At 53.2% G+C, this 48,646-nt stretch carries 47 protein-coding genes, 2 tRNA genes and 2 pseudogenes; 15 read left to right on the top strand and 36 right to left on the bottom strand.

Features of this window, described 5'->3' with window-relative positions; all coding sequences use genetic code 11:
- Positions 1-408, top strand: a 408-nt coding sequence (locus IEV89_RS21560; RefSeq protein ID WP_229746312.1) for a hypothetical protein, incomplete at its 5' end; no start/stop codon positions are given.
- Positions 409-617: 209 nt separating this feature from the next.
- Here IEV89_RS21560 and IEV89_RS00245 read toward each other — a convergent pair.
- The 3 genes from IEV89_RS00245 to IEV89_RS00235 are packed head-to-tail and all read right to left on the bottom strand — an operon-like array spanning position 618 to position 2,473.
- Positions 618-1,163, bottom strand: coding sequence for a 1,2-dihydroxy-3-keto-5-methylthiopentene dioxygenase (locus tag IEV89_RS00245; protein WP_188469257.1), 546 nt, complete (start codon positions 1,161-1,163; stop codon positions 618-620).
- Between the two features lie 12 nt (positions 1,164-1,175).
- Entirely contained in the window at positions 1,176-1,862 is a 687-nt protein-coding gene (gene mtnC, locus IEV89_RS00240; RefSeq protein ID WP_188469255.1) for an acireductone synthase, read from the bottom strand.
- Entirely contained in the window at positions 1,859-2,473 is a 615-nt protein-coding gene (locus IEV89_RS00235; protein WP_188469253.1) for a methylthioribulose 1-phosphate dehydratase, read from the bottom strand. The genes mtnC and IEV89_RS00235 overlap by 4 nt, the downstream gene beginning before the upstream one ends.
- 164 nt (positions 2,474-2,637) lie before the next feature.
- Between IEV89_RS00235 and IEV89_RS00230 the strand changes: the two genes are divergently transcribed.
- Entirely contained in the window at positions 2,638-3,798 is a 1,161-nt protein-coding gene (locus IEV89_RS00230) for a pyridoxal phosphate-dependent aminotransferase (protein WP_188470298.1), read from the top strand.
- Complete coding sequence (locus tag IEV89_RS00225) at positions 3,786-4,559, top strand: amidohydrolase (RefSeq protein ID WP_188469251.1); 774 nt, start codon at positions 3,786-3,788, stop codon at positions 4,557-4,559. Before IEV89_RS00230 ends, IEV89_RS00225 begins: the two co-directional genes overlap by 13 nt.
- 162 nt (positions 4,560-4,721) lie before the next feature.
- On the opposite strand, the gene IEV89_RS00220 is transcribed toward IEV89_RS00225, so the two are convergent.
- Positions 4,722-5,231 carry a DUF1993 domain-containing protein gene (locus IEV89_RS00220; RefSeq protein ID WP_188469249.1) on the bottom strand — a complete coding sequence of 170 codons (510 nt, stop codon included), beginning with the start codon at positions 5,229-5,231 and terminating at the stop codon, positions 4,722-4,724.
- A 297-nt stretch (positions 5,232-5,528) separates the two neighbouring features.
- Here IEV89_RS00220 and IEV89_RS00215 point away from each other — a divergent pair, with 297 nt between their 5' ends.
- A complete protein-coding gene (locus IEV89_RS00215; RefSeq protein ID WP_188469247.1) occupies positions 5,529-6,839 on the top strand; it encodes a glutamine amidotransferase-related protein in 1,311 nt (436 codons plus the stop codon).
- 1 nt (position 6,840) lies between these two features.
- On the opposite strand, the gene hpxK is transcribed toward IEV89_RS00215, so the two are convergent.
- From hpxK to IEV89_RS00180, 7 genes and pseudogenes are all read right to left on the bottom strand, one after another.
- Entirely contained in the window at positions 6,841-8,103 is a 1,263-nt protein-coding gene (hpxK, locus tag IEV89_RS00210) for an allantoate amidohydrolase (RefSeq protein WP_188469244.1), read from the bottom strand.
- On the bottom strand, positions 8,103-9,341 hold the full coding sequence (locus tag IEV89_RS00205) for a pyridoxal-phosphate-dependent aminotransferase family protein (RefSeq protein ID WP_188469242.1): 1,239 nt from the start codon (positions 9,339-9,341) through the stop codon (positions 8,103-8,105). Before IEV89_RS00205 ends, hpxK begins: the two co-directional genes overlap by 1 nt.
- 23 nt (positions 9,342-9,364) lie before the next feature.
- A complete protein-coding gene (locus IEV89_RS00200; protein ID WP_188470296.1) occupies positions 9,365-10,114 on the bottom strand; it encodes an amino acid ABC transporter ATP-binding protein in 750 nt (249 codons plus the stop codon).
- Positions 10,115-10,135: 21 nt separating this feature from the next.
- Positions 10,136-10,762 (bottom strand): annotated as a pseudogene (locus IEV89_RS00195) (amino acid ABC transporter permease); the annotation flags it as partial.
- Between the two features lie 2 nt (positions 10,763-10,764).
- The gene (locus IEV89_RS00190; protein ID WP_188469240.1) at positions 10,765-11,430 is read right to left on the bottom strand and encodes an amino acid ABC transporter permease; all 666 of its coding nucleotides are present in this window, start codon (positions 11,428-11,430) and stop codon (positions 10,765-10,767) included.
- Between the two features lie 21 nt (positions 11,431-11,451).
- Positions 11,452-12,243: a transporter substrate-binding domain-containing protein gene (locus tag IEV89_RS00185; protein WP_188469238.1), complete on the bottom strand. Its 792-nt coding sequence runs from the start codon at positions 12,241-12,243 to the stop codon at positions 11,452-11,454.
- Between the two features lie 227 nt (positions 12,244-12,470).
- Positions 12,471-13,310 carry a MurR/RpiR family transcriptional regulator gene (locus IEV89_RS00180; RefSeq protein WP_188470294.1) on the bottom strand — a complete coding sequence of 280 codons (840 nt, stop codon included), beginning with the start codon at positions 13,308-13,310 and terminating at the stop codon, positions 12,471-12,473.
- A gap of 243 nt (positions 13,311-13,553) precedes the next feature.
- Here IEV89_RS00180 and IEV89_RS00175 point away from each other — a divergent pair, with 243 nt between their 5' ends.
- The 5 genes from IEV89_RS00175 (at position 13,554) to IEV89_RS00155 (ending at position 17,997) form a co-directional block, all read left to right on the top strand.
- Complete coding sequence (locus IEV89_RS00175; RefSeq protein WP_188469237.1) at positions 13,554-15,140, top strand: gamma-glutamyltransferase family protein; 1,587 nt, start codon at positions 13,554-13,556, stop codon at positions 15,138-15,140.
- A gap of 19 nt (positions 15,141-15,159) precedes the next feature.
- Positions 15,160-15,354 carry an oxalurate catabolism protein HpxX gene (gene hpxX / locus IEV89_RS00170; RefSeq protein ID WP_188469235.1) on the top strand — a complete coding sequence of 65 codons (195 nt, stop codon included), beginning with the start codon at positions 15,160-15,162 and terminating at the stop codon, positions 15,352-15,354.
- Positions 15,351-16,781, top strand: coding sequence for an AtzE family amidohydrolase (locus IEV89_RS00165; RefSeq protein ID WP_188469233.1), 1,431 nt, complete (start codon positions 15,351-15,353; stop codon positions 16,779-16,781). The genes hpxX and IEV89_RS00165 overlap by 4 nt, the downstream gene beginning before the upstream one ends.
- Positions 16,771-17,154 carry an oxalurate catabolism protein HpxZ gene (hpxZ, locus tag IEV89_RS00160; protein ID WP_188469232.1) on the top strand — a complete coding sequence of 128 codons (384 nt, stop codon included), beginning with the start codon at positions 16,771-16,773 and terminating at the stop codon, positions 17,152-17,154. The genes IEV89_RS00165 and hpxZ overlap by 11 nt, the downstream gene beginning before the upstream one ends.
- 267 nt (positions 17,155-17,421) lie before the next feature.
- Entirely contained in the window at positions 17,422-17,997 is a 576-nt protein-coding gene (locus IEV89_RS00155) for a hypothetical protein (RefSeq protein WP_188469230.1), read from the top strand.
- A 263-nt stretch (positions 17,998-18,260) separates the two neighbouring features.
- Here the strand turns inward: IEV89_RS00155 and puuE are convergent, their stop codons facing one another.
- From puuE to IEV89_RS00140, 3 genes are read right to left on the bottom strand one after another with little or no spacing between them, the layout of a single operon-like run.
- Positions 18,261-19,205 carry an allantoinase PuuE gene (gene puuE, locus IEV89_RS00150; protein WP_188469228.1) on the bottom strand — a complete coding sequence of 315 codons (945 nt, stop codon included), beginning with the start codon at positions 19,203-19,205 and terminating at the stop codon, positions 18,261-18,263.
- Positions 19,198-19,965, bottom strand: a complete 768-nt coding sequence (locus IEV89_RS00145; protein WP_188469226.1) for an aspartate/glutamate racemase family protein — start codon at positions 19,963-19,965, stop codon at positions 19,198-19,200. Before IEV89_RS00145 ends, puuE begins: the two co-directional genes overlap by 8 nt.
- Positions 19,965-20,699 (bottom strand): GntR family transcriptional regulator, encoded by a 735-nt coding sequence (locus IEV89_RS00140; RefSeq protein ID WP_188469224.1) that lies wholly within the window; start codon positions 20,697-20,699, stop codon positions 19,965-19,967. Before IEV89_RS00140 ends, IEV89_RS00145 begins: the two co-directional genes overlap by 1 nt.
- 189 nt (positions 20,700-20,888) lie before the next feature.
- On the opposite strand from IEV89_RS00140, the gene IEV89_RS00135 reads away from it, so the two are divergent.
- Complete coding sequence (locus tag IEV89_RS00135; protein ID WP_188469222.1) at positions 20,889-22,391, top strand: NCS1 family nucleobase:cation symporter-1; 1,503 nt, start codon at positions 20,889-20,891, stop codon at positions 22,389-22,391.
- A 190-nt stretch (positions 22,392-22,581) separates the two neighbouring features.
- Here the strand turns inward: IEV89_RS00135 and tssG are convergent, their stop codons facing one another.
- Genes tssG through tssL form a run of 16 tightly spaced genes read right to left on the bottom strand, consistent with a single transcriptional unit; the run spans position 22,582 to position 39,338 of the window.
- A complete protein-coding gene (gene tssG / locus IEV89_RS00130) occupies positions 22,582-23,628 on the bottom strand; it encodes a type VI secretion system baseplate subunit TssG (RefSeq protein WP_188469220.1) in 1,047 nt (348 codons plus the stop codon).
- Positions 23,625-24,674, bottom strand: a complete 1,050-nt coding sequence (locus IEV89_RS21870) for a type VI secretion system baseplate subunit TssF (RefSeq protein ID WP_268235617.1) — start codon at positions 24,672-24,674, stop codon at positions 23,625-23,627. The genes tssG and IEV89_RS21870 overlap by 4 nt, the downstream gene beginning before the upstream one ends.
- A complete protein-coding gene (locus IEV89_RS21865) occupies positions 24,617-25,396 on the bottom strand; it encodes a type VI secretion system baseplate subunit TssF (RefSeq protein WP_268235616.1) in 780 nt (259 codons plus the stop codon). The genes IEV89_RS21870 and IEV89_RS21865 overlap by 58 nt, the downstream gene beginning before the upstream one ends.
- Positions 25,393-25,920: a type VI secretion system lipoprotein TssJ gene (gene tssJ / locus IEV89_RS00120; RefSeq protein WP_188469218.1), complete on the bottom strand. Its 528-nt coding sequence runs from the start codon at positions 25,918-25,920 to the stop codon at positions 25,393-25,395. Before tssJ ends, IEV89_RS21865 begins: the two co-directional genes overlap by 4 nt.
- Complete coding sequence (locus IEV89_RS00115; RefSeq protein ID WP_188469216.1) at positions 25,920-29,267, bottom strand: ImcF-related family protein; 3,348 nt, start codon at positions 29,265-29,267, stop codon at positions 25,920-25,922. The genes tssJ and IEV89_RS00115 overlap by 1 nt, the downstream gene beginning before the upstream one ends.
- Positions 29,248-30,384, bottom strand: coding sequence for a KPHS_23130 family T6SS system protein (locus tag IEV89_RS00110; RefSeq protein WP_188469214.1), 1,137 nt, complete (start codon positions 30,382-30,384; stop codon positions 29,248-29,250). Before IEV89_RS00110 ends, IEV89_RS00115 begins: the two co-directional genes overlap by 20 nt.
- Entirely contained in the window at positions 30,381-30,638 is a 258-nt protein-coding gene (locus IEV89_RS00105) for a PAAR domain-containing protein (RefSeq protein ID WP_188470292.1), read from the bottom strand. Before IEV89_RS00105 ends, IEV89_RS00110 begins: the two co-directional genes overlap by 4 nt.
- A gap of 2 nt (positions 30,639-30,640) precedes the next feature.
- Positions 30,641-32,974, bottom strand: coding sequence for a T6SS phospholipase effector Tle1-like catalytic domain-containing protein (locus IEV89_RS00100; RefSeq protein WP_188469212.1), 2,334 nt, complete (start codon positions 32,972-32,974; stop codon positions 30,641-30,643).
- Positions 32,959-33,462: a Tli1a family immunity protein gene (gene tli1a / locus IEV89_RS00095; protein WP_188469210.1), complete on the bottom strand. Its 504-nt coding sequence runs from the start codon at positions 33,460-33,462 to the stop codon at positions 32,959-32,961. The genes IEV89_RS00100 and tli1a (IEV89_RS00095) overlap by 16 nt, the downstream gene beginning before the upstream one ends.
- Positions 33,450-33,965, bottom strand: a complete 516-nt coding sequence (gene tli1a / locus IEV89_RS00090; RefSeq protein WP_188469208.1) for a Tli1a family immunity protein — start codon at positions 33,963-33,965, stop codon at positions 33,450-33,452. The genes tli1a (IEV89_RS00095) and tli1a (IEV89_RS00090) overlap by 13 nt, the downstream gene beginning before the upstream one ends.
- The gene (tli1a, locus tag IEV89_RS00085) at positions 33,953-34,453 is read right to left on the bottom strand and encodes a Tli1a family immunity protein (RefSeq protein ID WP_188469206.1); all 501 of its coding nucleotides are present in this window, start codon (positions 34,451-34,453) and stop codon (positions 33,953-33,955) included. The genes tli1a (IEV89_RS00090) and tli1a (IEV89_RS00085) overlap by 13 nt, the downstream gene beginning before the upstream one ends.
- Complete coding sequence (gene tli1a / locus IEV89_RS00080) at positions 34,441-34,977, bottom strand: Tli1a family immunity protein (protein WP_188469205.1); 537 nt, start codon at positions 34,975-34,977, stop codon at positions 34,441-34,443. The genes tli1a (IEV89_RS00085) and tli1a (IEV89_RS00080) overlap by 13 nt, the downstream gene beginning before the upstream one ends.
- Positions 34,962-35,474 carry a Tli1a family immunity protein gene (gene tli1a, locus IEV89_RS00075; RefSeq protein WP_188469203.1) on the bottom strand — a complete coding sequence of 171 codons (513 nt, stop codon included), beginning with the start codon at positions 35,472-35,474 and terminating at the stop codon, positions 34,962-34,964. Before tli1a (IEV89_RS00075) ends, tli1a (IEV89_RS00080) begins: the two co-directional genes overlap by 16 nt.
- Positions 35,475-35,487: 13 nt before the next feature.
- On the bottom strand, positions 35,488-36,228 hold the full coding sequence (gene tla1 / locus IEV89_RS00070) for a toxin Tle1 chaperone Tla1 (protein ID WP_229746310.1): 741 nt from the start codon (positions 36,226-36,228) through the stop codon (positions 35,488-35,490).
- 10 nt (positions 36,229-36,238) lie between these two features.
- Positions 36,239-38,623, bottom strand: coding sequence for a type VI secretion system Vgr family protein (locus IEV89_RS00065; protein ID WP_188469201.1), 2,385 nt, complete (start codon positions 38,621-38,623; stop codon positions 36,239-36,241).
- A 28-nt stretch (positions 38,624-38,651) separates the two neighbouring features.
- Positions 38,652-39,338: a type VI secretion system protein TssL, short form gene (gene tssL / locus IEV89_RS00060; protein ID WP_229746309.1), complete on the bottom strand. Its 687-nt coding sequence runs from the start codon at positions 39,336-39,338 to the stop codon at positions 38,652-38,654.
- A gap of 345 nt (positions 39,339-39,683) precedes the next feature.
- Here tssL and IEV89_RS00055 point away from each other — a divergent pair.
- Positions 39,684-40,067 (top strand): annotated as a pseudogene (locus IEV89_RS00055) (DUF4942 domain-containing protein); the annotation flags it as partial.
- A gap of 59 nt (positions 40,068-40,126) precedes the next feature.
- Here IEV89_RS00055 and IEV89_RS00050 read toward each other — a convergent pair.
- Together IEV89_RS00050 and dnaQ are read right to left on the bottom strand one after the other, a co-directional pair.
- A tRNA-Asp gene (locus IEV89_RS00050) sits at positions 40,127-40,203 on the bottom strand.
- 126 nt (positions 40,204-40,329) lie between these two features.
- A complete protein-coding gene (gene dnaQ, locus IEV89_RS00045; protein WP_188469197.1) occupies positions 40,330-41,079 on the bottom strand; it encodes a DNA polymerase III subunit epsilon in 750 nt (249 codons plus the stop codon).
- Positions 41,080-41,148: 69 nt separating this feature from the next.
- Here dnaQ and rnhA point away from each other — a divergent pair, with 69 nt between their 5' ends.
- On the top strand, positions 41,149-41,616 hold the full coding sequence (gene rnhA / locus IEV89_RS00040) for a ribonuclease HI (RefSeq protein WP_188469195.1): 468 nt from the start codon (positions 41,149-41,151) through the stop codon (positions 41,614-41,616).
- A 70-nt stretch (positions 41,617-41,686) separates the two neighbouring features.
- Here rnhA and IEV89_RS00035 read toward each other — a convergent pair whose 3' ends face one another.
- Positions 41,687-42,415 (bottom strand): class I SAM-dependent methyltransferase, encoded by a 729-nt coding sequence (locus IEV89_RS00035; RefSeq protein ID WP_188469193.1) that lies wholly within the window; start codon positions 42,413-42,415, stop codon positions 41,687-41,689.
- Between the two features lie 42 nt (positions 42,416-42,457).
- On the opposite strand from IEV89_RS00035, the gene gloB reads away from it, so the two are divergent.
- Positions 42,458-43,213 carry a hydroxyacylglutathione hydrolase gene (gene gloB, locus IEV89_RS00030; RefSeq protein WP_188469191.1) on the top strand — a complete coding sequence of 252 codons (756 nt, stop codon included), beginning with the start codon at positions 42,458-42,460 and terminating at the stop codon, positions 43,211-43,213.
- 70 nt (positions 43,214-43,283) lie between these two features.
- Complete coding sequence (mltD, locus tag IEV89_RS00025) at positions 43,284-44,669, top strand: murein transglycosylase D (protein WP_188469189.1); 1,386 nt, start codon at positions 43,284-43,286, stop codon at positions 44,667-44,669.
- Between the two features lie 71 nt (positions 44,670-44,740).
- On the opposite strand, the gene IEV89_RS00020 is transcribed toward mltD, so the two are convergent.
- Complete coding sequence (locus IEV89_RS00020) at positions 44,741-45,544, bottom strand: endonuclease/exonuclease/phosphatase family protein (RefSeq protein ID WP_188469187.1); 804 nt, start codon at positions 45,542-45,544, stop codon at positions 44,741-44,743.
- A gap of 264 nt (positions 45,545-45,808) precedes the next feature.
- Here IEV89_RS00020 and yafC point away from each other — a divergent pair, with 264 nt between their 5' ends.
- The gene (gene yafC, locus IEV89_RS00015) at positions 45,809-46,702 is read left to right on the top strand and encodes a DNA-binding transcriptional regulator YafC (RefSeq protein WP_188469185.1); all 894 of its coding nucleotides are present in this window, start codon (positions 45,809-45,811) and stop codon (positions 46,700-46,702) included.
- Between the two features lie 444 nt (positions 46,703-47,146).
- Here the strand turns inward: yafC and IEV89_RS00010 are convergent, their stop codons facing one another.
- Positions 47,147-47,950, bottom strand: a complete 804-nt coding sequence (locus IEV89_RS00010) for a lysophospholipid acyltransferase family protein (protein ID WP_188469183.1) — start codon at positions 47,948-47,950, stop codon at positions 47,147-47,149.
- A 575-nt stretch (positions 47,951-48,525) separates the two neighbouring features.
- Positions 48,526-48,602 (bottom strand) — tRNA-Asp (locus IEV89_RS00005).
- Positions 48,603-48,646 lie beyond the last annotated feature (44 nt).

Below are 48,646 nucleotides of genomic sequence, written 5' to 3'. Positions count from 1 at the left end.
TTTGAATTTGAATTTGAAAAAGCCTCGGCCGCATTCAAAACGACGTCGAATAAGCGGTGGAAAACCGCGCGTCAGTTTGCGCGGGTTGTAACCCGCAATGAGAGCACCGCGCAGCGGCGGCGTTTGCGGCTGTCGTCATGGTCCCTGAAACACGGCCATGGTGACCCGCGCAGCTGCCGGTGTTTCATGAAAAAGCGCGGAGTCCAGAGGCCCGCGCGATTGCGGGTCTCTGGTCGGTGTGGGCCGACGCCCACGGTCTTGATGTTGAATTTGTGTTTGATGTTGATGTTGATGTTGATGTTGATGTTGAATTTGAATTTGAATTTGAATTTGAAAAAGCCTCGGCCGCATTCAAAACGACGTCGAATAAGCGGTGGAAAACCGCGCGTCAGTTTGCGCGGGTTGTAACCCGCAATGAGAGCACCGCGCAGCGGCGGAGTTTGCGGCTGTCGTCATGGTCCCTGAAACACGGCCATTGTGACCCGCGCAGCTGCCGGTGTTTCATGAAAAAGCGCGGAGTCCAGAGGCCCGCGCGATTGCGGGTCTCTGGTCGGTGTGGGCCGACGCCCACGGTCTTGATGTTGAACTTAAAAGAGTTAAAAGCCTTTCTAAAAGGCTCACTCCCCTAACTTCGGATAATCATCCGCAATTTTATCGCCCGTAAAGTGCGCCACCCATCCCTCGACATTATCGAACAGGCGAATCGCCGTAAATGACGGGTAACTCCCCATATCGAACCAGTGACGAGTTTTGGCAGGCACGGAGATCAGGTCATTCTTCTCACACAGAATCTGGAATATTTTACCCTCGAGATGCAGGCAAAACAGCCCTGCGCCATCGACGAAAAAACGCACTTCGTCTTCACCATGAGTATGTTCGGAGAGAAACTTGGTGCGCAGCACTCCACGCTGCTCATTGTCCGGCCGCATGCTGATGACATCCCAACTTTGATAGCCCTTCTCGGCCACCAGCTTGTCAATTTCATGTTGATAGGCGCTGATCACCTCCGCAGGCTGCGGGTTATTGCCGAGTTCGCGATCTGCCTGCCAGCGCTCAAAACGCACGTTGATCTTGTTCAGTTCCGTTGCAATGTCCCCACCATCACGGCTGTGCCAGATTGGCGCGGAAGGATCCTGGTCACTAAAAATAGTCAAAGCACTCATGCGTAAACCTCTTTATAGAAATGTTTCTAAGGCTATCTGATCAAAACGATTGACCTGCGGGTGGTCGCTCAACGCGTCGGCGTCATCACGGATCAACTGACAGGTGTGCCATCCGGCCAGGCGGGCTGCATCCAGCTCTTGGCGAATATCGGAGAGGAACAATATCTCTTCCCCAGGCAAGAGCAGTTGCCCGGCAATATTCTGGTAGGGCTCCGTTTCACGCTTAGCCCCCACACGGGTGTCGAAATAGTGACTGAACAATGGCGTGAGATCACCTTCATCGCTGTAACCGAACAACAGTTTTTGCGCATCGACTGAACCGGAGGAGTAGACACAAAGTCGCAGATTCTGCTGATGCCACACCTTTAACTGCGGTGTAACATCGGGATAAAGATGCCCGCGAAAATCACCGTTTTCATAGCCGCTACGCCAAATGATGCCTTGCAACACTTTCAGCGCTGTGGATTTCACGTCGCCATCCATGAAGGCATAAAGCTTTTCGATGAGGACATCCACACTGGCTTGCGGTTGGTCAATTTCCGCGCGTAATGCCTCCAGCGCGGCCGCCACGTCCGACTCACCCTGCTGGGTACGGATAAACGTCTCCAGTCGTTCGCGGGCATAGGGGAACAGCACCTGATGTACAAAACGGATATCCGTGGTGGTGCCTTCAATATCAGTAACAATCGCGCGGATCATTTAGCCTCCAGCAGTCGGCGTTGCAGTTCACACTGAAACAAAAACTCCAGTCCTTCAAGATGACGACGCGCTTCGGCCACATCGTTACCCCAACAAGTCAGACCATGACCACGCAACAGGAAACCGTATTGCAACGGCGTTTTTTCCGCGCTGGCAGCAATCTTTTGCACCAGCGCCGGAATGTCCTGACTGTTATCAAAAATGGGGATCACGACCTGGTCCAGATGCGTCGTCTGACCACGCAATGATTTTTGCATTTCGTAGCCTTCCAGCACCAGCGCACCACTGCGCTCAACACGCGACAGCACAGTAGAATTGACCGAATGGGTGTGCAGCACCGCGCCCACTTGCGGGTAGAGGCGGTATAGCAACGTATGCAGGCCGGTTTCCGCTGACGGCGTGCGTCCGCAGGGAGCCTTGCCACTGGCCAGGTCTACCCGCAGGAAGTCCTGCTCAGTCAGTGTGCCTTTATCTTTGCCGGACTCGCTGATCAAACAGTGTTCTCTGTCCTCGCGCACCGACATATTGCCACCGGTGGCCGGACTCCAGCCCTTTTGACCAATCCAGTGACAGGTGGCGGTCAATGCGCCCAGTTGTCTATTTTCTGACATGATGATCCTTGGCCCTGTGCGGCAAAAAGGGAAGATGAAAGCCTATATGCAGCCTAGCTATGAATTAGACGATAATGGCATTTAGCCGTCTAAGCGTCTCGATTGCCAAATCTTAACATCGTGTTATCATTATGAGCAACATACGTCCGCAAGACAGGCCCGCCATGAGTACAGCAGCGTTAGTTCCCCAGAGCAAACTTCCCGCATCAGGTGTGACGATTTTTACCCAGATGAGTGCCTTAGCGCAGCAGCACAATGCCATCAACCTGTCACAGGGTTTCCCTGATTTTGATGGCCCCGAATATCTGAAACAGCGTCTGGCATACCATGTCAGCCAAGGCGCAAACCAGTACGCGCCAATGACCGGCACCGCAGCACTGCGCGAAGCCATCGCCGCCAAGACCGAACTGATTTACGGCTATACGCCGGATGCCACCAGCGACATCACCATTACTGCGGGGGCCACCGAAGCGCTGTACATTGCTATCACGGCTTTGGTCGGTCCGGGCGACGAAGTGGTGGCTTTTGACCCAAGTTACGATTGTTATGCTCCGGCGGTCCAGTTAGCGGGCGGCGTGATGAAACGTATCCAGTTGCAACCGCCTGAGTTTAAGGTCGACTGGGCTACCTTTGCCGACAACCTGAGCGATCGTACCAAACTGGTGGTCATCAATACGCCGCATAATCCCTCGGCAACCGCCTGGAGCCATGACGATCTTGAGCAGTTGTGGCTGCGCATTGCGGACCGCCCTATTTTTGTCCTGAGTGATGAAGTTTACGAGCATATCTGCTTCGCCAAAGAGGGTCACGCCAGCGTGCTGCGCCACTCGCAACTTCGCCAGCGCGCCATTGCTGTCTCTTCGTTTGGCAAAACCTTTCATATGACAGGATGGCGTGTGGGTTATTGCGTGGCACCGGCAGCAATCAGCGTCGAACTGCGTAAAGTGCATCAGTATCTGACGTTCTCCATCACGACGCCGGTTCAGTTGGCGCTGGCTGATATGCTGCGCGAACAGCCCCAGCACTGGCAGAATCTTTCTGCGTTTTATCAGGCTAAACGCGACCGGCTAACGCAAGGGCTGGCAAAAAGCCGCCTGAAAGTGCTGCCCGGTGCGGGCACCTATTTCCTGCTGGTCGATTACAGTGAAGTCTCCGACCTCAATGATGTTGCCTTCTGCCACTGGCTGACCGAACATGTGGGCGTGGCAGCGATCCCGATGTCGGTATTTTGCGCCGCATCTTTTCCTCATAAACTGATCCGGCTGTGCTTTGCCAAGCAGGAAGCCACGCTGGACGCCGCTGCGGAGCGCCTGTGTCAACTTTAAAACTGTCCCTATTACAGCAACCCTTAGTTTGGCTGGATGGCGAGGCCAACCTTGCCCACTTCGACGGGCTGCTTGGCTCACTCACTGGCCGCGACCTGATCGTGTTGCCCGAGATGTTCACCACCGGTTTTGCCATGCAGGCCCCAGACCGGGCGCTGCCGGAAAGCCGGGTTATTGAGTGGTTACATCAGTGGGCGACCAGACTGGATGCCATGATCGGCGGCAGCGTGGCGCTGACGACAGAAAAGGGTGCAGTAAATCGCTTTCTGCTGGTTGAACCGCAGGGGAAAGTCCACTTTTACGACAAGCGCCACCTGTTCCGCATGGCCGGTGAGCACAACTATTATGTGGCGGGGAAATGCCGTGAAATCGTGGAATGGCGAGGCTGGCGTATTCTACCTCAGGTCTGTTATGACCTGCGTTTTCCGGTGTGGTCACGCAATCAACAGGACTACGATTTAGCGCTGTATGTCGCTAACTGGCCTGCTACCCGCAACCTTCACTGGTCAGCATTACTGACCGCACGCGCGATTGAAAATCAGGCCTATGTCGCCGGTTGTAACCGTGTCGGGAATGACGACTATGGCCATCACTACACGGGCGATAGCACCATCATCAATCCGCAGGGTGAGGATCTGGCCCGTGCTGAACCGGGCGCATCGGTGGTGATCACGGCGGAATTATCGCTGGAAGCGTTACAACAATACCGCGAAGCCTTCCCGGCCTGGCGCGACGCTGATATTTTTTCGCATCAAGAATAAGACGCCTATTCCCGGCCAAAGCGCAGCCGGGAATAAAATAAATAACCCAAATAATTCGAGGGGCAAGACGCGGGCAACTGAACGATGCCGATACGCTGACAATAAGTCAGTGATTCGGGGGAGGAAAGGCAGCCAACGACATTGCAGCTTGAAGTATGAGGATTATTTTATCTCACCGATGAAATCGGACTTACCCAACGTCACACCCAGATGACGCAGGATGTTGTACGCGGTGGTGATGTGGAAATAGAAGTTGGGTACGGCGAAGCTCATGATGTAGCTGTGGGCGGTGAAGTTGAGCTCATGGTTTCGGCCTTTGACCGAGATAGGGCGTGAATCATCGCCATCCAACTGATCGGCTTTCACGCTTTCGATAAAGCGAATGGTTTTGGCAATACGTGCCTGTAAATCGACAAAACTGGTTTCGGTATCTTCCATCGCTGGCGGTGTCACACCGGCCAGACGCGCCACTGCCCCTTTAGACACATCACTGACGATTTGTACCTGACGCACCAGCGGGTACATATCTTCTGCCAGGCGGCTGTTTAGTAAGGTTTCTTCCGATGTCCCGTTCTCCTGCGCCCAGGCAGCACCTTTCTCCAACAGCGCTGAAAGAGTGTGTAAACCGCGAACAAACTGTACTGCAGTGCTGCCATAAAGTGAGGCTGACATACAATTCCTTAATGAGTGATGAGAGAACAATCCGCCCTGAGCTTAGCGCTTTACCCACATGACCACATGGCCTTTTGTGTTGTCGCAGGGATAGCATACGTGGGTTGTGATCTTCCCCTCATATACCGATCACTGGCGAGCGGTGAGGTCGCGAGAGTTCGAAAGTTTTTGTACCCCATACCTGTTCGGTGAACGACCGGCGCATCTGCATCACCTCTTTTACAAAGCCACTCGGATACTGTGGATCGCTTCTTGCATTAAATCTCCCCGCTAAAAACATCTGACAGAGGCTTACTGATGACCATCACCTTTATTGCTCACTCTACGCCCGAACCTGCTCTGTACGGCGCGATGGCCGCGATACTTGCTGAACTGCGTGCGTTACCGCTATGTCACCTGCCCGTCACTCATGATGCAAACCGTTTCGCCAATGCACGCCAGTACGTCACCCGGCAAGGACATCAACTGGCCAGTGGGTTGGTATGGTTAGAACGCCTAACCGGTCGCGATGCGAGCGCCGAGTCTGACTTTAACACTTTGATAAACTGTGCATTAAAAGAAGATATTGTGGTGCCATCCATGCAGCCGATAAGCCAGGAGCTGACCAGATTTGCTGCCGAAAATGGTATCAACGTGGAGTTATTACGCGTGACGGAACAGCAGGGTAAATTCCAGCTTGAAGACGCCATCACCGGTAAAATCCGCAGCAACGGCTGGGGCCGCGATGCCTTCGGTCGCTGGGCACTCGGCACGGTTTCCCAACCGGTGATGCGTGCAGGAAAAAACCTGCGCGTGGCGTTAGTGGGCGATTTCGGCGAACACCGCGACAGCTATCCGGCAATGCTCGCTGCACTGGGAGATGCCGCCGATGCACTGGCATTGAGCATCGAAGTGGTTTATGTCACGCCACATCTTATCGGCAGCCAGCTCGACTGCACGCTATTTGACGTTGATGGCATTCTGTTACCGGGTGTGCTGAATTCTACGGAAGAAAACCCGTTAGTCGGCCAACTGGCCACCGCGACTTGGGCGATGGAAAATCGGCTACCGCTGCTAGGCATTAATCAGGGAATGCATCTTATGGTGGCCGCACTGGGCCAGCAGATATTGGGACATGACCGCGTGGTGATGCACGGCGCGACGACGCTGAATGGGGTGCAAACTAGCCTGCCGTCAGACACCCCACCGCAGCAACGTCTTGGTGATCAACGGATTTACAGTAAGGCGGGCAGCCGCGTTGAACAGGTGCTGGGCTGCGAAGCGACCCTGCGCTACAACCAGCGCTGGAGCCTCAACCCGCAGTTACTGGATGACTTGCAAAGCGCGGGCCTGTGCATCAGCGGCAGCGATGCGCAAGGCCAGGGAGCCGAAGCCATCGAACTGCATGACCACCCCTTTTTTGTCGGCGTGCAGGGCCAGCCTGATTTACAGTCGCGCCGCGAACGCCCCAGCCCACTGCTGATGGCCTTTCTACAGCAGGTCCGCCAATGTAACCGTCAGCGCGACGTCAGCCATGTCGCATTCACCAAAAGCGTGCGACTTAAACAGCCTTGTTTTTCGATGGCCTCTCTCTATGACGGAGAATTAAACGGGTCTGGGGTCATTTAATTCACTGGCGACTTGCGGGATGAACATACGCGAAGTTCAAAACGGTATTGATGTAAGCCTGAGTCGCCATCGCCACATCGCTTACCGTTACCGACTCCAGCGGATGATGGCTGATACCATCCTTACAGCGAACAAATAACATCCCAACCGGCCAGCAATCGGCAATTGCAATGGCGTCATGCCCAGCACCGCTGGGTAATAACATCGGCTGGCCCTGCAATGGTGTCACACTATGAACCAGTCTCTGTTGTAAATCGGGATCACAGGCGGTGGCATTAATACTGTAGAACTGCTCGGCATCAAAGGTCAGACCGCGATGGGCAGCAATCTGTTGCGCTTTTTCCAGCAACGCCTCCAACAAGGCATTAAGCAGCTCATCCCGTGGACCACGCACGTCGAGCGACAAATTGACCAGGCCGGGAATGACGTTCACCGCACCGGCCGGCACCTCGATATGGCCCACCGTCGCCACAAGATCGCAGCCTCTGGCGGTGGTGATGCTTTCAATCGCCAGCGTCCATTCGGCAGCGGCGGTCAGAGCGTCCTGACGCTGCCCCATCGGCACCGTTCCGGCATGACCCGCCTGCCCGGTGAAACGACAGTTCAGGCGGCGAGCACCGTTAATCGCGGTCACCACACCAAGCGGGACATCCGCGGCTTGTAGGCAAGGCCCCTGCTCAATGTGGCATTCCAGATAGGCGCAGAAGGCATTCGGCGCGCGGCGAGACTGCAAAATATTCAGCGGGTCCAGCCCGGCATGAAGCATCGCGCTGGCGAGAGAAATGCCCTGGGCATCGGTGCGTTGCAGCCACTCTTCCGGCCAGGTGCCCGTCAGGCCACGGCTGCCCAGCAGTGTGACGCCAAAACGCGTCCCCTCTTCGTCGGCAAAACCAACCACTTCAATGCTCATCGGCAAGCGGATACCGTTTTGATGCAGATGTGCCACCACTTCAATCGCGGTCAGCACACCGAGCGGGCCGTCATAACGACCCGCATTGCGCACGCTATCCAGATGCGAGCCAAGTAACAGCGCTGGCGCCGTTGAGTCCAATCCTTCGTAGCGCCCACAGACGTTGCCAACGCTATCGACCCAACTGTGCATACCGGCCGATGTCATCCATTCGCCGACCAGCCGGTTGGCTTGCAGATGCTCAGCCGAGAGATAAACCCGGGTCAACTGTCCCGGTGTTTCACTGATCTCAGCCAGTGCGTCACAGCGGGCCATTACCCGCTGGGCGGCATCTTGCGTTGAAGCATCGATCATTACCGGCCTCCCGTGTAGTGATCCCACGCGGCCTGTGAACCTGCGCCATATTTTGAGTCGAAACCGAGGCGATGCAACACCGCTTCAAGCGCCACCAGCGTCTGCATGACACAATCTTTGCGGGCGTTGTACCCCATGGTGCCGATGCGCCAGATTTTTCCAGCCAGAGGACCAAATGACGTACCGATTTCAATGCTGAAATCGTTAAGCATCATCTGTCGCACCTGTTCGCCATGAATGCCCTGCGGAATGACCACGCCGAGCACGTTGTTCATCCGGTGGTTCAGGTCACCAAACACCTCCAGTCCCATCCCCTGAATACCGGCCAGCAGCGCACTGCCGTGCAGTTGATGACGGGCGATACTGTTATCCAGACCTTCCTCAAGAATGATGCGTGCACATTCGCGGGAAGCAAACAGCATGCTGGTGGCTTCGGTGTGGTGGTTCAGACGCTCCGGCCCCCAATAATCCATGATCATGCCGAGATCGAAGTAATTGGAGTAAATCATCTCTTCGTCACCGTCAGCATGGTCGATGGTGCGGATGCCTTCCTCGACACATTTTCGGCGGCGGATTTGTTCTTCAAAGCGCGGACTGAGCGTGACCGGCGAGCTGCCGGACGGTCCACCGAGGCATTTTTGCAAACCGGCGGAGACGGCATCCAGTCCCCAGGTGTCGGTTTCCATTGGGTTACCGGCGAAAGACGCGGTGGCATCCGAATAGAACAGCACACCGTGGCGGCGGCAAATTTCGCCCAGCTGTTCCAGCGGTTGCAGCATTGTGGTTGATGTGTCGCCCTGCACGGTCAGCAACCAGCGCGGTTTCACGGATTTGATGGCGTCTTCAATTTGCTGCGGATCGAACACTTCGCCCCACGGCGCTTCGATAGTGTGCACTTCGGCGCGGCAGCGGCGAGCGATTTCACACAGTAGATGACCAAAGCGGCCAAACACCGGCACCAGCACTTTATCGCCGGGACGGATGCCCGACAGCAACACCGCTTCGATACCGGCGCGGGACGTGCCGTCGATCAGGAACGTCCACTGATTTTCGGTTTTGTACAATGCACGGTACAGCGCCATCACTTCGTTCATGTAGCCCGTCATCACCGGGTCATACTGCCCAACGAGCTGGCAGCTCATGGCCCGCAGTACGCGCGGGTCAGCGTTGATTGGCCCCGGCCCCATCAGCAGACGGGTTGGCGGGTTGATTTGTCCAACGGTTTGAATATCCAACATAACAAGTCCTTAAGAAGGGGTTATCAGACCGCAGCGTCACTGAGGCCACGTACGGATGCGATAAATTGCTTTAATTCAGGGGTTTGAGGATTGGCAAACAGTGCCCGGCTTTCGCCCTGCTCCCACACGGTGCCCTGATGCATGAACACCACGCGGTCGCCCACTTCGCGGGCAAAATTCATTTCGTGCGTGACCAGCACCAGCGTCATCCCCTCTTTGGCGAGTTGCTCAAGCACTTTCAGCACTTCCCCCACCAGTTCCGGGTCCAGCGCCGAGGTAATTTCATCGCACAGCAGCACTTTCGGGTTCATCGCCAGCGCACGGGCAATCGCTACGCGCTGTTGCTGCCCGCCCGACAGATTGGCTGGGTAGTAATTCATGCGGTCCGCCAGACCGACTTTATTCAGCACTTGCGACGCCAGCTCATGGCATTCGGCGGTGGATTTACCCAACACGCGGCGCGGTGCCAACATGACGTTTTCCAGCGCGGTCATATGCGGGAAAAGATTGAAGTTCTGAAATACCATGCCGACGGATCGGCTAATTTCACGCGCCTGGGAGTCGCGGTCGGTGATGGTCATACCGCCCAGTTTAATGCTGCCGTCCTGATAACCTTCCAGTCCGTTTATGCAGCGCAGCAGAGTACTTTTACCGGAGCCGCTGCGGCCAATGATGCAGATCACTTCACCGGCGTCGATGTCCAGATCCACACCTTTCAGCACGTGGTTCTGACCGTAATATTTTTGCACCTGATTAATCGTGATCAGCGGCATTATTTTTTCTCCACGCAATGTTTTCTCGAGGTAATGGCTGTACATCGAGAGCGGATAACACATCAGGAAGTAGCCGAGCGCCACCAGCCCAAAGACTTTAAACGGTTCATAGGTCACGTTGTTGAGCATGGTTCCCGCTTTGGTCAGTTCGACGAAGCCAATGATCGACGCCAGCGCCGTACCTTTGATCACCTGTACGGAAAAACCCACGGTGGGTGCAATCGCGATGCGCAGCGCCTGCGGTGCGATCACCCGCCATAACGTCTGCCCAAAACTGAGACCCAGACAGCGGCAGGCTTCCCACTGACCTTTCGGCAAGGCGTCAATACTGCCGCTCCAGATATCGACCAGATAGGCGCTAGTGTAAAGGGTGAGCGCCAGCGCGGCGGCGGTCCAGGGGCTGACATCAATGCCAAACAATCCCAGCCCGAAGAAGGCTAAGAACAGCTGCATCAGCAGCGGCGTTCCCTGAAACAGTTCAGAATACAGACGCACAAAACGCGTCGGCCAGTGTCGTTTACCCAGACGCATCAGTAACAGCGGTATGGTGACCAACGTGCCGCCGATAAACGCCGTCAGCGAGAGTAAAAGGGTCCAGCGTGCCGCCAGCAGTAAGTTGCGCACAATGTCCCAGTCGGTAAAGGTCATCATCAGCGGTAGCCCCCAAAGTAACGGCGTCCGGCAAACAGCAGGAGTTGACGCATCGCTACCGACAGCAGCAGGTAGAACAGCGTGGTAACCAGATACACCTCGAAGCTCAAAAACGTGCGCGACTGAATTAAGTTGGCGGCGAAAGTCAGCTCTTCATACGACACCTGCGACACCACCGAAGAACCCAGCATCACGATAATGCATTGGCTGACCAGCGCCGGATAAATACGTTTTAGCGACGGCGGCAACACCACGCGAAAAAATGTCTGGCGACGGCTCAGTCCAAGTACCCGCCCCGCTTCCCACTGGCCGTGAGGTGTCGCCTGAATACCGGCACGGATAATTTCAGTGCTGTACGCACCAAGGTTAATCAACATTGCCAGCAGTGCCGCTTCACCCGCAGTCATTTTCAGCCCCATGCCTGGCAAGCCAAACACGATAAAAAATAGCTGGACGACAAACGGCGTATTACGAATGGCTTCGACATAAATGCCCCATACCGTCCGCAACGTTTTGTTATTGCCGCAGCGGATGGCAGCACCGCAAATCCCGATAGCAATGCCGCCAACCGTTGCCATTACCGTCAGCTGGATGGTGGTCCACAGGCCGGACAGCAGCTCCGGCATATACGGCCACAGTGCAAGAAAATTCAGCTGATAGGTCATGTCGCTTCTCCCCTATCCTGCTCAGGAACCCAAATTCGCAGGCAGCGGTGCTTTCATCCATTTTTCAGAAAGTGTATTCAGCGTTTTGTCGCTTATCGCTTCCGCAATCAGTTCATTCACTTTCTGTTTTAGTGCCGGTTCGTCCTTACGCAGACCCACGTAGCACGGAGAGTCTTTCAGCATCACTTTGGAAACGGGCGCTTTGGCCGGATTCTGACGAGCAATGGCAGCGACCACTAAGTTACCGGTGGCAATGTACTCCACCTGACCGGAAAGGTAGGCCGACAACGTGGTGTTGTTGTCTTCGTAACGCTGAATTTTGGCGTCTTTTGGCGCCACATCAGTCAGTGCCAGATCTTCAACTGCGCCGCGCGTCACGCCGACGGTTTTACCGGACAGACCGGCCAGTGAAGTCATGTTGTCATTTTTGGCACCAAAAACACCGAGGAAGAACGGCGCATAGGCGTTGCTGAAATCGATGACTTTTTCACGCTCGGCGTTCTTACCCAGGCTGGAGATCACCAGATCCACTTTGTCTGTTTGCAGGTAAGGCACGCGGTTGGCGCTCGACACTGGCACCAGTTGCAACTTAAGTTTCATTTTGTCAGCCAGGTAATGCGCCATGTCAATGTCGTAGCCTTCAGGCTGTAAGTCCTTGCTGACCGAACCGAATGGCGGGAAATCCTGAGGTATTGCCACGCGCAGCACGCCGCGTTTCTGGATATCCTGCAACTGATTGGCCATCACTCCGGATGCCTGAAAAACTAACATCGCGGCACCTACCCACGCCAAAACCCGTTTGTTCATGTTCATAGATTATCTCCGGTGATTGAATGAGTGAAACGATAGATTCTCTTAATAAGCGTTCTGCAACTAATGTGCCAACGCATGCGCCGCAGATGAAATGAGAAAAAAGTCACGTTTTACCGGGTCAGATGTGAGTAACAGGTGGTCTACCGCCCGGATAACCGGGCTGGTGAAGGTCGTTCAAAGGGCAACGCATGCACTATAAGTGGGCGGTGGCACCAAAAAAGCGCAAATTAGCGATGTTCTAGTTCGTCGAGGTCGTCGTAGAGATCAGTAATTTGATGAATCCGCTGACGACCAGCGGCCAGCATGTCATGCAGGAGCGCATTACTGAGTAGATTCACCAAGCTCATTGGCGCGGAGTAGGCGTCAAACGCCGAGACGCTGTCGAGAGGCGCAGCCAGATGCCAGGTTGCCAACGGGATAAGTGTCTGAGCCTGCGGTTCGCAAATCAGAAGAACAGGCACGCCAAGCGTCTGTAACTGCGTCAGAATGGTCTTTATCATGCGGGGCCTGCGGCGAAATGCGACAAAAATCACCACATCCTGAGGCATCAGATCCACCAGTTCTTCGGCCAGTGTCTGGCCTGGTTGCGGCATCATCATCACACCTTGCCGCACCTGAATCAGTTGCTGGCGCAAGTGCAGCGCCACCGGATAGCTGTTGCGAAACCCCAGTAACCGCACCTGCCGAGCCTGACTCAATGCGGCGATCACCGCGGTGAATTGCTGGTCATCAATCTGGTTAATCCACTGGGTGAGATTGGCCATCTCCTGCTTGTAATGGCGGGACAATAACGTATTGCCCTGCACAGCGTCGCGGCTGTCGGTCAGCGGCATTCCACTCTGACGTAAAGTGCGCACCTCATCGCGCATGTCGCGGTAGCTGGGATAACCGAGACGTCTGAACAGGCGACTGACGGTGGCTTTGGAGACATGGCTCAGGCGCGCCAGCTCTGCACTGTTGTAGCTCATCAGATCATCGATATTGGCAAAGATAAAATCCGCCACCCGCTGTTCCTGCGGCGTCAAAGCTGAATAGTGGTCGCGCAGACGCTCATCAATTTGTTTCATGTCTTCCCCTATCCCTAACTTGCATAGTTCGAATTGCAGGAAAGCAGCCAGCATATCTGCAACTCGAAACATCACGGGTATCTGTAACGGATGTTTCAGCGCAACATATCACGCATTCGTGCGGTGAATACAAGCGAAATTACTCACTTCCCACCGATGTGGAACACCTCTTGCTTACTCTTAGGACAAAGACAGCCATAAGATGTGCCCCTGCACACGTCGCCACAAGAAAAAGGCATCCACATGATCAACAGCAATAGTTCCCCACTCGGTATGGCGGTTACCCCTCATCACCTCGCCAGCCAAAGCGCACTCGCGGTACTCCGCGAAGGTGGAAATGCCATCGAAGCGATGGTGGCGGCGGCTGCCACGATTGCCGTCGTTTATCCGCACATGAACGGTCTCGGCGGTGATGGCTTCTGGCTGATTGTCCCGCCGCAAGGCGATCCGGTGGCCATTGACGCCAGCGGTGCCGCGGGCACCCACGCGACGCTGGATTTCTATGCCGGTGAAAGCCATATTCCGTACCGAGGCCCGAAAGCTGCGCTGACCGTCGCTGGCACGGTAGGCGGCTGGCAGGAAGCGCTCAGTCTCTCTGCGGAATTAGGCGGCGATCAAAAACCGCTCTCGCGTCTGCTGCGAGATGCTATCCGCTACGCCGCCGACGGCATTCCGGTCACTGCATCGCAAGAGGCCGCCACTCGCGCCAAGCAGCACGAGCTGAAAAACATCCCTTCCTTCGCCGACGTATTTCTGCCGAACGGTGAAGCACCGCGCACCGGCCAGCGTTTCACCCAGCCGCAATTGGCCTCCACGCTCTCCATTTTGTGTGAGGACGGACTGGACAGCTTTTACCGTGGCGAACTGGCTGACAATATGGCCGCCGACATGGAAAAACTCGGTATGCCGGTGACCCGCGCCGATCTGGCGGCTTACCAACCGCAGAGGCGTGTGCCTCTGCGCCTTAAACACAGCAAAGGGGAAGTTTTTAACCTGACACCGCCGACACAAGGTCTGGTATCACTGGCGATCCTCGGACTGACCGACCGCCTGCCGCTGGCAACGATGGACGAAGGCGCGACTATCCACAGCATTGTGGAAGCCACCAAGCTGGCATTCGGGCTGCGCGACCGCTTTATTACTGATCCCAAAATGATGACCCAGGAGGCTCAGAGTCTGCTCGATCCGGACTACCTCGATGTCCTCGCTACCCGGATCAATCCACACCGCGCCGCTGACTGGGGCAAGGGCAAGGGACCCGGTGATACGGTCTGGATGGGTGTGATGGACAGCAGCGGGCTGGCGGTGTCATTTATTCAAAGCATCTATCATGAATTTGGCAGCGGCGTGGTACTACCAGGCAGTGGCGTGTTATGGCAAAACCGTGGCGCGTCATTCAGCCTTGATGCCAACCATCTGCTGGCACTCAAACCGGGCAAACAGCCGTTCCACACGCTCAACCCGGCGGCGGCCCGTTTATATGATGGCCGTACAATGGTGTACGGCTCGATGGGCGGCGACGGTCAACCGCAAACGCAGGCGGCTGTTTTTATCCGCCATGTGGTGCAGGGCCAATCGCTACAACAAGCTATCAGCGGCCCGCGCTGGTTGCTAGGCCGCACCTGGGGCGAAACATCAGACTCGTTAAAACTTGAAGATCGTTTCTCCCACGCCACGCTAGCCGGGCTGCGTCAACGCGGACACGACGTTGAAATGCTGCCTGATTTCAGTGAGGCGGTCGGCCATGCCGGGGCGGTGGTGCGTCACACTAACGGTATGTTCGAAGGCGCATTCGACCCACGCAGCAACGGCAGCGCCGCCGGATTCTGATTTTTGACAGGGGATAATCATGGAAACTATTGCAACAACGACCGACTGGGCTGCCTATGTCCACCAGATGGAATCCGTTCTGGCATTGGAACTCGACGACGTGCGTCGTCAGGAAGTACTGATACATTTCAACCGTATTGCACAGATGGCGCAACCGCTGATGGACCTGCCACTCGACTCACGCCTTGAAGTTGCCGGGGTGTATCGCGCATGAAACCCACCGAACATCTGACCATCAGCCAGTTGCACCACGCACTGCAAAGCGGGGAAATCTCAGCGACCGAAATTGCCAATGCCACACTGGAGAATATCGAACAAAGTGACCCTACGCTCAATGCTTTCACCCACGTCACCCACGCACGTATGCAAAGTGAAGCGGCGAGAATAGACCAACTGCGTGCCAGCGGCGCGCCTTTACCACCGCTGGCAGCCGTGCCTTATGCGGTAAAAAACCTGATCGACGTAACCGGTGAAGTGACGCTAGCCGGGGCCAGTTTCAACAGCCGTAACCCGGTGGCTAAAAGTGATGCGTGGACAGTGCAGCGCCTCACCAGCCAAGGCGCAATGCTGTCCGGCATGCTAAATATGGACGCTTACGCGTATGGTTTCACCACCGAAAACAGTCACTACGGCGTGACGCATAACCCACGCGACCTCAGCCGCATTGCCGGAGGCTCTTCCGGCGGTTCGGGTGCCGCCGTGGCTGCCGGTCTGGTACATTTTGCCCTCGGCAGCGACACCAATGGTTCGATCCGCGTCCCTTCATCACTCTGCGGCATCCTCGGCCTGAAGCCGACTTTCGGGCGTATCTCGCGCAGCGGCAGCCAACCATTTGTTGCCAGTCTGGATCATCTCGGCCCGATGGCGCGCTGCGCCGCTGATTTATCACACGTTTATGATGCCATTCAGGGCGCTGATCCGCAGGATGCCTTCCAGGCGGATAAACCCACCACCGCAACCTTCCACAGCCTGACTCGCGGCCAGCAGGGTTTGCGCACAGCGATGCTTGGGGGTTATTTCTCTACGTGGTGCGACGCCGATGCCAAAGCCGCCGTGCAACAGGTGGCAAAAGCGTTGGAAGCACAAGAGGAAGTTGAGATGCCGCAGGCAGAGCTGGCACGCTCGGCGGCATTTTTGATCACCGCCTCCGAAGGCGGCAACCAGTATTTACCGCTGTTACGCAGTATCCCACAGCAGTTTGAGCCATTATCGCGAGAACGCTTATTAGCCGGAGCGATGATCCCCGCGGCGTGGTATGTTCAGGCGCAGCGTTTCCGCCACCAGTTTCAGCAGCAAGTTTTACCGCTGTTCGAGCATTGGGATATTCTTATTGCGCCCTCCACACCGTGTAGCGCCACGTTGATCGGGCAGGAAACCTTTAGAATTAACGACACCGACCTACCTACCCGTGCCAGCATGGGGATGTTGACACAGCCGATCTCTTTCCTTGGGCTGCCGGTGGTGTCGGTGCCTATAATAACCGCCAGCGGGCTACCGATAGGCTTACAGTTGATCGCACCGCCATGGCGGGAAGACCTGTGTCTGCGCGCCGCCTGGGCACTCGAGCAACAGGGTTTGGTGAAGGTACTTACCTCACCGGTGATGGCATCAATTAACCAGAGAACGCAGAATGAAAACTGACAACATTGACCGTCCGGCCATTCTGGCCGAAATGAACGCGGCATTTTATCGCTATGAACAGGCGCTGATCAGCAATGACATTAACGTGCTCGACGAGCTGTTCTGGCACGATCCACGCACCGTGCGCTATGGCGTGGGAGAAAATATTTACGGCATCGAAGCCATCCGTGCATTCCGAGCCTCGCGCCCGTCGCACGGCCTCGATCGCGAGCTGGTCAACACCGTTATCACTACCTTCGGTGATGACATGGCCGTCGCCAGCACGGAATTTCGACGCGCGGGCAGCGACCAAGTGGGGCGTCAACAGCAAACATGGGTGAAGATGCCGAGTGGCTGGAAAATTGTTGCTGCACACGTCAGCCTGATGGTTTGACCGAACCATTGGCGGTTCAGCTTTGGAAAGCTGAGGAAACTTTTCTTTCAATTTCATCTTTTAAATTCAAATTCAAATTCAACATCAAAGTCGTGGGCGCCGGCCCACACCGGGTTAAGGGCCGTAAACGCGGCCCTTAACAATCCTGCGTTTTTTAAAAACAGCAGCTACGCAAGTCACCATGGCCGTGTTTCAGGTATCTCTGCGATAGCCGCAAAATATCATCGCTCCGCGATTCCCGGCTGCGGGTTTGAGCCAACGGTAAAGATGTTGTCTCGCCACCGACTTGCCGGTGATATTTTGAATGCGGCCTCAACATTTTTAAAAACAGACCCAACCTATTTTTTTGAATTTGAATTTGAATTTGAATTTGAATTTGAATTTGAATTTGAATTTGAATTTGAATTTGAATTTGAATTTGAATTTGAATTTGAATTTGAATTTGAATTTGAATTTGAATTTGAAAAAGCCTCGGCCGCATTCAAAACGACGTCGAATAAGCGGTGGAAAACCGCGCGTCAGTTTGCGAGGGTTGTAACCCGCAATGAGAGCACCGCGCAGCGGCGGAGTTTGCGGCTATCGTCATGGTCACTGAAACACGGCCATGGTGACCTGCGCAGCTGCCGGTGTTTCATGAAAAAGCGCGGAGTCCAGAGGCCCGCGCGACTGCGGGTCTCTGGTCGGTGTGGGCCGACGCCCACGGTCTTGATGTTGAATTTGTGTTTGATGTTGATGTTGATGTTGATGTTGATGTTGAATTTGAATTTGAAAAAGCCTCGGCCGCATTCAAAACGACGTCGAATAAGCGGTGAAAAACCGCGCGTCAGTTTGCGCGGGTTGTAACCCGTAATGAGAGCACCGCGCAGCGGCGGCGTTTGCGGCTGTCGTCATGGTCCCTGAAACACGGCCATGGTGACCCGCGCAGCTGCCGGTGTTGCATAAAAAAGCGCGGAGTCCAGAGGCCCGCGCGACTGCGGGTCTCTGGTCGGTGTGGGCCGACGCCCACGGTCTTGATGTTGAATTTGAATTTGAATTTGAATTTGATGTTGAATTTAAATTTAAAAGATGAAATTGAAAAATCAAATCGAGCTTAAACGCCGAAACATTTACCGCTCAGCAGGATGCTGCCTAATCCAATGATCCGCTATTTCCTGCCGCTTACATACCCACACCCTGTCATGTCCCCCGATGTAATCCAAAAACCTCTGTAAAGCCCGAAAACGTCCCGGACGCCCCAGAATCCGGCAGTGCATGCCTATCGACATCATTTTGGGGCTGGTTTCGCCCTCTTCATATAAGACGTCAAAACTGTCTTTCAGGTAAGTGTAGAACTGCTCACCACTGTTGAAGCCTTGCGGCGAAGCGAAGCGCATGTCGTTGGTCTCCAGCGAATAAGGTATGACCAAATGCTGTTTCACCTGGCCACTGTCGAGTTTGACCGGTGTCCAGAACGGCAGGTCGTCGCCATAGTAGTCACTGTCGTATTGGAATTCGCCAGATTCAACCACCAGTTGACGGGTGTTCGGGCTGTCTCGACCGGTGTACCAGCCAAGCGGCGCTTTGCCGAACAGGTCTTTTAGAACCGCGACCGCTTTTTGCATGTGATCCGCTTCCTGCGCCTTGCTCATGTCCTGATAGTGTATCCAGCGCCAGCCGTGGCTGACCACGTCGTAGTCGGCAGCTTTTATGGCACTGACGATCTCAGGATTACGCGCCAGCGCCATGGCGACACCGAATATAGACAGCGGTAAATTGCGCTTTTTAAACTCATTATGAATGCGCCAGAAACCGGCGCGTGAACCATATTCGTAGAGGGAATCCATTGACATATGGCGGTCGGGGAAACTCGCTGCACCGATGATATCTGACAGAAATTGCTCGGACCCAGCGTCGCCATGCAGAACGTTATTCTCAGCGCCCTCTTCATAGTTAAGGACGAATTGCAGTGCAATGCGCGCGTTGCCCGGCCAGTTGGCGTGTGGCGGGCGACCGGCGTAACCGATTAAGTCACGCGGGTAGTTCTCAGTGAAACGGTAATCAATATCAGACATTGAGATCCCTCGTGTTCAACCCCTTAAAACGCCCTGAGAGTGTTTTCTCAATCGGATAATCTAAGTCGCCATGTTTACTGGTCGTCAGCCGTAATGCCGCAAGCGCCTCGATCATTTTGACCGCTGCGCTGACGCCGTCGATCACCGGGATCCCCAGTTCCAGCGTCAACTCATGCGCCAGATCTGCCATGCCGCCGCATCCGAGGACGATCGCCCCACTGCCATCGGATCGCTTCGCCGCAATACACTGCTCACGCACTTTCTGCTGTGCCAGGCCACTGCCGTCCTCCAGCGATAACACCGGCAGGTCGATCGCGTGTAGCGCCGCACAGTGGCGCTCAAAGCCATACTGATGCAGTAAATGTCGCGCGATAACCAGCGTGCGCGGTAAGGTCGTTACGATGGAAAACTGCGTCGCCAGCATCGTCGCCATGTGCATAGCCGCTTCGGCAATACCGACCACTGGCGCACGCGCCAGTTCGCGTGCTGCCAGCAAACCCGGATCGCCAAAACAAGCAATAATGTGGCCATCGACGCCAACATCGCGCCCGGCTTTCACTTGTTGCAAAACCCCCATCGCGGCGATGGCTTCATCAAAATGCCCTTCAATGGATGGCGCACCCTCGCTCGGGCAGACAGCCAGAATCTCCGTACCCGATGCGGCGACCTGGCGGGCGGTCACCGCCATTAATTCGGTCATTGCAAAACTCGTATTAGGATTGATCAATTGTATACAAAGTGATGGCGAGCTTGTTGACATTAACCCGGCTCCTTATTCATTTGAGCCGAGTGCACGGCAAAGAGTTGCATAAAGTCCGGCGTTTCGCTGCGGTGCGGTTCAAAGCGCAGGCTAGCGAGGATATGGTCAAAATGATGCGCCATACTGTCGACCAAACCGTCGGTATCACGATTTTTCAGCAGTTCGAGTAAGTCATCATGGTCAGTACAACGGCAGCCCTGCTGCCACGGTGCGCCCCAGGCGGCAATCGCGAGAGAGGAACGTAACGTGAGCTGCGATACGGTTTCGGTCAGTACTTTATTACCGGAAATGGCCTGTAACTGGACGTGAAATGCGGCAGAAAGGCGGATGGCCGCCGCGCCGTTTCTTTCTTCATGCGCGCGTTTTTCCTGCTCCACCAGCTGTTGTAATGCCACCCTATGCGGCGACTGGCAGTGCGCGACAACGCGCGGAAGATTGGCACATTCGAGGATTTTTCGCGTGGCAAAGACATCACGGGATTCGTCGGCGTCCGGCGTGGTGACATGCGCACCACGTTTGGGCAGCAAGGTGACTAGCTGCACCGCAGCAAGGCGTTGAAGCACCCGACGGATGCCGGTACGGCTGACGGAAAACGCTTGCGCCAGCGCTTCTTCCGGTAATTTACTGCCCGGTAAAAGCTGATGCTCAACGATCGATTTCACCAGCGCGTTATAAATGTGATCGTCCTTATCCTCGGTAAAATAGGCCGTATTCAGCCCGCTCCAACTGGTCATTGCTGCCACTCCGCTTTTCTATGGTGAGCCAATTAATGAGTCAATCGTATACTTGAATGATAAATATTGTATACAAAAAATCAAAGGTGGCCTGGATCCTGCACTGCTCCCGTGACGGCTTTATTTGTTGGAACACCGCCTTTGCGGATTCCCTCTTTCGACACGGTGTTTATGACAGGAGCACGATTTATGCCAAATCAGGAAATCTCTTCCGCCAGTGCATCTTCATCCATGAGCGCAGGCGTGATTAAACCGCATTACAGCCCGCGACTGTGTAATGACGATTTAGCCCCGACCCGCAACCAGAACTGGAGCTGGTACAACATATTTTCTTTCTGGATGTCTGACGTGCACAGCATGGGCGGCTATGTGGTGGCCGCCAGCTTCTTCACTCTCGGACTAACAAGCTGGCAAGTATTGCTTTGTTTGTTGTGCGGAATTTGTATCGTGCAGATCTGCGCCAATTTGGTGGCGAAACCCAGTCAGCAGGCCGGTGTACCTTACGCGGTGATTTGCCGTCAGGCTTTCGGGGTGTTTGGTGCCAATATTCCGGCGGTGATACGCGGCCTGATTGCTTTCGCCTGGTACGGCATTCAAACCTATCTTGCCGCCAATGCCCTGATGCTGGTATTGCTGAAGTTTTTCCCGTCACTAACACCGTTAACCGTGCCACACTGGCTGGGTCTGTCGGCAATGGGCTGGATTTGTTTCGGCATTATGTGGGTGTTGCAGGCGATGGTGTTCTGGCACGGCATGAACGCGATTAAACGCTTTATCGATATCGCCGGGCCTGCAGTGTACGTGGTAATGCTAATGTTGGCTGGCTGGATTTTGTATAAAACCGGCCTGAGCAATATCTCTTTCACATTGTCGAGCAAGACGTTGACTGTCGGCCAGCAAGGCTGGGAAATGCTTACCGCTACGGCGCTGGTGGTCTCCTACTTTTCCGGCCCCTTGCTCAATTTTGGTGATTTCTCCCGTTACGCTAAAAGCATGGGCGAGATCCGCCGGGGCAACCGCTGGGGGCTGCCGTTCAACTTCCTGCTGTTCTCGATTGTCACCGTGGTTATTGTGTCTGGCACCCAGTCGCTGTTCGGCCAGATGATCACTGATCCTATCGAAACCGTCAGCCGTGTCGGTAACAGCGTGGCAGTCGCGCTCGGTTTGCTGACCATGATCATCGCCACCATAGGCATTAATATCGTGGCAAACTTCGTGTCACCGGCCTTCGATTTTTCCAACTGTTCTCCGCAGAAAATCAGCTTCCGCACCGGAGGGATGATCGCCGCCGTCGGTTCCGTGTTGCTGACGCCGTGGAATTTGTTCCAGTCACCGGAAATTATCCACTATACGTTGGACGTGCTGGGCGCGTTTATCGGCCCACTGTTTGGGATTTTGCTGGCGGATTACTACCTGATTAAACGTGGCAGTATGGATGTTGATGCATTATTCAATGCCACGCCGTCCGGCCGTTATTGGTACAGCAATGGTTTCAACCCGAAAGCGATTATGGCACTGGTGCCAGCCGTCCTGATTGGCCTGTTCATCAGCTTCACGCCGGGCTTGCATCAGGTGGCAAACTTTAGCTGGTTTATCGGCGCGTTTCTGGCCGGCGGTAGCTATCGTTTTATCGCCCGTCATGAACGCGCAGCCAGCCCATCAATGGGTTTTGTTAAAGCAAAAGTTGAATAACGTCAGATAACGAAACGTTTTGCCAGAAAGTCAAAACAACGAAGCCCTGAGTTATTGCTAACTCAGGGCTTCTGAATGTTGGCGGAACGGACATCTGCCCGATATAAATCCAATACAAACTCACCCCATTACCTCGGCATCCTGAGGCAAAAACCTTGATAAGCATATTGATCAATTATTTTCTCACTCATCATACCCGCCAAAAATCAGCATGCTCCTCCCTGAGCCGCCCCACTTTAATGCGGGTTGTTTTCGGCATCTCACCCAGATTGTCGTCCCTCAGCCCCAGCATCATGTTGTACCCCGAGAACAGGCCCGGATCGCCCAGCCGGGGAACCGGCAGCAACCGCGTCGGGATCGTCAGCCACAGGCGCACATCGTAATCACACCCCAGATAGGTACGCAGTAACGCCATCACATCCTGTTTAAGTTGACCGCCAGGCATCCAGCCCTTTGCTTCATCAGGATTTTCTGTCGAGAGTTCCACTCGCGAGCAGTACCCGGCAACGGTGGTTTCATCACCCAAAATGGGGTGTTGATCGAGTGTCATACCGTCCCGCAATGAGAGCCTGGCCCGTTTCGCCACCGGCATTCTCACGGGATGGTGCGGGAACACCTTTACCTTTGTATTGGGTGCCTGACTGCGGATAACCGCCGCTATGCCTTCTACGGTGTGCGTCGGATGCAGCAAAGGTGGCAATATTGCCAGTAATCGTGAGGATGGAATGTCCTGGCCGTGAGCAATGCCTGCCAGCGCCATCAAGCTCTGTGAGACAGTATCCGTGCCGCCAGGTTCAAAGGTGGCCGGGTAGCTGTACTTGCGCCAGACGCGGTAAAATTGCGTCATCAGCCGATGGTTGAAGATATCCAGAAACGCGGCCATGGCATCAGCCCCGTCGCGCCCCTGGTTAATGTCCTCGATGATAGCCGTGGGCAGTGGCGAGTCCACCCCGTACAGGCCGAAGAAGTTCGTTCTGATGGTCGGTGGGGCATCCGGATTATCCGGGTCCGTTTCCGTGCGCTTCAGTTCCCCCGCAGGAAAACCCAGATGCGGATTGGGGCGAAAGCGCACCGGGTCGTCTGTAATGGCGCGCCCCGTGCCCAGCGAGCCGCCGTTCAGCCCTTCAATCAGCTGGCAGAAGCGATAAAAGTTAAACCGTGCCGTGTGGTCATTGCCTTTCCCGTCCAGCCAGAACGGCGGAAGGGTCGGACTATTTTTTTTGTTTTCGGTCGTCACATCAACACCCTGTTAATACGTCGCTCCGGCCAGGCCCATTCCGTCTTCGATTGTGTCAGCATTACGGTTAACTGCGTGAAGCGGATGACGCTGGCGTACTGAGTGAAGAACTGCTCCAGCAGCTCGCAGAACAGACGCGCATCCCCGGTGCCGCTGAAGTGATGCTCATCCAGATCCACACGGATGTGCACGCCATGCCAGTGATGAGAAGAGTTAAAGCCCTGTTTGTAGCTGACGTGCGTGATCCCGTCGATACGGCGAAGGTTGTTGTCGTCATGGCTCCAGTTAAAGAGCTGAAGTGCAGCTTTCAGGTTATCGGTGCTTGCCAGCATCTGGCTCAGCGCTCTGGGGTGCAGCAGCGACAACACATGCCACTGATACAACTGAGTCAGCGGCGGATAAGAAGGCATGGAAGGCGTGTGCCGGGTCTGGCAGCGCAGCGTCAGGTTACCCGCAACGGCAGTGCCGTCAAATACTGCATTATCCAGCGCCATGCGCGGATAGTTGCCGTTGGTACAGGTGAGGTTCATAAACAACGTGGCCTCTTCCTGCGCTAAATCCTGTTCACCTGATGTCCCTCCGAGCATCAGCAGCGTTTCATGCAGGCCACTGACACCGCGCCAGATACGGGTGTGATAATACCGTTCCGGCCAGGACGCTTGGTGTGCGAGCATCCCGCCTTTCTGACGAAACTGGCGATACGGAACATACTGCCGTTTGTCTAGGGTTTCACTCGCCGCCACCTTATCTACACTGTAGATTTCAGTATGGTGGTCGCGCAACCGGTGCGGGCGCAGGCGATAATCCAGTACCGTGGGCTGTACTTTCAGCGGTTCAGCGTTCAGGGAAAATAGGTTAATGACCGTGACGCAGTTAATACGCAGTGCATCGTCTGGTACAGGCATATCGCGGGGTAGTGACTGAGTGAGATGGATTTCCAGGATAAAGTCACGGCATTCCTCACTGAGTGGCAGCGTATCAAGCCCGGTTAAGGTAAAGAAAGCAAACCGTGCCGGGAAGCTGAAATACTCAAGCCACGGACGCACTTCACCACACAGCGCCGGGCTGTCACTCTGCGGCCATACAGGCTTCCAGTGCTGCTGCCAGCGGTTAGCCAGTGTCCCGTCAAACAGTTGCCGGTCTGAGGTAACCGCACCGTGATACGGCTGACATGGTGTGTCAATGCCTGGTACAGCATCGACTGTAGTGGGCGGTCACCGTTGATATAAAGCGGCAACTCATGCAGATTTACCTGGCTCGGGTCAGCGTACTGGTTGAGTGAGAAACGCAGACTCAGCACCTGATGCCCGTCAGGGTGAAACTGTGTGCTGATGCTGTTCAGGGTGAGTGGGTGCAGCGTTAATTCGTCGGTGGTGCGATACGGACAGCGAAGTCCGGATTCATCCATTGGGCGGGTCAACAGCGTGGTGCCCTCCGGTAATACCGCGTCCCGCACCTGTGCCACCCTATCCGGCGTCAGTTCCACCACGCCCATTGACGGCAGAGTACGGTTCACCACCGGCAGCAGGTGGCCCAGCAAAGGTTCTGTCAGCTCGGGAATATCATCATCAATCTTGCGCCGCAGCTGCGCCATCATCAGCGAGAACCCCTGGAACAGTTGCTCCACGGATTCGTCCATCTGGTGCGACATGCTGTCCACGCCGAGGCGACGAGCAGCGTCAGGGTGCTGCAATGCAAACTCTCTGGCGGCGGATTTCAGCCAGCGCATTTCGCTGTCAAAATATTTCAAAAATTCATGGTCGTTCATTCTTTCACCGGCCTTAACCACAGCGTGTTATTGCGGATTTCGATAACACGCGGGGTATCCGGGTCCAGGTCGTCGCGGCTGAGCACAAGCTTCCAGTTTCCCCTTGCCCTGTCGGGAAGACGAAACAGCCCGACAACCGCTACAAAGTTCGCTTTCTTACTCAAAGGGATATCGAGGTTCGCCGTCTGCCCCGGCACGACGCTGAGCTGCTGCTGTGTCACCAGGCTGTCTTTCAGCACAAGGTCTGGCTGTGTTAACAGGTCGGTGTATTCCGCGCTATCAAAGGTTTTGCGGTCATTGAGCTGCAGGATGCTTACGCGCAGCGGCATCGACTGCTGGGCATCATCGTGGTTGATGGCCTCGCGGGCCACAAAGGAGAGATGCAGTGTTTCAACCTGCCGGTAAAAAATGGCGCTGGCGACAGATGCTGTACCCTGTTTGGCTTTCTGATACAGGCCACAACCGCTGAGGGTAAGGGTCGGCACAAACAGAAGTGCGCAGATAAGGCGTGATGGACGCAGCATTATTTATTCCCTCTGTTCTTCGCGGCAGGCAGAGGCGACGTGCCGGTGGCAAAGACCTCAGAAGGCAGAGTGAAGCCCCGTAAATCAAGCAGGGCCAAGGGGCCTTTGCCAAGTTCCGTGCGCATCAGGTAGTTCAGCGCCACCCCGTCCGGGGTTATCCACGCCACGCGATATTGATTATCGCCAAGGTCAGTGACCAGCGCTTTATCCAGCAGGCGAATAAGTCCCCAGCTTCCCGGCTCATCAGCATACAGACGCGCACCGGCCTGAACGGTGCGCCAGGTCAGGGTGGTTTGCGGCTGCCAGCGGTTGTCCGGCCAGGCCAGCATCTGCCAGCTCTCTTCCTGGTTAAAATATTGCAGTTTCTGACGGTCAACAGTGAGGTCGGATTCCACCACATCACGGGACGGTTTTGCCATCAGTTGGAAGTGCAACGCGACATCACCGTGGGCAAAGGCCACGTTCGAGATACGGGTCAGATGGTTGAGTGCGTCAATAAAGGCCGGGTTAAACGTCAGCCCCTGACTGTTCATGGCATCTGGCACCCATTTGTCGCCTTCCAGACGCAGCAGGCCACCCAGTCGGGTGTTGATAAACTGTGAGATACGCCCGGTGTCCATGCGCATAAACTGGGCCAGTTCGGGTAATGACGCATCGCTCTGGCGATCAACAAACGGGTAGCGGTCGTTGAAGGATGTCTCCCACGGAGTGACAATATCGGTTTTCCACTGGCTGTTGATGCTCTGAGAGGTCGGAGAAAGCACCTGTTCCCATGCCTGAACCATCGGTTGCACAAACACGGCCTGCCCGAAACCGCTCCACTCTTGACCCAGGCTGGCGGCGATCAGGCTGCCATAATCGCGGGTATCGGTGAGGTCAACGGCTTTGCCCTGGAAAACAGTCAGTGCCAGGGACTGCATCATCGCTTGTGGATCAGGGGCATTGGTGACCTGTTGCAAACGCAGACGAACGCGGGTGATGCGAGTCAGGAAGGTTTGCAGGCTCAGGGGGTTTTGTGTCGCTGACATGGTGTCGCTCAGCGCCAGCAGCGGGCCAAAGGTGTCATCCATCGGACCTCGCGGACCGGTGTTTTGCTCCACGACGTTGGCGTTGTCGTTATGGATAAGGCTCTTGGCGGATTTCACCAGAGAGTCGGCCAGGTCACCACCACTCTGCCCGGCACGTCCCTGAATATTCAGCGTGTTCATCAGCGCTATCAGCGGTGACTGGCGGACATCGGCCAACAGCGTGAGTTGTTCGATAGACTCCGACAGGCTGGCAGCCTGACGCCACTGCAAGCTGTTGAGGAACTTCAGCCAGGCGGCACCATACCCGGAGAAGTAGCGGGCTTTCAGTCGCGCCTTCATCGTTTCCGGAGAAAGTTCGGTATTCGTAGCATGCTGACTGTCGCTGAGTACCCAATCAATTTCGTCGCGACGGGCGTTTGCCAATTTATCCAGCGCGGGCTCCACGTCTTCTTCCCAGGCTTGACGGGTAAATACGCCGGGTACGGTTTCACCTGTTCTAAACAGACGGCTGCTGTCGGTCCCGTTGACCATTTCACCCAGTGACATATCAGCATAATCACGGGATACCTGGGCAATCAGTTGCTGATAGCGAGAGGCCTCCGCATTGCTGGCACCCATTTGACGTAACAATGTAGTGCGCATTTCGCTCACCAGCCGCATGTCGGGGGCAACCCGCCAGTCAGGATGTGCGGGCAGGTTCTGCATCATAAAGGTCAGCATATCGCTGCCGTTCATCATCCAGGTGCCGTCCTGCACGCCGTCACGTAACCGCCACTCTTTCATCACCACGGCGCTGAAAAACGCGGGGTCAATTTTGTCCGGTCGGGAAAGCATCAGGTACGCTTTGAGCAGGTCGTACATGGCTTTTGACTGCGCGGCCCGCGCCGGGTCATTTGGAGCACGATTTCGCCAGGCGTTCATTTGTTCACTCAGGTGCTGCACGGAAGCATCGCGCAATAACGGCATGGCTGCTTTCTGCCAGTAGGGCCAGAGCGCGTCGAGCACATCTTCATTTCGGCTGAGGCCAAACCTCATATACCAGGGCGGTCCGTAGGTATGACGGTACTGCAGGCGTTCGATCTCTTTTTGTAGCGCGCGCAAAGACATGAGCTGAGTGGCGACCGGCGAAGCGGTATCCGTGGCAGACAGCGCCAGCTGATGGTCAGCCTGCATCAGGCGCAGGTTAGCCATATACGAGAAGGCGACAAAGGCCAGCCACAGCGCAAGGATGCACGAACAAACCAATAACAACGATTTGCGCCAGGATACGCCCGTTGCCACGGGTCGCCGCCAGCGCTGCGCCAGCAAATCCAGCCAGGCTTTGCCCGGTTGCCAGGCGTGACGTAATGAAGCCGTGCCTGAGGTGACTGACGGGCTAAATACCATCCCGGCCAGCGGCAGCGCCCGTGCACCCTCAACCAGTTGTGACAGCGACTGCGTCAGGCGTGCCGTGCCACCGGTTCGCAGGTGGTGCGCAAGGTGCATCAAAAAGGCGTGGCTGCGGTCCTGCTCTGCCTGCTGCATCCCTTGGCGAATAAGCGGCTGCTCCAGTGCCGTCAGCGACTGATTTATATCCTCAGAGGTGACGCCGGGCGCAGAAATAAAGCCGACGCCCTGTGCCGGTGATCCTGGCTGTTCCCATTCCGGCTGATGGATTTCCCACAACCACAGCGGAATTTCCTGCCCCAGCAGATGAAACTGTTTGTGCAACTGGCGGGAAACGGTATCGAGAGTGTCATGGCTGAGTTCAGTCTGTGCATTGACCACCCAGACGATGGCATCGGCGAGACGGCGGCGAATTTTACGCAGCACTTTGCACTGTGCCGGTTGCGGTTCGTCCGCAGGATTTCCATGCCATAACAGTAACGTGTTATGCCCTTCCAGCCAGTGCTGGGTGGTTAAGCCCGGCACCGCCTGTTCGGCTTCATGTTCATTGCCGACCACCAGCAAAATGCGCACCTTGCTACGCCAGCGCCAGCCGTACTGAAAACGCATCTGGGTGACGATATCGCGGACAAGTTGGTTTTCAGGCGGGCGCTGCGGCTTGCCGTGTGTATCACTCCCCGTCGCTTCCCGCGCCTTAAGGCGGATAAGCGCCTTCCACGCCAGAATGAACAGTGGGCAGAACCAAACCAGGGCCAGCCAGACCATCAGTGCCCAGAAGGCAATCTGGCGGGGAAGCGCCGCAGGCAGATTAATGCTGCTACCTGCAAAGTAGTACAGCGCAGCGCCCAGCAAAACCAGCAGGGTAATAATTACTACATAGCCGGTAACGAGCCAGAACAGCGAATGTTGGGGTTCAGTGCGGGAGGTTTCCACGGGGGACGCAAACTCCTGTCATCAATTGGTTATCCATAAGTGAAGCGGTCCAGCCGCAAGCCTGTCCGTTACGGGCGGACAGTGCAGCAAGGGAAAGCACAATAAAAGGGGTCACCGCACCGGCATGACCCAGCCACGGCGTCAGCACGTGGTCAACCGCAGACCAGCCGGAAGGTAACAAGGTATCCATCGCCGTTTTATCAGCGGCAATCACACGTTCAGGGGCGGCGTTAAGGCGAGCATAGCGGGAAAGTTGCCCGACCAGCTGTTGCGGGGTCTCACCCGCATCGGGGTTAAGGATTTCAGCGCGGTACATAAGTGCCAGCGCCTGATGACCGCACAGCCAGGCAAATGCACCTTCGCCTGCGACAGAGCCGTTATCCGCTTCGCCTTCACCGCATCCGGCGCACAGCATCAGCGCCTGTTCATCCTGCGGCATCGCATCAGTCACGTTATCAAGCTTGCTGGCATCATCCATGCGTATGACATCGTCAGGCAGGCGCATGCCGTCTGACTCCAGCGCTTGCGTAAAAGCCGCCAGGCTGTCGTCGTCACCCAGCCAGCAAAATACCTGTACAGGCCGGGCTTCATCATTCTGGCGAAACTGCGTCAGCAAACGGCGGGCGAGATAACGGGCCAGCAGTACAGAACGGCTCTGCATCCCCAGCACCTGTGAGCAACGCAGCAGCGCACTACCCGAAGCGTCAGTACTCTGTAACGGCGTAGGGGGTAATGAAGACGAGAGCAAAGGCTCGTGGTCGGCATCTTCATCGCCGAGCGGCGTGACCAGCAGGACGTGTTCGACGGGTAATGTGCGGGAGCGATATTGCCACCAGGCATCAAGGGACTCGGCTATCGTTACCTGATAGGTATTGCGGTTGTACAGCGCCACCAGCCAGACCAGCCAGCGTCCGGCCACGGCAATCAGCCACAGCAACAGTGGAAGTACCAGGCTCCAGAACCAGAATGACGGCGTGCGCGTGGGTTTACCTTCCGGCCACAGCAGCATGGTCGCCATCGCCGACAGAAACAGAATGACCGGGAGTGCCACCCACCAGCGCCGCCAGCGGGCGTGGTGAATATCGGCGTAGTCAGGATAACGCGGCGGGTGATTCATCCGCGCACGTCCATATGTGACAGGGAACTGACCAGCGTACAGCCGCAGGCGCATTTATGCCCGTCGAGCGCCACCGCTTTACCGTTCATGATGCTGCCGGTGGTGCCCTGCGCAATGGTGGTTATGCCGTGCTGGTTACATTTGGCTTTATCGTCAACGCAGGCCACCGCCTTACCAAAGGCGCTATAGCTGCCGCTCAGCACTTCACCGCCGTAGGGCTTAAGCGTATCGCCCACGCGGATGAGTTTTTGCAGGCTCATACGATGTTGGCCCCGGAGGCTTTGAGCATCTCCAGCGACGATGACATCATAGCCTGATGGTTGCTGCTGATGGTGGCAGAGCGATTTTGAGCCACCGTAAGGCCCGGCTCCGTACCCGGCAGAGACTGCACGTCGGCGGTGAGTTTTTGTGTGACGCCGTTTGCCAGGTCTTTGACTTTATGGACTTCAGGCGCATACGCCGTTTTCGGCTCCACCAGATAGATAACCTTATTGGAGGTTGGCGCTGCGCCAACTACTTTGCCTTCCACCGAAATCAGCTGCAGCTTTTTGTTGGCTTTATTGCCGCAGTAAATCATGCGATAGCGGAAGTAGCCGCCCCTGGGCTCACGCCCACCGAGGGCGCTTTGCATAAACCAGGCGCGGGAGTCGTGGATCTGCTCATCGTAGAATGCCAGCAGTTCAGCGCGGGGTTGAGTTCGGATACCGGTGCCCAGACTGTCGATAAATAACTGCGGATAAAGCCTGTCGCCGTCCGCTTTCATCTCTTGATATTCGGCCTGGTCATCATCACCGTTAATCAGAAACACGGCATGTTTGGGGATTACGTCCAGCGCAATCTGGATGGGTTTATCCCAGACGCTTTGCCCATTGATATCCCGCACCCATTCTTTATAGTCGTGCTGGAACTCACGGGCAGCTTCGCGCAACTGGTACTGCGCGTTGGTTGGGTCGAGGTCGGGCTTGCCCTGTAAGCTTTCATCGAGCGGCTGGCGTTTCTTTTTCGCCTCGGCACGACGCGTAGATAGCGCCTTTACCTCAGCGTCATGTTTGTCTTTTTCGTCTTTCAACTGTTGAGTATTTAGCTGTGGGGCCTGATTGAAGAAACTCCGGGCAAACGTCTTGTCCTGGGAAAGCATGCTGCCATGGGCATAGCGACCAATGCGCCAGGCGGTGATCCAACCCACCTGATCGATAACGGCGCTTTCAAGGGTTTGAGAAAGTTGATATGCGCGATAGCCACTCTGGCTCTCTGCGGTTTCTTCAGTGCCCTGCAAGGTAGTGTTAAGTAAGGTTTGTCGCCAGATATTGAAGCGTTTGGTGACTACAGGAGCAATTGCAAACTCAGTAACTGAATTACCAGACATTACACGTGATGGCGAAATGTCCTTTATTAATTCGGTGAGCGAAGAAGGATGGACTGATAAAGGCGAACCAGCCTCAAACGCAGCTGAATATAGGTCATGTAATACTATTTGAGATAATACTTCCCCTGCGCCGTTGGGGGATTTGCCCTGATCGCCAGGCGGGTAACCGCCCCCGATATCAGAATGCATACCAGGATAAATAACTTCGTTAGAATAAGAAGGATAACTACCATCATCGGCTCGGCGAATTGAATCCAGCGGGAAGCACAGACGCTGTTCGTGCGCCGCAACAAAATGACGGCAGCATTTAATTAATCCGGGGAATTTAGTTTCATCAGGCAGCGGTTGAGAATTATCCGCCCAGCCCATATGGCCTGCAGCTCCGGGGAGGATATGCGCAGCACCGACGGAAGCCACTGTATCCAGCAGGCCAGCAAATTCAATACTGACAGGCAATCCGGCCAGAGTGAGTGGTTGATATTCGCCAGATTTATTGGGTGCTGGCAGTTGCGTCAGCCAGCTGATAAAGGTTCTGGCTTCAGCTGCTCCGCGTGAAAAACCATAAATGAACAGCTTAACCCCCAGCAGATGGGGCTGCTGGCTTTGTTTAACCTGACCTTCCAGAGCCTTCAATAAGGGATTAATGGCATTGCGACGATTCACTTCACCCGAGAAAGGCGCATGGGCACGCATATCGGGTAACATTCCTTTGGCAATACCATCGTCAAGACGTTTAGCCCCTTTGGTGATCGCATAGCTCAGCGCATCGACCAGCCTTAACAGCGCCCAGTTAATACGGTCTTCTCCACCTGCCGCAAAAGCCAGACCATCGTTGCTGTAATCCATTTCACCAATTTTAGGGAAAGGTGTGCCTACGCCAGGGATATAATAGGAAAAGTAGCCATCATTTTCCGCAGCTAATGGATAAGCTGCATGGAATAGTTTTGCAATATTTGTGGGATGTGACGGTTTAGCTATCTTCGTATCGTTATGTTCATTGTTGCCTGTGCCATCAAAGAACAAACTAATATGCAGGCTGCGACAACAGACAAAACCGACTTTTTTTCCGCTCTGTTCACCCAAACGGGTTTTGTAATCCTGTTCTTCCTGTACTTGTTTTTTATAGTTGGCATTGACCTGCGCTTCCGTAAGAGGCAGACGCCCGGCCTCCGGGAATAACGGCGGTGCCCAACAAGGATTGGCTAAACTCATTTCACCGGACATGACGCAGGTTCCTTCATGTTAAGAGGCTCTTTGATTGGGTAATTCGGCGTACCGTATCCTGAGCAAACCGTTGTCACTTTCACCTGGTCACAAGGCAGGAAATGCACGGTTAAACCACAGCGTTCTTTGCCGTATTGTGGGATATCAACAATAGTGCTGTGCTGTTGGAAACTACTTTTCAGTTTCTTTTCCCAAATCAGATAGTTATCCCAATCCTCGTAACCAGGAGGAAGGGGCGCTGTATGAGGATCAACTTCCCACTCAATATGTGCTTTCAATCCGGGTTTCCATTCATCGGGAAGCATGATGCAACACGAATTACCGGTTAGTGTTCCACCATAGCCATTAACAGAAAACGAGTTAACCCCACTATTTGCCATGTGATTGAAACCTCGTAGGTCGCCAGCGGTATAACCCTCATCACTTGCATGTGAGCAACCAGACACAAAAAAAACAAACATCAGAAAAACAAATCTTAAACCGGACATGACGCAGGCTCCTTCATATGGCGAGGTTCTTTAATCGGATAGTCAGGAGTGCCAAAACCGAAACAAGATGTGGTGACTTTTACCTGATCACAAGGCAGGAAATGCACGGTTAAACCACAGCGTTCTTTGCCGTATTGTGGGATATCAACAATAGTGCTGTGCTGTTGGAAACTGCTTTTGAGTTTCTTTTCCCAAATCAGATAGTTTTCCCAGTCTTTAAATCCAGGGAATGGTGGTGTTGTATGAGGATCAACTTCCCATTCAATGTGCGCTTTTAATCCGGGTTTCCATTTATCTGGGAGCTGAACACAGCAGTAACCCCCACCATCACCAAATGGGCTTATATTGGGACCACCGTAGCCGTTTACTTTGACGAAATTAATTGTCGCTGAAGTATGATTAATTCCACCAATATCCCCTGAGGTATAACCCTCATCACTGGCATGGGAACAACCAGACACAAAAAAAACAAATATCATAAAAACAAATCTTAAGCCGGACATGACGCAGGCTCCTTCATATTAAGAGGCTCTTTGATCGGGTAATTCGGTGTACCGTATCCTGAACAAACCGTTGTGACTTTTACCTGGTTACAAGGCAGGAAATGCACGGTTAAACCACAGCGTTCTTTGCCGTATTGGGGGATATCAACAATAGTACTGTGTTTCTGAAAGCTGCCTTCCAGAGCGTTTTTCCATGAATTAAATTTTGCCCTATCTTTAAATCCAGGGAATGGTGGCGCTGTATGAGGATCAACCTCCCACTCAATATGCGCTTTCAGACCCGGTCGCCATTTATCAGGAAGCATGATGCAACATGAATTACCCGTCAGTGTTCCACCGTACCCATTGACCGAGAACGAATTAACGCCACTGTCGGCCATGTGATTAAAACCTCGCAGATCACCAGCGGTATAACCCTCATCACTGGCCTGGGAACAACCAGACACAAAAAAGATAAACAGCAGGAAAACAAATCTTAAGCCGGACATGACGCAGGCTCCTTCATCTTAAGAGGCGCTTTGATCGGGTAATTCGGTGTACCGTATCCTGAACAAACCGTTGTCACTTTTACCTGGTTACAAGGCAGGAAATGCACGGTTAAACCACAGCGTTCTTTGCCGTATTGGGGGATATCAACAATAGTACTGTGCTGTTGATATTTAGTTTTATGAAGCGCATATGCCTTCCGATATTCGTCAGTACCCAGCGGTGGCAAATGTGCATAGGGTTCAGGATCGGTTTCCCACTCAATATGTACTTTCAGTCCAGGTCGCCATTTGTCCGGGATCATGATGCAGCAGCTGTTACCGGTCAGCGTTCCACCATAGCCGTTGATCGAAAATAAGTTTACGGTCTGTCCGGCAACGTGGTTGATGCCGCTAATATTGGCAGCGCTGGATTCAGAGTTTGTAGCCGTAGCCTGTGAACAACTCGAAGCCATAAATAAAACCAGAAATACGCAGCCAGTGATTATTTTCCTTGCCATCATTGCTCTCCTTATTTCACCGGACATGATGCTGGCCCCTTCATCTTAAGAGGCTCTTTAATCGGGTAATTCGGTGTACCGTATCCTGAACAAACCGTTGTTACTTTTACCTGGTCACAAGGCAGGAAATGCACGGTTAAACCACAGCGTTCTTTGCCATACTGAGGGATATCAACAATAGTGCTGTGTTTCTGAAAGCTGCTTCCCAGAACACTTTTCCATGCGTTAAATTTTTCCCTATCTTTATATCCAGGGAATGGGGGCACTGTATGAGGATCAACTTCCCATTTAATATGCGCTTTCAATCCGGGTTTCCATTTGTCCGGTAGTTGAATACAGCAATACCCGCCACCTAGCCCTGGCACAGGGTATCCATTTACAGAAAAACCGTTGATTCCAATCCCATCAACATGGTTAACAGCGCGTAAATCCCCTGCGGTATAACCCTCATCACTGGCCTGTGAGCAACCAGAGAGCAATATCGCCACTGCGACTATCAGTCCATTGATAAAGTTTATTTCCATTTTCACTCTCCCGTTACTCCTTAAAATTCAGCAGACTACCGAGATATCCCGCTTCATTTGCCCGCATAGCCAGCGCCATACAGCGGGCAAAGTGCGCTTCCCGTGTCATATCCGGGGCTGGCAGTTCCTTCCTGAGTGCTTCTGCATCGCTAATACACCCCATCATCTCTACCTGCGTATCATTCACCCGACTCATTTCGGGCTCATCGGCAAGCACGCGCTCAGGTAGCCAGGTTCCGGCTTTCCAGGTGGGGTCGCCATCACGATTTCGCCAACTCCAGAACAGGGCGATATTCGTAAACGCAGCCTGTTGCTCTGGCGTCAGAACATGCTCGAACAGCGGCGCAAATATCCGGTTGTCGTAGTAACGCAGCAACCCGGTCTGTTCTTCCCAGTGAACCTGCGACAGCGCCTGCAGGTGGCGACATAGCAAATCAAAACTCAGAGGGGAAATCAGCAGCATCAACCGTGGCGTACCAGCGAAATGCTCGACCAGTTGTTCCAGCCAGCCACGGTGGTTACTGACGGAGAAATGCAACCGCATCAATATCGGTGAGTATTCGGCTGTTCCGGCTTCGGGCGTGTCGTCAAACAGAGCAAACCAGCGAATAGCCGGTGAAAGCTGGCGCAGCGCATTCTGCAGAGGCTGTTCGGTTCCGGCCTGATCCACCAGAACATCAACATAGTTCTGTCCGGCTGCGGTACAGAGTGCTTCGGCCTGCTTTATCCATGTAGCGCCGGTATCGGTCATCATGTCCATGTCCTTACCCACGCGGCGCAAAAACCGCTGCTTCTTCCTGCGCCCGCTTCAGGCAGTCTTTACACACCGATTTCGGCAGTTCCGGCAGCGGTGTATCGGCACTGGCTGGCGCATCCCAGACGTGCAGCCCTTTCAGGCTCATTTTTCCTGGGGTATGAATATTGATATCACCCTGCGGTGAAATGCTGATGGTTCCGCCACCACACCCCAGCACAATGCCGTTCTTCGCCGAGAAGTGAAGCTGCCCCTGAGTGGACTGCACGGTGACATCTTTCAGGCCCGTGAGTGCCATAATGTCGCCGTGTGATTCGACGGTGAGCGGCCCTTTACCGGACACCAGCCGCATCCCTTCATGCTGTGCCAGCATCGAAATAGTCTGGCTGGCATTTACTGAGATACACTGGCCGCTGGCAATGCTGGTTTCATCCTGGCTTTGCAGGTGTAGGGTTTTTCCGCTGTTCAGTAAGATGGACTGCGGACTGACCACTCCGATACCGTCTGGTGCACTGAGCAACATCGCCGGGGATTTTAGCTGGTCGGCAGCGGCAAGATAGGCTTTGAGATGCGTGGCATCAGGTTGCAGATTGTTGTGTGACTGGGTGATGGTACGCCATTCATCCATCTGGCTCACGGCACCTTTGACCAGGCTGATGGCCGGAGTCATGTCCAGCACCTGACCGGTGGCCGTCGCCTGGGCATCTGCGGTCAGGTAAAGCCCTTTACCGGCGCGTAGCGTACCCGTGCTGTCTGTACGCAGTTCAAACCCTTCACCGCGTTTGTTGCGCGAGCTGTCCACGATATGGCCGAGTGACAGTTGGCTCTTGCCGCCGAACTCCGTCGATAATTTTACGTGCTCATAACCTCTCTTATCCTCAAATCTCAGTTTGTTATTTGAAGGAGTTCGGAGCACATTACGTTGATAGTTATAGAGATTAACGTGGTCTTCATGGCGGGAGTCGTGCATGGCACAGAGAATATAAGGCCGGTCCGGGTCGCCGTTGGTGAAGGCAATCATCACCTGGGTTCCCGAAATGAGCGGGAAGTGCCAGCCGTAGACATTACCGGCGTAAGGTTTGGCAAGGCGCACCGGCACACTTTCAAAACCCGTTTGCCAGGCAGTGTTCAGGTCGAACTGGAAACGAACCCGGTAGCGGCCTGTTTCACCAAGCTCAGCGTATTGCGCGTTTTCAACCGGGCTGGTGACGCGTGCCAGCAACGTACCCGCGATGGTGGGCCGTTCCCGCAGCGGCGGACGGTATGAAATGTGCTGGCGGTTAGGGATGGCGGTAAAGCTGATGGTATAGGCCGTATCACGGGACACCCGTGATGAAGAAGTAGAGACCACCAGCAGACCGTCTGGGGCATCTTCCCAGAATTTCCCCTCAGGTTTGATAATCATCCCCGGACGAATATCCATCCCATTCGACTTACCATCAAACACAACCTGTTCGCTAATAAGGCGCTCGCGGCGACGTTTGACAAACCAGCGCCCTTCTTCCGGCTGTTCTCTGGCCTCTTTACCCTGTTCCAGATAGTGCTCACCGTAGCGGTAGAGCTCACCCGTCAGTGCCGGTTTATCGAGGTCGGTGTCGGCATTCGCCTGCATGTCGTTTTGTGCCTGACGGTAGTACTCATCATTAACGCGGATCTTACCCGCTACCGAATGACGATTTACCGAGATACCCCACAGGGATTCAAGGCCACCATCAAACAAACCAGACGGATGGCGGAACGCGATAGTCGGGCCGTCAATAAAAGCATAGCCAGAGTCACCGAGGACCAGCACATCACGGTGATTTTCTTCATCCCAGGCAAAGTAATAGAACACGCCGACACGCGCCAGATGGCGCTGGATAAAGGCCAGATCGCTCTCTGCATAGGAGATATAAAAGTCGCGTACCGGATATTGTGTGTTGAGTTGGTAGCGATAATCGAGGCTGGAGAATTCCCAGCGTTTGAGAATATCTTCTACGACACCGATAACACTTTTATTCTGATAAACCGCATAGGTCAGGCTGTTTTGCAGTAGCGCCAGCCTCGGCTCCAGCACCACAACATATCGGGTGATATCGGCAGAACTTTCACACTGTTGAAAAGAAATAATAACACCACGGAGTACGCGAGGGGTGACTGCCTGCCAGGGTTGACCATCTGGGTATAAAAGAAGCTGTGCAGTGGTATTTATCAGAATGTCAGCTGGAATATCTGGGGTCGCACTGGTCAGTTCAATGGTGTAACGCCAGGGTGTACTAAGGGTTTCCTCACCGCTAAAACGTAAAACCGACAGCTGGATATCCGGACGCTGCTTGTGCAATTCCGCCACGCTTAACTGATAGTGGTTATAAACCGGAATTTTTCCGCCCTGAAGACTAAAATTATTCTCACTCATGTTTAACCTCTCCTTGGTTATCTGTGTTTCAGTCCTGTATGTACCACTGTCTGAGTAAGTAATGCAGATGAACGCTCGCGCCACAGGTGACTGCAGCAATAAACAGCAATGTCACTCCCCGCATTATCCACGGTGAACGCCGCCAGAAGCGGATATCAGGTCGGGAACATCGGATAAAAACGGGGTTATTGATTTTGCTCTCAGGGGTAGGAAGGCGCTCACGCAGCTGGTTCATCAGCGCCTGGCGTTCGGGGTGATCTTCAACGCGGTATTTCCCCCGGTAACCCAATAGCAGCATGCGGTAATAACAGGCGACTAACACAGGGGAAGGTGTAGGCTCTCGCAACAGCTTTTTGATGTGTTCGTAGAAAAGATCGCCGCCATGGATGTGATCGAGAAAATGGCCCTGCAGCGGCGTGCGGTTCCACCAGGTGGACACATCCGTATCCGGTTGGGACATTATTGCTTCATCCACAAAGACACAGTGAGCAAATTTGATTTCTTCGGCGAGCCCGTCAGAGGCACCGGAAGAAACCAGCTTATCCTGTACCTGCTGGATCATACCAAGGCAGTGCTGATACAAACCATCGTCAACCACTGGAGGCTTACCGTTTCTGATGGCAAGGACCAGCAGCCAGGTATCCTGCATCAGGGTATCAATGTCCTCAGCTGTGGTTTTAACGTTATCCAGTCCATTTCCTGATAAACACAACACGCACATCCCTTTATTTAGTGTGGTTTTAAAGCGAGTATAAATTGATCAGCGCCCGTAACTCAAGCGTATTAATGACGCATGGTGCAGGCTAACTGGTTGTTCTAACAGGGAACCATGGGGAAGCAAGCGGGGTTCCGTACGCGGTTGCCCGACGGAAGCGATATCATCGGGCCCACCCTGTCAGCCCGCTGATCAGCACTGCCAGCAGTACGGGTGTAGACACCCTAGTGAGGTGTTAAAGCTGTTGATTTTGAAATTTTTTTTGCCACGTGATACTGCCAATGGGGGCTGGAATGTGGAGATCTGCTCCTGATTGCGGCTAAAGGTTCGATTTATTCAACAAAGCTATTCAAAAGTCTGAGCTGGGATGTTAAGACGAATAGCCACTGTAAGTTTGGCATGAAAATCATCGTGATGGGACTGGCCAAATGTGGCCGATAGGGATGTGGTCTGAACTGAGGCTGGCAACGTGACCGACTGGCGGACCTTGAGAGAATGCTGATGCTCATGGAGGGACAGCCCATTCCCGACAACCGCGCCGATGTTACCCGTAGGCTGGGCGACCATATCCATGAGAACAGGCATAGCACCCGCTATGAAGCCGAGATGTTTATAGTCAAATACTTTCAGAAGGGAACAGCGCACATCACGTTTAAGCAACCTGAGCTGGTTGCTAAGCTGAATGACATCATCGCCAGACACTATCCGGAGACGCTGGCCGCAAGGTGAAACCAGAAAGTCAAAACAACGAAGCCCTGAGTTATTGCTAACTCAGGGCTTCTGAATGTTGGCGGAACGGACGGGGCTCGAACCCGCGACCCCCTGCGTGACAGGCAGGTATTCTAACCAACTGAACTACCGCTCCGCGCTGTGTTCTGGTTAAGAACGGAGCGAATACTAAGTAATAGTGTTCATTACGTCAATGCTTTTCCAGACAATTTGTTCCGACTGAGCAGTTTTTCCACAAGCCGCACATATTCAGCGCAACCGTTTACTCCTCCGCTGCCGGTTGAGGACGCCATAAGCAACTTCCTCCCTTCTTAACGACCAGATCCAAACGCTCTTCATGCCAGGCTATCTCTTGCTCACTTGCTCGGATCACTTTCAGACCAGCCTCAGGTCTGGTTACTCGCTGCGTTCCAAGACCATCAGCACCGGTTTTCTGGTCGCCTTCATGGGAAAACTTCATGATGGTCTGACCGCCGGTCATCATCAGATAGACTTCAGAGAGGATCTCAGAGTCAAGCAACGCGCCGTGTAAGGTACGTTTGCTGTTATCTATCAGATAGCGGTCACTCAGTGCATCGAGGCTGTTGCGCTTGCCGGGGAACAGCTTGCGCGCCATTTGTAGCGTGTCGGTAACTTTGCAGAAGGTGTCAGTTTTCGGGATGTCTCGCCCGAGCATACCGAACTCGTAGTCCATAAAGCCGATATCAAACGCGGCGTTATGGATGACCAGTTCGCCACCACGAATGTACTCGAGAAAATCGTCGGCGATATCGGCGAAGGTCGGTTTATCCGCGAGAAATTCATCACTGATGCCGTGAATGCCAAAGGCTTCCGGATCAACCAGACGGTCGGGTTTGAGATAAACATGGAAGTTCCGGCCCGTCAGGCGACGGTTGATCACCTCGACGGCACCGATTTCAATAATGCGATGTCCTTCGTAATGGACGCCGAGTTTGTTCAAACCGGTCGTTTCGGTGTCGAGAACAATTTGTCTGGTAGGGGAAGAAATCATATTGCAGTGCTCGCAGCGCTCGTTTATGTCAGACTTGGCTTTTACATTCTGCGGATGAGTCTACCAGAGATGACCAAACAGGTAGAAATTTTCACCGATGGCTCTTGCCTTGGCAACCCAGGCCCCGGTGGTTTTGGTGCAATTTTGCGCTATAAGCAACACGAAAAAGAATTTAGCGCCGGTTTCCGGTTAACCACCAATAACCGCATGGAGATGATGGCAGCGATTGTTGCGCTCGAAGCACTGAGTTCTCCCTGCGAAGTGACGCTCAGCACCGACAGCCAGTATGTCCGCCAAGGCATCACCAGTTGGATCCATAACTGGAAGAAGCGTGGCTGGAAAACAGCAGATAAAAAACCGGTGAAAAATGTTGATTTATGGCAGCGTCTGGACGCCGCCATTCAGGGGCATACGCTGAACTGGATGTGGGTGAAAGGCCACGCCGGCCACCCGGAAAACGAACGTTGTGATGTGCTGGCAAAAGAGGCGGCAGGAAACCCGACGCTGGACGATCTGGGCTACAAGCCAGAGAGTTAAGCAGACACTGATAGTGTAATTTCTCGTCTGGCACAAGGACATGAGCTAGGGTTTCTGCCCCACATGCGCACTACTTTTTGTGATCTTTACGATAACTTTTACTGCTCGCCCCCACCGCATGTTGTATCGCCTGCCGCCGTGCAGGCACTTTCTTCGTGGTGGGTGTCAGCGGTAAGGTACGTTTACGCGCCACTATCATCGTCATACACCCCAGCGCAGGAAGGTGCGTACTGAGCATCTTCCCGCCCTTCGGACACCATGGCAGCACCTGAAAGCAGTTCTTCACCATGACTTCATAATTGAGTAATCCGAGCCAGTCAAGCAAGCGCATCTGGGTAAACATCCGGCTGGCATACGGCTGGCGTTTGCGAAAAAATGGCATCATTTTCCCCACGCCCAACAAACTCAGCGGATTAAAACAGCTTAATACCAGCCAACCGTCGTCAATCAACACGCGATCCACTTCACGTAATATTCGGTGAGGATCTTCAGCATAAGCTAAAGTATGAGCAATGAGACAGGCATCGACTGATTTATGGGCAAAAGGCAACTGATAGTTGTCGCCTTGCACATGTAAATTTTCCCCTACTTCAGCGACGTTGACCTGATGTGAAATAGGACAGGCACTGGTGTCCAGCTCAGCACTCAAATTGCCAAGTTTTAACAGATGGAAACCATATAACTTACCCCAGCAGACTTGCAGATGTTCCTCAAGCGCGACACGGTAATACTCACCACAGGGAATATCTTCCCATGACGATGGTGCGATGATCTTTTTACGTGTGTGTGCTGATTGCATATTATTTCCATCTTTCAAACATTTGCCAAAAGAGAACTCACTATGAATCTTATCAGTATTCCCGCATTGCAGGACAATTACATTTGGTTATTAGATGACCAAAATGGCCACTGTTTGATTGTCGATCCAGGCGAAGCGGCCCCTGTACTGAATGCCTTAAAAAGCCGCAAATTAACACCAACTGCCATCCTGTTGACTCATCATCATCACGACCATGTAGATGGCGTAAAGGAGATTTGGGCACAATTCCCTGAATTAAAATTGTACGGCCCGGCAGAAATCCCAGCCCAAAGTGGTCGGATAATTCTTAAAAATGGTGATGTGAAGGAAATTGGCGGGGTAAAGTGGCAAATTTTTGCTACGCCGGGACACACATTAGGTCATATTTCATACTATAGCGCACCTTATCTGTTCTGCGGAGACACCCTGTTTTCCGCCGGATGCGGACGTTTGTTCGAAGGTACGCCAGAACAAATGTACCAGTCGTTTCAACAGTTAGCCCAGCTTCCTGATGAAACGTTAGTCTGCGCGGCTCATGAGTATACTCTCTCAAACCTTAAGTTTTCCCGGTCCATATTACCTGATGATCATGATATTGATCATCATGAGCGGAATGTGCAAGAAATGCGGAAAAAGGGCCAACCATCCCTGCCCACAACCCTTGGTTTAGAACGTAAAATCAACCTTTTCTTACGATGCGATGATATTGATTTACAAAACAAATTAAAACTTAACGATCCCTTAAAACCTGCTTGGCATGTTTTTGCCCATCTAAGGCAGCTGAAAGATAGCTTCTAATGCCATAGGTTGTGTTTTTTAGTCAGGCAAAGTATCATCGTCTGTCTTTTAAGCAACTGTTGACACATACATGAAGGCAAAAGCGATAATATTCGCCTCCGTATTGCTAGTGGGTTGTCAGGCGTCCAGGCAGGACGTCAAGGTACCCGAACAGCATGCACAGAGTTTGTCCTCAGCAAGTCAAAGTGAAGCAGGAGAGTACACAGATGATGACCGAGTGGTCTCAGAGCAATGGTTGAACAGTGGCAGCACCACTGCGCAACCCAATCTGTGGAACTTCATTAGCGACGAGCTGAAGATGAAAATTCCGGAAAATTCCCGGATCCGCGAGCAAAAGTTAAAATATTTAAAACATAAGAGCTATCTCCACGATGTGACATTACGGGCAGAGCCGTACATGTACTGGATCACCGAGCAGATTAAGAAACGTAATATGCCGATGGAACTGGTACTGCTACCCATAGTGGAGAGCGCTTTTGACCCAAAAGCAACCTCATCGGCTAACGCTGCGGGGCTGTGGCAGATCGTGCCGAAAACAGGGCGCAATTATGGTTTGAAACAAAACCAGTGGTATGACGGACGTCGCGATGTTGTGGCTTCCACGACTGCAGCGCTTGATATGATGCAAAGCCTCAACAAAATGTTTGGTGGTGACTGGTTACTGACCATTGCTGCGTATAACAGTGGTGAAGGCCGTGTGATGCAAGCGGTGAAAGCCAATAAAGCGAAAGGTCGCCCGACTGACTTCTGGTCACTCGCGCTTCCTCGTGAAACATCGATTTATGTCCCGAAGATGTTGGCACTGAGCGATATTTTGAAGCACAGTAAAAAATATGGGATTCGCTTACCTACGCCGAGCAAAGACCGTGCATTAGCGCGTGTTGAAGTGGGGCAGCAGATGCAGTTAACTCAGGCGGCTGAGATGGCGGGCATGTCACTGACTAAGCTGAAGTCGTTTAATACTGGCTACAAGAAGAATGTGACTGCACCAAATGGGCCACATTACATTGTCTTGCCGAAGGCGCATGCTGCGCAGTTAAAAGATTCTCTGGCTGATGGCGATATTGCTGCGGTTCAGAAAACTCAACTGGCCAGTAACACACCATCAGGTGCAAAAGCTTACAAAGTTCGCTCTGGCGATAGCTTGTCTGGCATTGCAGCCCGACTGAATGTGAAAACTCGTGATTTACAGCGTTGGAACAATTTACGCTCTGCAAGCGTGTTAAAAGTTGGGCAAACCCTGCAAGTGGCGGACAACAGCGTCAGCTCTTCTGTAAGCAGCAATGGTGGCAGCATTACCTATCAGGTGCGTAAAGGAGATTCTTTATCAAGCATCGCCAAGCGCCACGGTGTTAACATTAAAGATGTTATGCGCTGGAACGCAGATGCCGATAATCTTCAGCCAGGCAATAAACTGACGTTGTACATCAGCAATAAATTAGCGCCAGATACCTGATAATTTGACTTGCGTCATCCATAAAAAAGCACCTTTTGAAGGTGCTTTTTTTTTTGCTGTAAATCTAACGTTTAGAGTTTGACGTCCGCTTTCTGCGCTAAAAACTCTACCAACAGCGGGTTGTGATCTGATGCCTGGGTTTCCAACACCGTTGCCTGTGTTACGCTCAGATCGCGATAGAAGATGAAATCCAACGGACGGCCAAAGGCACGGCGGCGGAAGTCAGCCGGAAATCGGACTTCATGCAGATGAATATTGTTGGCGAAACCAAATAACGCATTGATGCGTTGGCGGCTCCAGGCATTAAAGTCCCCTGCCATAACCACCGGTCCCTTGTGTAAGGCAATCTGCTCGCCGATTGTATCCAGTTGCTTGCTGTAAACGTCGACCCCGATGCTGAAATTGACCGCGTGGATGTTTATAACCATCAGCAGCCGTCTGTCGAGCAGCGGATAGACCGTCACCAGCGCGGATTTTGCAAGGCGCAGTAGAGGCTCCCGCTCCCGCAGCGGGCAACAATAGACCGGATGTGCTGCAGAGAGCGTCATGACGCCTGATGGGTGCTGAGGCAGCTTATATGCAGGGACCTGATCGGTTGCCAGATAATGAGAGGTCGCAAAGCGGATCAGTTCAGGTGTAGTCTGCGCTTCTTGCAACAACACCAACTGAGCATCTTTGCCGAATCCCTGTAGCACCGACAGCCAGTCGGCCCGTTGCTGTTTGAAAATGTTCCACACCATTATACGTAAGGTGTTTGAATTAGGCAGCGCAGTCCCGGGAGGTAATCCAGTATCTAAATGGGCAAGAGCACCAGGAAAGATCTGCTCAACCGGCTGACCTGCAACATACCTCATTGCATAAGTTCTTTTCGGCACGCTTATCGCCTATTGACCATTAAAAATCATGCTGTCCGGATAATACCGGCAGCGGATATTCCAGTATACGCCCGACAGTGCTCAGGCCAAATCTGTTTACAATCGTATACAAGTGGATCACATGCGGCCATTAGCCCTTCATACGGTACTCGAAGCATAGCCTTACTCCACAACGCCGTCTAGGTGATGACGCCGGTGATCAGCCTGTGCTTAAATTGCCAGGCTAACTAAAAGTATGAAATGATTTTTGCTGGAGTAACAATAATGAAAGCCAATTCTGAAGAGTTAATTACCTTTGTGGCCGTAGTGGAAACCGGCAGTTTCAGCCGCGCGGCTGAACAACTGGAGCTGGATAACTCAATAGTCAGTCGAACCGTCAAGCGCCTTGAGCAAAAGCTCGGTATCACCCTGCTCAACCGCACCACTCGACAAATCAACCTGACCCGCGAAGGTGAGCGCTACTTTGCGCGCGTACAGAAGATTTTGCAGGATATGGCTGCCGCCGAAGATGAACTGCTGGATCAAAGGGATGTTCCACAAGGTTTGCTGCGGGTTGACGCTGCCACACCGGTGGTTCTACACGTAATTTCACCGTTGGTGGCCGAATTCAACGAGCGTTTTCCCAAGATAACGCTGGCCCTGTTTTCATCGGAAAGTAACATCAACCTAATTGACCAGAAAGTGGATGTGGCGATCCGCGTTGGCGAATTGGAAAACTCCAGTCTACGAGCGCGCAAACTAATGCTCAGCTATCGCAGTGTGCTAGCGTCACCGGCCTATTTGCAAAAATGGGGAGTACCGCAAAATGCCGATGACCTGAAAAGACATCGCTGTCTGGCGTTTAATGAAGTACTGGCTCTGAACAAATGGCCGCTACTGTGCGCCGACGGACAGCAGTTGACCGTCACACCGTTTATTAGCTCCAGCAGCGGAGAGACACTGCGGCAACTCTGCCTTATGGGTAGCGGCATCGCCTGTCTATCTGATTTCATGATTCGTGCGGATGTACAACGCGGGGATTTAATTGAATTACTGGTGCAGGACGTTACGCGCATCGCCATGCCATTGCACGCGGTCTATTACAGCGATCAAACGGTTAGCACGCGCATTCGCTGTTTTATTGATTTTCTCAGCGAAAAACTCAATCCTCAGACATAAAAAATCAGGTCAGAGTGTGTATCAAATTTCAATTTACAATATTGACGAATGTTATCACATGCAAGGGCCAGACTTTCTGGTCTGACTAAAAGACGATTATGCTTCAACACAGCGATGTGAGTCAGTGATGTCAAAAAGGTAATTGGGGACTGCACAGCACCAGTTTATTTTGGGGGAATATTGTTTATACAGACACACGCTCAAACATGCTGCTCTAAATAAAGTTAGCGAAGATTTCGGCTGAATAAAAGTTTCACCTAAAAGTTTGGCTTTAGGCGGGCATTACACTACCACATTGTTTTTAATGCCTGACATAATTCCAAGGTGTTTGTAGAGACCACATTTAAATCATCACCAACATAATAATTTTTTCAGATGTCATCTCTTCACGATCAAGTGCTCAATGATAAAAATTTTGAGACTATGACTTAATAAACACATGCCTTATTTATCGTTAATTATAATATCGACACGCATTAGCTCTGAGCGGAGGTAACTCGTAAGACGTCTTGCTGCCAGCGCGGGAGAAAGATCGTGCTCATCAATAAATTCCCCAACAGCAATCTTATCCTGAACCCTGATGATAAATTGAGGTTTTGTTTCAGGGATCCTATACCATTTACCCTGCTTGGTCAGCATTGGCGGCTGGCAGGAGATCTGCACGATCCTTACAGCACACCCGGCTCTGACAGCGATATTGGCTGCACCTCGTTGCAGAACTAAATGTTGTCCAACAACAGAACGCGTTCCCTCCGGAAAGATAAGTAGTGTGCCTCCCATCTTAAGCCGTTGTTCACATGCGTGCATCAATGCCTCAGAATCTGAGTTAACCAGATATCCCGCCGCCTTTATCACTCCGCGGACAAAAGGGTTATCTAGCAATGCTTGCTTAACAATACAGTCACACCGTGGCATACAAGATGCCAAGAACACATAGTCGAGCAGACTGGGATGATTTGCCACAACCAAGCATCCCCGATCCTGTTTGAATTTATCCGCACCAATAATCTGATAGTCCATCACACCGGCTAGCCGCAGTGCATTCAGAAAAAATCTGAAACTATTGCGGATGCTACTATGCGTTAGCTGCTGTAGAAGAGCCTGCCGACGAACGGTAAGACGTAACAGGGTAAACCAGACCAGAGAGAGCACCAGACCGCCAACTCCGAAAAGCACAAAAAACAACCCGGTTAAGACCCAGCGCCAAAGGCGATTGAAAAAACGGTACCATACAGGCTTATTTGTCATGTTGGACTGCCCAATTGCTAATGGTCTGTTTTTGTCGTGCCATCCAAAGAGGCGCATAATTGCTAAGTAACTCAACGGTTCCAGTCATATTTATTGATGATACCCTGTGCCAACGCGTAGCAATCCAGAAAATCCTAGTGTATTTCATACCCAATAGGTCTCAACTCTGAAAAGAAACGACTTTATTCCATTTCTATCCAAGTTGCATCCGTAACTTTCTTAATCATTCTTCCACTGGAAGCTGAGTCTAATTAGTTCGGATGATGCACTTCATTCTTACCTGGATGATATTTTTTTAATAATCAAAAATAAATTTAAACTGCACACATAAATATATCGAGCCAACAAAGGATATTGATAATATAAATCTATCAATCAGTTTTTTGACACAGATAAGCACTGATGGCTCAGTGAAAAATGAAATAAATATATCAGTCTATTTCTGGCTTTATACGGAGGAATTAGAGCAATTAAATCAGTATTTCTTCGCAGAAGATTAATTTTCAAGTGATAATGTTGTCATAATTTAAATGCAAAAAACCCTGAATCAAGTGATTCAGGGTCTATGCAATAAGTGGCGGAACGGACGGGGCTCGAACCCGCGACCCCCTGCGTGACAGGCAGGTATTCTAACCAACTGAACTACCGCTCCACCGATTCTGTACTGATATCAGAATAATGCTTCTGATTTCAGGT

This window comes from Hafnia psychrotolerans (assembly GCF_014639435.1).
Taxonomy (GTDB): Bacteria; Pseudomonadota; Gammaproteobacteria; order Enterobacterales; family Enterobacteriaceae; genus Ewingella; species Ewingella psychrotolerans.
This window is presented reverse-complemented; position numbering and strand designations above follow the sequence as displayed.

Excerpts from the sequence above, each read along its gene's own strand:
- IEV89_RS00245 (WP_188469257.1), bottom strand. The coding sequence starts at position 1,163 with ATGAGTGCTTTGACTATTTTTAGTGACCAGGATCCTTCCGCGCCAATC.
- mtnC (WP_188469255.1), bottom strand. The coding sequence starts at position 1,862 with ATGATCCGCGCGATTGTTACTGATATTGAAGGCACCACCACGGATATC.
- IEV89_RS00235 (WP_188469253.1), bottom strand. The coding sequence starts at position 2,473 with ATGTCAGAAAATAGACAACTGGGCGCATTGACCGCCACCTGTCACTGG.
- IEV89_RS00230 (WP_188470298.1), top strand. The coding sequence starts at position 2,638 with ATGAGTACAGCAGCGTTAGTTCCCCAGAGCAAACTTCCCGCATCAGGT.
- IEV89_RS00220 (WP_188469249.1), bottom strand. The coding sequence starts at position 5,231 with ATGTCAGCCTCACTTTATGGCAGCACTGCAGTACAGTTTGTTCGCGGT.
- IEV89_RS00215 (WP_188469247.1), top strand. The coding sequence starts at position 5,529 with ATGACCATCACCTTTATTGCTCACTCTACGCCCGAACCTGCTCTGTAC.
- hpxK (WP_188469244.1), bottom strand. The coding sequence starts at position 8,103 with ATGATCGATGCTTCAACGCAAGATGCCGCCCAGCGGGTAATGGCCCGC.
- IEV89_RS00205 (WP_188469242.1), bottom strand. The coding sequence starts at position 9,341 with ATGTTGGATATTCAAACCGTTGGACAAATCAACCCGCCAACCCGTCTG.
- IEV89_RS00200 (WP_188470296.1), bottom strand. The coding sequence starts at position 10,114 with ATGCCGCTGATCACGATTAATCAGGTGCAAAAATATTACGGTCAGAAC.
- IEV89_RS00190 (WP_188469240.1), bottom strand. The coding sequence starts at position 11,430 with ATGACCTATCAGCTGAATTTTCTTGCACTGTGGCCGTATATGCCGGAG.
- IEV89_RS00185 (WP_188469238.1), bottom strand. The coding sequence starts at position 12,243 with ATGAACATGAACAAACGGGTTTTGGCGTGGGTAGGTGCCGCGATGTTA.
- IEV89_RS00180 (WP_188470294.1), bottom strand. The coding sequence starts at position 13,310 with ATGAAACAAATTGATGAGCGTCTGCGCGACCACTATTCAGCTTTGACG.
- IEV89_RS00175 (WP_188469237.1), top strand. The coding sequence starts at position 13,554 with ATGATCAACAGCAATAGTTCCCCACTCGGTATGGCGGTTACCCCTCAT.
- hpxX (WP_188469235.1), top strand. The coding sequence starts at position 15,160 with ATGGAAACTATTGCAACAACGACCGACTGGGCTGCCTATGTCCACCAG.
- IEV89_RS00165 (WP_188469233.1), top strand. The coding sequence starts at position 15,351 with ATGAAACCCACCGAACATCTGACCATCAGCCAGTTGCACCACGCACTG.
- hpxZ (WP_188469232.1), top strand. The coding sequence starts at position 16,771 with ATGAAAACTGACAACATTGACCGTCCGGCCATTCTGGCCGAAATGAAC.
- IEV89_RS00155 (WP_188469230.1), top strand. The coding sequence starts at position 17,422 with ATGTTGTCTCGCCACCGACTTGCCGGTGATATTTTGAATGCGGCCTCA.
- puuE (WP_188469228.1), bottom strand. The coding sequence starts at position 19,205 with ATGTCTGATATTGATTACCGTTTCACTGAGAACTACCCGCGTGACTTA.
- IEV89_RS00145 (WP_188469226.1), bottom strand. The coding sequence starts at position 19,965 with ATGTCAACAAGCTCGCCATCACTTTGTATACAATTGATCAATCCTAAT.
- IEV89_RS00140 (WP_188469224.1), bottom strand. The coding sequence starts at position 20,699 with ATGACCAGTTGGAGCGGGCTGAATACGGCCTATTTTACCGAGGATAAG.
- IEV89_RS00135 (WP_188469222.1), top strand. The coding sequence starts at position 20,889 with ATGCCAAATCAGGAAATCTCTTCCGCCAGTGCATCTTCATCCATGAGC.
- IEV89_RS21865 (WP_268235616.1), bottom strand. The coding sequence starts at position 25,396 with ATGAACGACCATGAATTTTTGAAATATTTTGACAGCGAAATGCGCTGG.
- tssJ (WP_188469218.1), bottom strand. The coding sequence starts at position 25,920 with ATGCTGCGTCCATCACGCCTTATCTGCGCACTTCTGTTTGTGCCGACC.
- IEV89_RS00110 (WP_188469214.1), bottom strand. The coding sequence starts at position 30,384 with ATGAATCACCCGCCGCGTTATCCTGACTACGCCGATATTCACCACGCC.
- IEV89_RS00100 (WP_188469212.1), bottom strand. The coding sequence starts at position 32,974 with ATGTCCGGTGAAATGAGTTTAGCCAATCCTTGTTGGGCACCGCCGTTA.
- tli1a (WP_188469210.1), bottom strand. The coding sequence starts at position 33,462 with ATGTCCGGTTTAAGATTTGTTTTTCTGATGTTTGTTTTTTTTGTGTCT.
- tli1a (WP_188469208.1), bottom strand. The coding sequence starts at position 33,965 with ATGTCCGGCTTAAGATTTGTTTTTATGATATTTGTTTTTTTTGTGTCT.
- tli1a (WP_188469206.1), bottom strand. The coding sequence starts at position 34,453 with ATGTCCGGCTTAAGATTTGTTTTCCTGCTGTTTATCTTTTTTGTGTCT.
- tli1a (WP_188469205.1), bottom strand. The coding sequence starts at position 34,977 with ATGTCCGGTGAAATAAGGAGAGCAATGATGGCAAGGAAAATAATCACT.
- tli1a (WP_188469203.1), bottom strand. The coding sequence starts at position 35,474 with ATGGAAATAAACTTTATCAATGGACTGATAGTCGCAGTGGCGATATTG.
- tla1 (WP_229746310.1), bottom strand. The coding sequence starts at position 36,228 with ATGATGACCGATACCGGCGCTACATGGATAAAGCAGGCCGAAGCACTC.
- IEV89_RS00065 (WP_188469201.1), bottom strand. The coding sequence starts at position 38,623 with ATGAGTGAGAATAATTTTAGTCTTCAGGGCGGAAAAATTCCGGTTTAT.
- dnaQ (WP_188469197.1), bottom strand. The coding sequence starts at position 41,079 with ATGATTTCTTCCCCTACCAGACAAATTGTTCTCGACACCGAAACGACC.
- rnhA (WP_188469195.1), top strand. The coding sequence starts at position 41,149 with ATGACCAAACAGGTAGAAATTTTCACCGATGGCTCTTGCCTTGGCAAC.
- IEV89_RS00035 (WP_188469193.1), bottom strand. The coding sequence starts at position 42,415 with ATGCAATCAGCACACACACGTAAAAAGATCATCGCACCATCGTCATGG.
- gloB (WP_188469191.1), top strand. The coding sequence starts at position 42,458 with ATGAATCTTATCAGTATTCCCGCATTGCAGGACAATTACATTTGGTTA.
- mltD (WP_188469189.1), top strand. The coding sequence starts at position 43,284 with ATGAAGGCAAAAGCGATAATATTCGCCTCCGTATTGCTAGTGGGTTGT.
- yafC (WP_188469185.1), top strand. The coding sequence starts at position 45,809 with ATGAAAGCCAATTCTGAAGAGTTAATTACCTTTGTGGCCGTAGTGGAA.
- IEV89_RS00010 (WP_188469183.1), bottom strand. The coding sequence starts at position 47,950 with ATGACAAATAAGCCTGTATGGTACCGTTTTTTCAATCGCCTTTGGCGC.